Source organism: Dickeya fangzhongdai (genome assembly GCF_002812485.1).
Lineage (GTDB): Bacteria > Pseudomonadota > Gammaproteobacteria > Enterobacterales > Enterobacteriaceae > Dickeya > Dickeya fangzhongdai.
Genome location: NZ_CP025003.1, coordinates 1,092,987 through 1,150,519, shown reverse-complemented (window position 1 = coordinate 1,150,519; position 57,533 = coordinate 1,092,987). Strand labels below are relative to the sequence as shown.

Sequence of the window (57,533 nt, the reverse complement as noted above, 5' to 3'; positions counted from 1 at the left end):
TTTCTGGCATCCGGGGTGGAGAGCTGGCACTCGCCGGGCAACGAAGCTGACGATCTGGCCGCCACGCTGGCTTGTAAAGTCGCCGCGCAAGGGCATCAAGCCACCATCGTCTCGACCGACAAGGGTTACTGTCAGTTACTGGCGCCGACCATTCGTATTCGGGATTACTTTCAGAAGCGCTGGCTGGACGTGCCGTTCATCCAGCAGGAGTTCGGCGTTCAGCCCGAACAGTTGCCGGATTACTGGGGGCTGGCGGGGATCAGCAGCAGCAAAATCCCCGGCGTGAGCGGCATTGGGCCGAAAACCGCCGCCCAGCTGTTGCAACAGGCTGGTTCGCTGGAGGCGCTATACCAGCAGTTGGAGCAGATACCGGAGAAATGGCGCCGCAAGCTGGAAGCCCAGCAGGACATGGCTTACCGCAGCCGTCAGGTCGCCACGCTCAGAACCGATCTGGTACTCAATGGCAACCTGCAGCAGCTACGCCTGCCCGCATCGGGTTAAACGGCGTTAACCACCGACACGTACAGGCATCACGCCCGGCAGCGGCAGAAACTCAACGTTCGTCGCGCCGGCCGGGAATCGCACCCCAGATACGCCGTGCATGAACGGTGACTTCTTCACGATCGTGATAGAGGTGTTTGGCATGAATCTCAAAATTGATGCCGTTCTCCTCCATCCGCTGCGCCAGTAAGGCCAGATTCTGGGTCACTTCTTCATAGCGCTTTTTCATCGGTAGCTTAAGGTTGAAGATCACTTCGCGACACCAGCCATTGACCAGCCAGTCAGCCATACGGCTGGTGACTTTGGCCGGTTTTTCCACCATATCGCACACCAGCCAGTAGATATTGTTACGCGGCGGCTCAAAGCGGAAACCGTCCGCCTGATGGTGGATCACCTGCCCGGTATCCATCAGGCTCGGCGCCATCATGCCGTTATCGACGGCGTGAACCATCATACTGCGTTTCACCAGTTGATAGGTCCAGCCGCCGGGGCAAGCGCCCAGATCCACCGCAAACATACCGCTGGAGAGGCGTTCGTCCCATTCGTCCGCCGGCACGAACACATGAAATGCTTCTTCCAGCTTCAGCGTCGAGCGGCTTGGGGCGTCCGCAGGGAACTTCAGCCGCGGAATCCCCATATAGAACGGTGAATTGTTATTGCTGTAGGAATAACCGACATAGCAGCAACCGGGAGCGATGAACAACACATGAATAACCGGACGGCTGGCTTTCTCCTGTGCCAGCAGGATGCGGTTTTCCCGCAGCGCAGCGCGCAGCGGCACCGTGAACTTGCGGCAGAACTTCATCAGTTCCTTGCTTTCGTTGGTATCCGGCACTTCAACCCGCAGCTCTCCGGCGCGCTCCAGCGCCCCGGTCAGCATCCCGATGATCGGCGTGATGCGATCCTCCGGCGGCAGATCGCGCAACAATTCGCCGCATACCATCATCTGACGCGCAAATATCAGTTCCTGGAACGGTAATTCCTTAATCAGCCGATCGGCGTCTTCGTGCTGGTAGCACTCAAACATCACATACCCGCTGTTATCCTTTACCCGTACAAAGCCATAGACGTTATAACGCGCCGCCTTGTCGGTAATTTCCGCCGCGCACTCTTTCTCAAATCCAGGGCGGCAGTACAAAATCACTTTATTCATGCTACTCAGCCTTTTTCTTTAAGCGTAAGGCTCCAATTAACAGTAACAGCCAGCCCGTCAGGAAGCACGCGCCCCCCACCGGAGTGACAAATACCCATAGTTTGAGGTGCGACAACGCCAGACAGTACAGGCTGCCGCTAAACAGCAGCGTACCCAGCGCCAGAAACGCCGCACTCCAGTAAAACCAGACATTCGCCCGTTGATGCATCGCCGCCGACAGCGCCAGAATCGCCAGCGTGTGAAACGCCTGATACTGGAGCCCGGTGTGCAGCCAGGACATTTCCGCTTCGCCCAGCGATTTACTCAACACATGCGTGCCGAACGCCCCCAACGCCACATATACAAACCCGCTGATAGCGGCGAATATCAGCATGAAACGGCTGTTCATCGTTTGATCTATTCCATATATCAAGAAAAAGAGGCTGAACCCGGCGGATTCAGCGCGCACTGTTGTCGTAGCGGAAGCGGAACTTTTCCTGTTCGCTGGCCGCACGAGCCAGAATCCATTGGCGAAAGGCGGCTATTTTACCCAGTTCCGCCTGACTGTCATGACAAACCAGATAAAACGCGTTTTTGCTGACCAGCACATCATTGAACGGGCACACCAGTCTGCCCGCCTCAATTTCCGTCTGCGCCATCACATTGTTGGCCAGCGCGACCCCCTGGCCGTGAATCGCCGCCTGCAACACCATCGCGCTATGACTGAAAATCGGCCCTTGTTGCACATTAATCTGAGTTATCCCCAACTGGCGGGTATAGGCCATCCAGTCACGCCGCGAGGCGTCATGCAACAGCGTATGCCATATCAGGTCCCCCGGCGTTTTCAGCGGGTGCTCCCCGGCCAATAATTGCGGCGCGCAAACCGGCAACAGATACTCCGCGTACAGCTTTTCCACCCGCAATCCCGGCCAGTTGCCGCGTCCGTAGAAGATCGCCACGTCCACATCATCCGACAGTCGTTCCTCTTCCCGGTCCACCGCCTGAATTCGCACATCAATGCCCGGATATTCCGTATTGAAACTCGACAGACGCGGCACCAGCCAGTGAATGGCGAAGCTAGGCAGCAGACTCACCGTCAGCGCGCCTTTGGCGCTACGAGCCTGCAGCTTGCGGGTCGCTTCATTAAGGGCGGAAAAGATTTCCTTGATGTCCAGAAAGTAGCTCTGCCCTTCTTCCGTCAACAACAGCGACCGGTTACGGCGGCGGAACAGTTTCAGGCCGAGAAAATCTTCCAGCGATTTGATCTGATGGCTGACGGCAGCCTGGGTAACGAATAACTCTTCGGCCGCGCGGGTAAAACTGAGGTGGCGGGCAGCAGCGTCAAAGACGCGCAAAGCATTGAGGGGCGGCAATCGTTTCGACATAAACCGGATTCTTCGTATGCGGCTTACCCCGGTAAACACTACCGCGATTTGCCATTAGTTTTTGTAATCCGAGGCATTATAAATTGTCCGTTGAGGATGCACCAGCAAATACCTATAGTAGCGCCACTTCCCTGAGCCGGAACGAAAAGTGCGTAAGGTTGACCGATGTGCTTTTGGCTTGTGGTTGTGATGTTGTGTTTGCTATTTGTTTACTGTCTGCATTTCAGACGTGGTAGCGATGCTACCTTTTCATTTCCTGTACATTTACCCTGTCTGTCTAAGTGATTTTTGCATAGCACCGCGTTTTGCGGTGCTTTTTTTTTTGCCCATATTGCATTGACCAGAAGATATCGATCACTTCGCTTCCGTCATCGATCTCAGCGCATCACGATTAATCTGTTGATGATGACCATAGGCATCGGTGTAACTGATGAGGCCGGTCTCTTCATCCACCTTCGGCTTGCCATCGGCAATGATGGTCCGTCCGTCGGAGGTTTCCAGCACATAATTGCTGGAGCAGGCTGACAGCGATAATGCCAGGCCCAGAGCGACAAGAATTACAATTTTATTCTTCATACTTAACTCCTGGTATTTTTTAATGCCTTCATAAAGGCATTAGTCATTATTAAACTCCGAATCAAGCAAGGTTAAGGGTAGCAAGCTGAACGAGGTTTTCGTTCAGGATCGTCCTAAACTTGTTTCAGCCGCAAAAATGGGACAGGATCTGTCGCTCAACAGAGGATCGACATGAAACCGTTCAACGCCCCGTATTTTCGCCAGCAATTTCCCGCGCTTCGCCAGCCCGGCGTCTATCTTGACAGCGCAGCCACGGCGCTGAAGCCCGACGCGGTTATCGCCGCGGTTCAGCACCACTACGCCAGTGAAACGGGCAATGTTCATCGCAGCCAGCACCGCGCCGCCCGGCAGTTGTCGGAAGCGTTTGAGCAGGCGCGCGAAAAAGTAGCGGATTTCATTGGCGCAGCGCAGGCACGCGGCATCGTCTGGACCAAAGGCACGACGGAAGCGATCAATCTGGTGGCGCAATGTTATGCCCGCCCGCGGTTACAACCCGGCGATGAGATCCTGGTTAGCGAAGCCGAGCACCATGCCAATCTGATCCCGTGGCTGATGGTGGCGCAGCAGACGGGAGCGCGGGTGGTAAAGCTGCCGATTGGCGCGGATAGTCTGCCCGATCTTCAGCTGTTGCCCTCATTGATCAACGCCCGGACCCGCCTGCTGGCTATCGGGCAGATGTCGAATGTGACCGGCGGCATGCCGGACCTGAAACGAGCGATTACGCTGGCGCATCAGGCCGGCGCGGTGGTGATGGTCGACGGCGCGCAGGGCATTGCGCACACGACGACCGACGTGACGGCGCTGGATATCGACTTTTACGCGTTCTCCGGCCATAAACTGTATGGTCCTACCGGCATCGGCGTGCTGTACGGCAAACCGGCCCTGCTGGAAACCATGCCGCCCTGGCAGGGCGGCGGAAAAATGATGACGGCAGTGTCGTTTGACGGTTTCACGCCGCAAGCCATTCCCCAGCGCTTCGAAGCCGGTACGCCGCACATTGCCGGGGTGATCGGCCTGGCTGCCGCCATTGACTGGTGGCAGCAACAGGACCGTCCGGCGGCGGATCGGCATAGCGTCGCGCTGGCGAGCGATGCGGAACAGCAGTTGAGCGCGTTACCCGGTTTTCGCAGCTTCCGCGCTTCCGGTTCCAGCCTGTTGTCGTTCACTATCGAAGGCGTACACCACCACGATCTGGTGACCCTGCTGGCAGAGGACGGCATCGCTCTGAGAGCCGGACACCATTGCGCTCAGCCGCTGATGGCGGCGCTGGGCGTGCCCGGCACGCTGCGGGCCTCATTTGCGCCGTATAACCAGCCGCAGGACGTGGACCATCTGGTCCTGGCTACCCAAAAAGCGCTTGAATTACTGATGGATTGATTGATGATGACCGATTCTACACGCCATCCGTTTGGCACTGAAATTGATGAAGCGGCGCTGACGACGCGTTTTGACGCCTGTCGCTCCTGGGAAGAACGCTACCGTCAGTTGATCCTGCTGAGCAAATCCTTGCCGTCGCTGCCGGACGCACGTCGTCAGGAACATATCGAACTGTCCGGTTGTGAAAACCGCGTCTGGCTGGGATATCAACGGCGGACGGACGGCGCCCTGCATTTTTACGGCGACAGCGACGGCCGCATCGTACGTGGGCTGCTGGCAATCCTATTGACGGCGGTGGAAGGCAAAACCGCGCAAATGCTGCAACAGCAAGACCCGCTGGCTTTGTTTGACCGGCTGGGACTGCGCGCCGAACTCAGCGCATCACGCGCCGGCGGGCTGGCCGCGCTGGCCAGCCGCATCCACGACATCGCCCGTCACGAATCCTGATTCAACGCGACGGCCTGCGCCTGCCGGGCATCGCGCGCCATCATTTTTTTCAACGCATGGGAAACCGCCACAAAGCCAAAAGTGGCGGTCACCATGGTCGCCGCGCCGAAGCCTGAGGCGCAATCCATACGTTTCACGCCGTCAGCGGTGCTGCGAGACGCGCAAACCGAACCATCCGGTTGTGGGTACATCAGCGGCTCGCTGGAAAACACGCAGTCGATGCCAAGCTTGCCCTTGCTGTTTTTAACGATATTAAAATCGTGCTTCAACCGCTCGCGTAACTTGGCCGCCAGCGGATCCTGAATGGTTTTCGCCAGATCGGCGACCTCAATACGGGTCGGGTCAATCTGCCCTCCCGCTCCTCCCGTGGTCACCACCGGCACTTTATTGCGGCGACACCAGGCCAGCAGCGCGGCTTTGGGGCGCACGCTATCGATAGCGTCAATCACATAGCTGAAATTGTTGTCCAGCAGTTCCGCCACATTATCGGCGCTGATGAAATCATCGACGCAGGTCACCCGGCATTCCGGGTTAATCGCCAGAATTCGCTCCGCCATCACCTCGGTTTTCAACTGCCCGGTGTGCTGACGCAGGGCATGAATCTGCCGGTTGGTGTTGCTGACGCACACATCATCCATGTCAATCAGGGTAATCGCGCCGATACCGGTGCGCGCCAGCGCTTCCGCCGCCCAGGACCCTACCCCGCCAATGCCGATCACGCACACATGCGCGCCGGCAAACAGCGACAACGCCCGCTGACCGTACAAACGCGCCGTACCGCCAAAGCGTTGCAGATAACTCTCGGATAATTGCGTACTCATCGCCCACCTTCACTCAATCACAAACGGCAGCGATGATACCCCAGTCAGGACCATTTGCGCAGCGGATAACGGCAATCTATTCCACACGCTGCGTTTCTCCACAGCCGGCACTTGCACCCTGCCGTCATTATTTACCGTTTTGACAGGTGACGACTTTAGGTGAGCTGTGGCACTTTAACTGATGACGCTCATTAGGCGGCGCTCCGCCGGAGGAAACCATGCATCCTGAACTGATCCCCGCCACCGAATCGGATATCGATTTCCTGCTGCAACTGCGCAGGCTGACTATGGGGAAATATCTGGCGGACATCGGCGCATCGACAGACAGCGACAGCCTGATGCGGCGCGTTCGCTACGAGTTTGAACACGCCCATATCGTGCGGGTGGAGGGGCAGCCCGCCGGGTTGTTCAAATATCGCTTCATGCCGCAGGAACAGCACTGGTATCTGATTCAGATTCAGATCCACCCGGATTTTCAGAACCGCGGCCTCGGCAAGCTATTGATTGAAACCCTGCTCGCGCAGGCATCGGCGCAGGGCCAACCGGTGGTGTTGAGCGTGCTGAAAAATAATCCGGCGCGCCATCTTTACCACCGGCTGGGATTTCGGGTCACCGACCAAAACGACCGGGAATTCATCATGACCTGCCGCCCTCAGCCGCAATAAAAAAACAGACAAGGAGCCCCTGCATGAACATCGCCATATTGGATGACTATCAGGATATCGTCAGACAGCTGAACTGCTTTTCACTACTGAACGGCCATCGGGTACGGATTCTGAATCAGACCTATACCGATACCGCCCAACTGGCGGCACAGTTGCAAGATGCCCAAGCGCTGGTGCTGATTCGTGAACGTACCCGTATTACCGATGAATTGCTGGCTCAACTGCCGAACCTGAAGTTAATCAGCCAGACCGGCAAGGTGAGCCAGCACCTCAGCGTTGACGCCTGTACCCGGCATGGCGTCGCGGTGGCCGAAGGCACCGGCTCGCCGGTGGCGCCCGCCGAATTGTGCTGGAGTTTGATCATGGCGGCTTCGCGCCATCTGCCCTGTTACCGCGACCAGTTAGCTCAGGGTCACTGGCAACAGAACGGCAGGTTGGGATTGGGAAGAACGCTGCATGGCCTGACGCTCGGCATCTGGGGATACGGCAAAATCGGACAGCGTATCGCCCGATACGGCGCGGCATTCGGCATGACGGTGTTGGTGTGGGGCAGCGAGACGTCACGTGAACTGGCGCGCCAGCACGGTTTTACCGCCGCCGACAGCAAGGCTGCGTTTTTTGCCGACGCCGACGTGCTGTCGCTGCATCTGCGTTTGAACGACGCCACCCGTCATAGCGTAACGCAGCCGGACCTGGCATTGATGAAACCGGATTCGTTGTTCGTCAACAGCAGCCGCGCCGAACTGGTGGAGCCGGGCGCGCTATGGCGCGAGCTGTCCGCCCATCCCGGCAAACAGGCCGCGCTGGATGTCTTCGACCACGAACCCGCAACGCCGGCAAACGAACCGCTGCTGACGCTGCCTAATGTGCTGGCCACGCCGCATATCGGCTATGTCGAGCGCAACAGCTACGAGCTTTATTTTAAAACCGCGTTTGAGAACGTGGCGGCATTTGCCGCTGGGCGCCCGGCCAATCTGGTCAACGACCCGGCGCTTTTTACCCCCAGCCGAAACGCCGCAACAGGAGCCGATTGATGCAACCTCCCGCGATCACGCTGCGTAAAGCCCGCCGAAACGATGCGCAAACGGCGTTTGACCTGCGTAACCGCGCCATCCTGCACGGCTGTCGCCATGACTATGCGCCAGAGCAACTGCAGCGCTGGGCCAGCGGCACCCTCAGCGAGGCTTTCGAGAACACCGTCACCCACCATTTTCACCTGGCGGAGAGAGCCGGCCGGATCGTAGCAACGGGTATGATCAACCTCCACACCGGCATGATCGACGCGGTGTTTGTCGACCCGGAGGCGATGGGGCAAGGGGTGGGCAAACGGATGATGCAACATCTCGAAACGCAGGCTCGCGCGGCAGGTCTGGCGGAAATTCGGCTCGACGCCAGCCTGAACGCCGCGCCGTTTTACCGCTCGCTGGGCTTTTCAGGCGATGAAGTCAGCCTCTACCACTCGCCGCGGGGCTTCTCGCTGGCCTGTATCCCGATGGTCAAAGTTATCGACTGACAATATCTCGACAAGCGATAGGCTGTTATTCCGGTTCCCAGCACGAGAAAAAAATGAGCGATATCATTATCAGACGTACCGAAGCACGCGATGCCGCCGCCATGCCGGAACCTTTGGCATGGGCGTCAAGGATACGCATCAGCATCGGGGAGTTGGCAGCGCCCTGTTGTCAGCCTTGACCGACCTGACGGACAACTGGCTTAACATCCACCGTATTGAGCTAACCGTTTACACCGATAACGACGCCGCGCTGGCGCTATACAGAAAATTCGGCTTTGTCGTCGAAGGCGAGTCCAAAGATTACGCCTTCCGTCATGGCCGTTTCACGGATGTCTTTCACATGGCGAGAATACGCCCGGCAAATACAACCAACCGGTAGGCCTGCGGAAGAGGAATGTCCCGCCGCGATACAGCAATAGTACGGCGGGACGAAAATCATTAGTTGGAACTACTGACCAGTCCACCAGCCCCGGTGCTGTTGCCTGCGCTGAGCAACGGCATGGCAGAAGAAGACTGCGCGTTTCTTAATACCCACACCCGACCGTAATGATTGTAGAACCCGGCGGCGTGTCCGGCATCCGCCCCAATACCCTGATAAATATCGAAATGCTGCCCTTTTATCGCACCGCCGACATCCAGCGCGACCATTAAACGCATCTCATATTTGCCGGTAAATTTGCCCTGATTATCCAGCAGCGGCACTTCCGCCAGCAACGTGGTGCCGGCCGGGATCAGCGAGCGGTCAGACGCCACAGACGCTTTAGCTACCAACGGCACCGCGCTGGCGCCCTTCACCGGCATCGACGCCATTGGTTTAAAGAACACGAAAGAGGGGTTCTGCACCAGTAATTCCCGGACTTCCGCTTCGGTGTGCCGGTCGGCCCACTGTCGGATGGCCTGCATCGACATCTCTTCTCTGGGCACCTCGCCGCGATCAATCAACACTTTGCCGATACTGCGGTAAGCATGACCGTTTTTGCCGGCATAACCGAAAAAGGTCAACGGGCTGCCATCGCCGAAATCCACATAACCGCTGCCCTGCACTTCCATCATGAAGTTGTCCATCAGCGAATTAGTCCAGGCGATAGCCAGTTCGTTGCTCAGCGCGCCGGAATAAATGGCGGAGCGATCCGGCAGACGGCCGTTCTTGCGTACGCGAGGCATGGCGTACAGTGGGAAACGGAACTCGCCCTGACGGTAGTGGCGCGCCTGCACCACCGGGGTGTAGTAGCCGGTAAACTGCACGTTGCCAAAGCTGTCGACGCCTTCCATCTGCCAGGCGCCGAGGCCGAACTGCGTCAGTTGGCGGGTATCGCCGCCAGCCTGAATCCAGTTCTGGATGGCCTGAAAAATATCGCTGTTGCGGGAGTAGAGTCCGGGAGAGGATGCCTGAATCTGGCTGATCTGTTGGGAAAAATCGACCGTGTTTACCGGCTTGCCGTTAGCGTTCGGCGCGTTGACCCATTCCAGCGGCTGATCGAGACGGCCATCTTTATATTGCTGACCACGATCGCTGGGTCGGGTCTGACAACCGGCCAGTATGGCGATGACGACCCCGGTCAACACGTACTTCCCCCACCATCCTTTCATTTCCGTGCTCTCTTCTTGCTTGAGTGTGAAACCACGCAGAACGATAACAAACAGGCGGTGAGAATAAAACGCATCGCATCAAAACGACACTCGGCAGTCTAAAAAAGCAACGTAATGCCGACATTTCCATCACCCGTCGGCAAAAGCGTAAACTATTTGCAAAAAGAGGTTGCATCGAAGCGAACGCGGAGTATAGTGCGCATCCACGGACGCGGGGTGGAGCAGCCTGGTAGCTCGTCGGGCTCATAACCCGAAGGTCGTCGGTTCAAATCCGGCCCCCGCAACCAATTAATGTACCAGCATCATATCAGAAGAAAGAAGACGGACGCGGGGTGGAGCAGCCTGGTAGCTCGTCGGGCTCATAACCCGAAGGTCGTCGGTTCAAATCCGGCCCCCGCAACCAATAAATAGACACCCGAACGGGTGTTTTTTTATGCCTGCAATTCAGGCATTTCTTTCCGGCACAGTACGCCTTTCGGCGCTTATCGCACCTGAGCCGCAAAATAGGCTTTGATCCCTTCCAGAATCGATTGCGCCACCTGCTGCTGAAAACGACTGGTGCGCAGCTTGCGCTCCTCTTCCAGATTGCTGATAAACGCCGTTTCCACCAGTACCGACGGAATATCCGGCGCCTTCAGCACCGCAAACCCGGCCTGATCGACGCTGTTTTTGTGCAGGTGATTGACCTTTCCCAGCCGATGCAGAATTTCTTTGCCGAATTTCAGGCTGTCGTTGATGGTCACGGTTTGCACCATGTCAAACATGGTGCTGTCCAGATAGCGGTCGCCGCTCAGGCTGACGCCGCCAATCAAATCCGATTCGTTCTGGGTTTGCGCCAGATAACGCGCCGCTGAACTGGTCGCGCCTTTTTTTGACAACGCAAACACTGAGGAACCGCGGGCGGCCCGGCTGGTGAAAGCATCGGCATGGATGGAGACAAACAGGTCGGCGCGCTGTTTGCGCGCTTTAGCCACCCGCACTTTGAGCGGAATGAACACATCCTCATTGCGGGTCATGTAGACCTTCATGTTGTGCTCACGCTCGATCAGCGCTTTCAGGCGTCGGGCAATTTGCAGCACCACGTCTTTTTCGCGGGTCCGGTTTTTGCCGATGGCGCCAGGGTCTTCTCCGCCGTGCCCCGGATCAAGCATGATAACCAGCGGCCTTTCGCGCCCCGCCTTGCCGTCTTTGGGCTTTTCCGGCGGCAGCGTCCGTTCCAGATCGCCTTTATTGTAATCTTCCAGCAACGCCAGCAACGGGTCATCAGCGTCGTCGTAACGACCGGCGGCGGGATACAAATCCATCACCAGACGGTTCCGGAAGCCGGCGACCGGCGCCAACGTAAACAGTTTAGGATTGACCTTCTGCCTTAATTCCAGCACCAGACGCACGGTATTCTTGTCGAACTGCCCGGCGCGCGCCGTTTTGATGAAAGGATCCGGCCGTTCGAATTGCCGACCGGCATTTTTCAGCACGCTATTCAACGAGGCATTTTCAATATCCACCACCAGACGATCGGGATTTTCCAGCATAAACTGGCGATACTTAAGCGGCTGGCTGGACTCCAGCGTCACACGGCTATAGGCGGAAGAAGGCCACACCCGCACGGCAATCACCTGCGAGGCGGCGGCCAGCCCGATGCCGCTGATACTCAGTAACCAGGTGGCGGCGGCGCCCTGTAATAAATGACGACGGGTCAGATGGTGCTTCGGATCAGACATGCAACTCCGGTAATGGCTAAAGAAATCAGGCAGATTGATAAAAACGTCAAAAACTTTAACCAATACGCATCAGACTGTCATGCAAAAATCATTTTTATGTTTTTTACTGTGATAAGCAGACTTCGCTGAACTATCGGGCCAGACCGAAAAGTTATCGCTTGCCTTTTAGTTTACGAAGAATAAAAATACGAAAATATCGAATAAAAATTCAAAGAGGGCTCGCAGTGAAGGAACGTAGTACAGAACTGGTTCAAGGCTTCCGCCACTCAGTTCCTTACATCAACGCACATCGTGGTAAAACATTTGTCATCATGCTCGGCGGCGAAGCTATCGAACATGAAAATTTTGCCAAAATCGTCAATGATATCGGGCTGTTGCACAGTCTGGGCATCAAGCTGGTGGTGGTTTACGGCGCACGCCCCCAGATCGATGCGAACCTGATGGCCCATCACTACGAGCCTCGCTACCACAAACATACCCGCGTAACGGACAGCACCACGCTGGAACTGGTGAAACAGGCAGCAGGCATGCTGCAACTGGACATCACCGCCCGGCTGTCGATGAGCCTGTTGAACACGCCGCTACAGGGCGCGCACATTAACGTGGTCAGCGGCAACTTTATCATCGCCCAGCCGTTGGGCGTGGATGATGGCGTCGACTACTGCCACAGCGGGCGCATTCGCCGCATTGACGAAGAAGCGCTGCATCGTCAGTTGGACAGCGGCGCCATCGTGCTGTTGGGCCCGGTGGCGGTTTCCGTCACCGGCGAAAGTTTCAATCTGACGTCGGAAGAAGTCGCCACCCAGCTGGCTATCAAACTCAGGGCCGAAAAGATGATCGGTTTCTGCGCCTCCCAGGGCGTGACCAATATCGAAGGCAGCATTGTGTCCGAACTGTTGCCAGACGAAGCCCAGCAGCGTATTCAGTCACTGGAGGAAGCCGGTGACTATAACTCCGAGATTGTGCGTTTCCTGCGCGGTGCGGTGAAAGCCTGCCGCAGCGGAGTACGCCGCAGCCACCTGATCAGCTATCAGGAAGATGGTGCGCTGTTGCAGGAACTGTTCTCCCGTGACGGCATCGGCACCCAGATCGTGATGGAAAGCGCCGAGCAAATCCGCCGGGCGACCATCAATGACATCGGCGGTATTCTGGAGCTGATTCGCCCGCTGGAGCAGCAAGGCATTCTGGTGCGCCGTTCGCGCGAACAACTGGAAATGGAGATCGACAAATTCACCGTGGTGGTCCGCGATAATCTGACTATCGCCTGCGCCGCGCTCTATCCGTTTCCGGAGGAGAGCATCGGTGAAATGGCCTGCGTGGCGGTGCACCCGGAATACCGCAACTCGTCGCGTGGCGATCAGTTACTGCACCATATCGCCGTACAGGCTCGCCAGCAGGGGCTCAAACGCCTGTTTGTGCTGACCACCCACAGCATCCACTGGTTCCAGGAACGCGGTTTCCAGCCGGCGGAAGTCGCCGTATTACCGAAACGCAAGCAGGAGCTTTACAACTACCAGCGTCGCTCCAAGATTCTGGTCATCGACCTGTAAGGCAAATAACGCGTGGTTCATCGCCACGCGTTACCCGCTCGGTTTCCCTGCTTTTCCTTGTGCCAGCCATTTCTCCTGGCGCAGGCATTCATACTTTCAGCAGCACCTACTGTCCGGCGCCTTACTGGGTTTCCGTCTGTTTTTGTTCCACCGGTTTCAACGTCAGCGTTCGTTGCAGTGCGGAAGTCGATGCATAGGATTGCCATTCCGACGGCCGGGCATAGTCAGCCTGCCCACTCGCACTGCCGGAAATCTGGGATAGAATCGCCAGCCCCTGTGGATGCAGCGCCTGCCGGAAAAAGTCGGTTAACTGCGCCGACGAAATAGACGCCAGTTGTCCAATCAACTGCTGGCGGGTATCGAAGGCAAAATTCTCCCGTTCCAGATCGCCGCGCAGGCGGGCCGCCTCTTCATCCAGCGTCTGAGGCGGCTGACTGAGCGCATTGATCAACCCCTGCTTATTCTGGGCAAACGTCTCTGCGTTCATGGCGCTCAGGCGCTGCTCCGCCTTGCCAAAAAAGTCCTGATAACGTTGATAGAGGTAGGCAGGCTGCTGGCTGTTGCTTTGCAGCAGGAAACCAATCCCCCACTGGCGATCGACAGAGATCGGGGTGGCGAACACGGCATAGCCCAGCTGTTCGTCAGTACGCAACTGATTAAAGAACCAGGGATGAATGATCTGACCCAGCAGCTTACTGTAAGCCGCGCTCTGTACTTCGTCATACCCTGTCGGAATATATACCGCCGCCAGCGCCGAATCGGTGCTGGTCGCGCTGCGTTGCAGCGTGGCTCGCTGTGGCTGGCTGATGCTGACGGATTGTCCGCGCCACCATTCGGTGCCGCCGCAGCCAAGACGTTCACGCAGGCTGTGCGACAAGCTAACCACCTTGTCCTGTTCCAGATTGCCGACCACCAGCATTTCCGGCGCAGCCTGATGCAGTAAGGCCTTGCGGTATTCCATCAGCTCCTGCAGCGTAATATCCTTCATCAAGTTGCGCCGCTCGCTTCGTTCGCTATAAGGCACGCTCGACAACCCCTTAATCGGGAACATCGCCTGCTCGTACGCTTTGGCCTTCTCGGCTGCATCCAACTGCTCGGCGTACCAGGATTTTGCCTGTTCCAGCTGTTCTTCCGTCGAGCTGAAGCTGGCGTATTGTTCCACCAGCGTCAGCAATAGCTCCGGCAGATGTTGGGTGTAGCCGCTGGCCGTCATCATCAGCCCGTCATTGCTGCCGGTGGAGAAACTGATGCCGCCCACCGATGCCTGGTAGCTGAGCGCATCCAGCGCCACGCCGGCCAGATAATCATTCAGGGCGAACAGCACCTGATGACGGGCGGAATCGCTCGCCATCCGGTTACGCAGCATCAGCGTGATATCGGCTTTGGGTTCGCTGGCGAAATGGCGGCTCGGCATGTAAAACACGCGCAGCCCCGGCTGGTCGACCACTTTCTTCGGATGCGTGATGGCGGCATCCGCGGCAATCAGCGAAAAACTATCCGGGATGTAAGGGTTGGGCGTCGGCAGACTGAGCGCCAGCGACTGTGCCGTCTTCTGCCACAGCGCCATCCGCTCGTCGCCAATCTTGTCTACCTGATAAGGCGCGCCAACAAAATACGCCTCTTTATTGTGGGGCTGCTCCGGGCTTATTACCCAGATACGCGCGTTTTGCGGCGTCATGGCCGACAGCCGCGCCTTGATCGCCTCAGGATCGAACCGATCCGCCAGATAAGGTCCTTCAAGGGTATATTCCACCGGTAGCCGCAGCATGGTATCCGCCAGCCACTCCACATAGCTCATATCGCGGGTAAGAGAGGGGTAGCGGAAATCAATACCCAGCACCCGTGATATCTCATCGAAGTAACGCGGCTGAATCCCTTCCTTACGCAGTTTTTCCAGATAGCTGAACACCCCGGCGATCACGTTATCCTGCTGTGCCAGTCCTTTGTCGGTCAAATCAACGCTGATATTGAAGACGCCGCTGTCGCGCTCGGACATGGGATCAGAACTGGCGCGTACCGACTCGGCCAGACCTTGTTTTTGCAGCCAGTCAGAAAGCGTGTTCTGGCTGCGATTGCCGATCAGGTAGCTGATGTAGGTATCCGTTTTGCTGCGAAACGCCGGGCTGTTGTTATCGATCCGAAATTCAATCTTCAACTGCTTGCGGGGTTGCGCCGGGACATAATGAATGAATAACCCGCGCTGTTCATCAGTCACCACAGGGGCGGCAATCGGCGGTACGCTGGCCTGACGATTGGCTATCCGCCCGAAGGTCGAGGCGGCGATGGCAGCCAGATCCGGCAACGGCAACTTGCCGTAAATCACGCCTTTCATCAGGTTGGCGGAGTAGTAGCGCTGGTAGAAATTGACCAGTTCATCATGCAGTTTACTGCCGGGCTTATCACTGAGGGTTTCCAGGTTGCCGCCGGCGAAGCGGGAGCCGGGATGCGCCGGGTTAATGGTTTCGGCTTCCACCTGCTCCATGCGCAAGCCATCGCGAGCACGGGCCATGGTCAACTCCGCATTTACCGCGTGGCGCTCACGATCGGCGTTGACCGGATCGAGCAGTGGTTCGGCAATCGCATCGGCCAGCCGGTCGACGGCGGGCTGCAACGCATCGTTTTCCACTTCGAGATAGAAAGCGGTGCGATAAGACGCCGTGCTGGCATTATGGCTGCCGCCGTGCATTTTCAGAAATTCGGCTAGCCCATCCGCCTGCGGGTAACGCGTCGACCCCATCAGCAGCATGTGTTCCAGATAGTGGGCCAGACCCGGCTGTTGCGGGGGATTATCCAGCGAACCGACCGGTATCGCCAGCGCCGCCAACGAACGGGTGGCCTGCGTATCGGACACCAGCAGAACCGTCATACCGTTATCAAGCCGTATCGCCTGATACTGTCGAACGTCATTCTCACTCTTTCTTATCGTCTCGGGTAGCGGCTGCCAGCCATCCGCCGCCTGACTGATCGGAAACCAGAAACACAGCAATAAAGCGCTTAACCAAATACAAGATTTCCGCATCAACATCTCCAAAGGCGTTATACAGGCAGTTATTCCAGGCTATGGGCTGTCACGTTGCACAACTGCGTCAGGGGTATCACAAAACCAGCGGCCGAGCACCGCACGATAGCGATAGGGCGTCACTACGGTCACCGTCACACGGCGACAGGCCGGAGGATGGCGTTGTTCTTCCCGGCTCACACGCCATCCGGCGGGAACGCTCCGCGACGACGATGAAACGCTGTCTGCGCCTTCAGTTTCCAGTTGCTGATGAGCCAGCCGCCACGCCTGACGCTGCTGCATCTGATGCAACAACGATTGCTGAAGTACCTGATGATATTGCAAGAGGCCGACCAACGAAACCGCAAATAACAGCGCGGCGACCAGTGTTTCCGGCAGACTGAACCCAGCGCAGGGCTCACGACGCGACCTTTCATTGCGCCGGGACACAGGCCGGCTCCGCCGCATCCGGGCAAAAATCCAGCCATCCGCCCGCGACGGGCCGGATGCCGCCGTCGGCCGCTGCGGCATCGGCCATGACCCGGTGATAAAACGCCAGTGGCTGCGGATTACCGGCTATCCGCCCCTCCCCCCGCAATAGCCCGGAATGGTCTTCGCCACTTATACGCAGACAGGCGCGTAACTGTGCCGACTGCTGAGCCTGACACTGCCACTCGCCGGTGGCTTGCCAGCGCAACCCCATTCCCCAGTTCAGCGACGACAGCCCCTGATTGAATGCCTGCCAGAAGCGCTGTTCGTCAATTCCCTGCTGCAACTGAATATCCAGTTGGCGCTGCAATCCGCCCAACATTAACAAGCCGATCATCATAACCAGCATCACTATCACCAGTATGCTGCCCTGCTGCCGCCTACCCTGCATGATTCCTCCCTGCCACCAGGCTGTCGACCTGCCGCCGCCGTGTCGAACGCGCGGTCCAGTACCCCTCCAGCAATATCCGATAACGCGGTTGCGCGCCGGACGTCTCCTTCGTTACCTCAAAACGGGCGATGGTCACTTCGCCGGGATCCAGCAATTTCTCCCAGCGGTTGCCCTGACAACGGGGGCCGCCCGTTTGCACCTCCAGCGTGCCATCGCGCAGGCGATAGCTGAAAAACTCCGGCTCCGACTGTTCCACCGTTTCCCAACGACCATTGCGGTTGACGTCATAAGCCACTGATAGGCAACTCACCTGTTTCGTGGCGCCGGCCTCCAGCGTCAGCGCGCTTCCCTGACAACGGCCGGCGCAAAATCCGGCGCGCCGAATGTCTTTCTCTATTCCGAACAGGGTCTGCCCCAGCAACTGTTCCAGCCGGATCAGGCTGGCACTATCCTGCGTCTGGGCCCGCAGCAACGGCAGCAGCTGCGCCACCGCCAGCATGATCAGGCTACTCATCCCCATCGCCAGCATCACTTCCGGCAGGGTAAACCCGCCTGCGGCTTTCCCGGTTAATCTGTTCAACATAGCGGGATCCCCTGTACTGGCCGGGACTCGCTGCAAAGGCGCAAGCGCCCGCGTGCCGAGATCACCAGCCTCACGCGCCCAGCCGGGTTGCTCAGGGTGAGATGCCCAGCCTGTGCGGCATTACGCAGGCCGTAAAACACCAGCCGCTCGCTGGTGGTTTCGGCGATCGCCGTATCCCGCACCGCGCGGTTAAAAACGAAAGCGCTTTCCGGCGGACAGGAAGCCGGTTCAGCGCCATTCCCAATACACCAGCTATCACCCGCCGACTTGAACCACAGACTTTCGGTCTGATTGCGCCAGTAGGCGTTGGCCTGTATGCGCGTCATGAATGCCAGCAGGTGCCGGGCGTGCTGCTCCAGCAAAAGCGCCTGGCGATAAGCCAGCCAGCTATGCAGCCCGCCGCCTGTCAGCAAAGCCATAATGGTGATCACCACGATGAGTTCCAGCAGGGAAAAACCCTGTTGCCGTACGTTGTTTCTGTTCATGACCGCCATTCTAAAGCGCGGTATCAGCGTGAATAGCGCCAGAGGATGGGGTTACGAGGCGCTTCGCAGGCAAGATGCGGGGCGGCGGCAACATACAGAGAAACTGCGCGGCCGCTCGCAAATCAGGAGAGAGGACAAAAAAACCGCCCAACGGCAAGATGTCCGACTGATCAGCAGGAAACCGCGATTTCCATTGTCAGCAACATCCGCCGTTGGGCGGTATCAGGTGATATCAGAGCAGGATAAGACTCAGACGGCTACCGGCGCCTTGATGGCGGGGTGCGGGTCATAACCCTCTATGTCGAAATCGTCAAACTGGTAATCAAACAGCGACGCCGGACGGCGTTTGATCACCAGTCGCGGCAAAGGACGCGGCTCACGGCTAAGCTGCAGACGAGTCTGCTCAAGGTGGTTGTTGTAGAGGTGGGTGTCGCCGCCGGTCCAGACGAAATCACCCACTTCCAGGTCACACTGCTGCGCCATCATATGCACCAGCAGCGCGTAGCTGGCGATGTTGAACGGCAGGCCGAGGAAAATGTCGCAGGAGCGCTGGTACAACTGGCAGGAGAGTTTGCCGTTCGCGACATAAAACTGGAAAAAAGCGTGGCAGGGCGCCAGCGCCATTTTGTCCAGTTCGCCCACATTCCAGGCGGAAACGATGATGCGGCGGGAATCCGGGTCCTGTTTCAGCTGTTTTAGCACCGTCTGCAACTGGTCGATCTGACGGCCGTCCGCCGCACCCCAGGCGCGCCATTGTTTGCCGTAAACCGGCCCCAGGTCGCCATTTTCATCCGCCCATTCATCCCAAATGGTGACCTTGTTGTCATGCAGGTAGCCGATATTGGTATCGCCGTTCAGAAACCACAGCAGCTCATGGATGATGGAGCGCAGGTGGCAACGCTTGGTGGTCACCAGCGGAAAGCCATCCTGCAGGTTGAAACGCATCTGATGGCCGAAAATCGATAACGTCCCCGTGCCCGTGCGGTCATCCTTGGGAGTCCCTTCTTCAAGCACCTTTTTCATCAGTTCCAGATACTGTTTCATACCATCTCACCTACTTAATTTTTATCAACATTTACTGCCGGGCAGACTGGCGACGATACGCCCAGACCATCATCAGGATTCCGGCCAATACCATCGGCACCGACAGGATCTGCCCCATACTGACGCCGCCGAACAGCCCCAGTTGAGCATCCGGCTGGCGGAAGAATTCCACAATAATGCGGAAGCAGCCGTAGCCGATCAGGAACAGGCCGGATACGCTGCCCATCGGGCGTGCTTTGCGAATGAACACATTCAGAATGATAAACAGCACTACCCCTTCCAGCACCAGTTCATACAACTGCGACGGGTGGCGAGGCAATACGCCGTATTGATTGAAGATCGCCTGCCACTGCGGGTTGCCGGCCGCCAGCGCCATGTCTTCGCCGCGCGACCCCGGGAACAGCATCGCCCACGGCGCATCGGTGCTGACGCGGCCCCACAGTTCGCCATTGATGAAGTTGCCCAGACGCCCGGCGCCCAGACCAAAAGGAATCAGCGGGGCAATGAAATCAGATACCTGGAAGAAATGACGTTTGGTGCGATGCGCAAACCACAGCATGACCGCGATGACGCCCAGCAGGCCGCCGTGGAAAGACATGCCGCCGTCCCACACGCGGAACAGATAGAGCGGATTATCCAGAAACGACGGGAAAGCGTAGAACAGCACATAACCCAGACGACCACCTACAAATACGCCGAGGAACCCGAAATAGAGCAGGTTTTCCACCTCTTCCTTGCGCCATCCGCTACCCGGTTTGTTCGCCCGGCGTACCGCAAGCCACATGGCAAACACAAACCCGACCAAATACATCAATCCATACCAGTGCAGGGAAACCGGCCCTAACGAAAAAATTACCGGATCAAACTGGGGAAATACCAGATAGCTCGTCGTCATCGATCACCACATTATCGTTGCTTTGTCCCTGATTTCGGGGCTATTCAAGGGCCGGAAGGAAGGCAGGGCTTCCGTCAGCCGTCCGCGGTTGCGCATGATAGCATAGCCAATGGAAACAGTTGGCGACGAGGGGATAAAAGAACTGTAAACATTTCCGGCATGGATCTGGTATGAAAATGGGGCGACGCCGCGCTCAGCGCCCGCCGCGAATCAAGCCGCCCAGCCCGCGTTCTTCAATGAAAATCGACGCCCATTGGCGCACTTCGCTGGCGGTTTGCGCCCTGAGCACCTTGTCCGTCAACTGGCGGGTCTCTTCCTCGCCAATCCGGCGCAGCAGGTATTTGATGCGGGCGACGCTACGACCGTTCATGCTTAGCGTGCGGTATCCCAGCCCGATCAGCAGCAGTGCGCCCATCGGCTCGCCGGCCATCTCGCCGCACACCGATACCGGCAACGAATATTGTCGGCAATGAGTGATGATCATGTTCAGCGCCTGCAGCATCGACGGATGCAGGCTGTCGTACAGGGCGCCGACATGCGGGTTATTACGATCCACCGCCAGCAGATACTGGGTCAGGTCATTGGTGCCGACGGAGACAAAATCGATGCGGGACGCCAGATGCGGCAACAGAAACAGCACCGACGGCACTTCGATCATAATGCCGATGCGCGGACGCGGCTGCGGAAAACCGAGCATTTCCGACACTTCCGCCGCGGCGCGATCGATCAACCGCTTTGCCTCATCGATCTCATCCAGGCTGTTGATCATCGGCAGTAAAATGCTCAGGTTGCCGATATGCGCATTGGCGCGCAGCATGGCGCGAACCTGAATCATGAAAATTTCCGGCTGATCGAGCGTTACGCGGATGCCGCGCCAGCCCAGACAAGGATTTTCTTCACTGATAGGCAGGTAAGGCAGTTGCTTGTCCGCGCCGATATCCAGCGTACGCAACATCACCGGGCGGGACGGATAAAGCCGCAACATGCCTTCATATTGCGTCATCTGCTCCTCTTCCGAGGGAAAACCGTTTTGCAGCATAAACGGGATTTCGGTGCGGTACAGCCCTACGCCGTCCACCTGATTGATGAAACGCTTTTCATGTTCGGCGCTCAGACCGGCGTTGAGCATCACGTCCACCCGCTCGCCGCTTTTCAGCACCGCCGGGCGTTCCATGTCATCTTCCGCCAGCCGGGTAAGCTCGTTTTCCTCGCTCAGCAGACGCTGATACTCCTGCACCAGCACCGGTTCAGGGTCCACCAGCAACTCGCCGCGATAGCCATCCAGCACCAGCAGACGCTGATGCAACAGCTCGGGTTGGATATCGGCGCCCATCAGCGTGGGAATGCCCATCGCCCGCACCAGAATGGCGGCGTGGGAATTGGCGGCGCCGTCGTACGCGACCACGCCGGCCAGGCGCTCCTGCGGCACCTCCGCCAGCAGCGTGGCGGTCAGTTCATCCGCCACCAGAATGAAACGCTCCGGCCACTGGCCGTTGCTCTGGGCGTTGTCATCAAGATGGAACAGTAGACGCTGACCCAGCGCCCGCAGATCGCTGGAACGATCGCGCAGGTAAGGATCCTGCAGGCTGGCGAACTGCGCGGCAAACCGTTCGATCACCACTTTGACCGCCCATTCGGCCACGCTGCCGGTATCCACTTCCTGAAACAGTTCGCGTTTGAGGCGCGCGTCGTTGAGCAGGTGGGAATAGAAATCGAAGATCGCCGCGCTCTCTTTCTGCGCACTGGCGCTGAAACGCTTACTGAAACGGCGGAACTCCGCCCCGGCCTCCTCCATCGCCATCAGCAGCCGGGAGCGTTCGCGGTCGCTATCCAGACTGGAGGCCGGAAATACCAGCTCCAGCGACGGCTGGCTGCGGTCCTGCCAGCCGGGGGCGATCGCCACGCCGGAAGACGCCGCCATCGCCTTGATGCGCGTCTGCCGGTATTGCCCGAACAGCGCTTTCATCTGAGACTGGGACAGAATGGCCGCCATCTGGGTGGCCAGCGTCACCATGAACGATTCTTCGTTTTTGTCGAACTGCCGGTGTTCGCGCTGCTGGACTACCAGCACGCCCAGCAATTGACGCCGGTGGATCACCGGCACGCCCAGAAACGAGCGGAAATGTTGTTCACGTACGGCAGGAATGAATTTGAAACTGGGGTGGCTTTGCGCATCCGCCAGATTGATGGGCTCCGCCCGTTCGCCGACCAGGCCGACAATCCCCTGACCAAACGCCAGCGTAATGGTGCGGCCGCGCGGCTTTTTCAGCCCGCGCGTCGCCATCAGGTAATAACACTGACGATCGTGATCGGCCAGATAGATGGAGCAGACTTCCGTATCCATCGCCAGACAGGTTTCATTCACCAGAATATCCAACGCATCACTCAGTCGGGCCGCGGCCGCAACCTTCTCAATAATTTCTCGCAGTCGCGTGAGCATCATGATGTGTCGGATTATCCTCGTTTTCGTCTGGTTCCTGATGACATTCGGGTAGCCGAATTCTCCTGTAGCTGCATCACGGCGATGACGAATTCCTTCATCACCTTTCGATAAACGTCACGTTTGAACGACACCACCTGGCGTACCGGATACCAGTAGCTCACCCAGCGCCACCCGTCGAATTCCGGGGTGCCGCTGCTTTGCATATTGATGTCTGATTCATTACACATTAACTGTAGCAGAAACCATTTTTGCTTTTGGCCGATACATACCGGTTTTGTATCCCAACGCACCAAACGTTTTGGCAATTTATAGCGTAACCAGCTTCGGGTGGAAGCCAGGATACGAACATCCTTTTTCCGCAGCCCAACCTCTTCGAACAGTTCGCGGTACATCGCTTGTTCCGCGCTTTCTCCGGGGTTGATTCCCCCTTGAGGAAACTGCCAGGAGTGCTGACCGTAGCGACGGGCCCACAATACCTGACCCTGCCGATTACAAATTACAATACCAACATTCGGGCGGTAGCCATCATCGTCGATCACCGGACTACCTCGATAAACTAGAATGCAAAGATGACTCGATTGTTTCACACTACTGACAGACGGTAAACTACCGCTTTACATCCCTTTTATTGATGCCGCTTCCGGCTATCACGCCGGACATCGGCGGCTCAGGCCGCCGCCTCGCTGCTCCCGCTCCACGCTGATAAATCGACGTTAACCCACAGATAGGATCAAAGTTATAAACATTCATACGGCAATTCCGTCGGTTTATTCACTTTTTCTGTGGACATCTTTGTGAAGAACATCATGAAAAAGTGCGTAAAACTCATTTCAACCTTCACGCCCTCGTGATCTCACCCGCTAAATTGCCATTCCCTTTCAACCAATTAACCTGCCTTTCCCCGATTTCTCCACCGCCTGATGCAGCCCGATTCCGATGTGGTTCTCGGAGTGGCGAAAGATCGCACTACACCGGTGTTATCCACAGGCAACCGACGAAAACCAGCCAAAAAATCGGCAAAACCAGCAAAAGCAGCGCCAGTCAAGGCTGTAAATCAAAACAGTGATCCCGAGTTATCCCGGTTATCCCAAAAAACTGTGGATAACATAGTGTAAAATCCTGTTCATTGTCGGTGTCTTGTCATGAACAAAAACCGACAGCGTGTTTTTCCCTGTGGAGACAGGGAGAAAAATCATAAAGGAATCATGCTATTATTATTTTTTATCTGAATAGCTGAATGCCTGACGTTATCCTCCGTTATGGCTGTACTTTTTTTAATCACCCTTGTTATCAGTAACGGATACGCAATCCATGCAGACACCCATCCCCCATCAGGACGCGCCGGACAGTGAACAGGCCCTGCTGCTACGGGCGCAGGCGCTGGCCGGCTATTCGCTGGCGGAACTGGCCCGAATCGCCCAACTGCCGCTACCCGCCAACCTTAAGCGAGACAAAGGGTGGATCGGCGTACTGCTGGAGCGCTTTCTGGGCGCCAGCGCCGGCAGTAAGCCGGAGCAGGACTTCCCTGACATCGGGATTGAGCTGAAAACCATCCCGGTGGATGAACAGGGGCGGCCGCTGGAAACCACCTTTGTCTGCGTGGCGCCGCTAACCGGCAACAGCGGCGTGACCTGGGAAAGCAGCCATGTGCGCCGCAAGCTGACCAGAGTGCTGTGGATTCCGGTGGAAGGTTCGCGTCCTATCCCGCTGGGGGAGCGCCGCATCGGCGCGCCGTTGTTATGGAGCCCCAGCCCGGAGGAAGAGCGGCAACTACAGCAGGACTGGGAAGAACTGATGGACTTGATCGTGCTGGGCAAAGTGGAAAGCATCACCGCCCGTCACGGCGAGGTGTTGCAGTTGCGCCCCAAGGCCGCCAACAGCCGGGCGCTGACTGAAGCCATTGGCGAGCACGGGCAACCGATTCTGACGCTGCCGCGCGGCTTTTACCTGAAGAAAACCTTCACCACGCCGTTACTGGCCCGGCATTTTCTGCTGTAATGCCCTCCGGGCGGGACACAGCCTAAATCCTCTTGCCTGCACGCCGGCAGGCCAGAGATAATGGTCATTTACGTTTCGTTTAAGGAAGCACTGAGATAATGTTCGATTGGATCGCGGATCCCAACGCCTGGCTGGCGCTGGGGACACTCACCATACTGGAAATCGTACTTGGCATCGACAACATCATCTTTTTGTCGCTGGTCGTCGCCAAGCTTCCCAAACATCAGCAGAACAAAGCCCGCCGTATCGGCCTGATGGGCGCGATGCTGATGCGCCTCGGTCTGCTGGCGTCCATCGCCTGGGTTATCAGACTCACCAATCCGCTGTTTAGCGTGTTCGGGCAGGAGGTTTCCGCCCGCGACCTGATTCTGTTCCTCGGCGGCCTGTTCCTGATCTGGAAATCCAGCAAGGAGATCCACGAAACCATTGAAGGCGGCGCGGAAGACCATACCTCGCAGGTGCATTCCTTTTTTGGCGCTATCGTGCAGATTATGCTGCTGGACATCATCTTCAGCCTGGATTCGGTAATTACCGCCGTAGGTCTGTCCGACCATCTGTTCATTATGATGGCCGCCGTGGTGATTGCCGTCGGCGTGATGATGTTCTCCGCCCGCACCATCGGCGAGTTTGTCGATCGCCACCCGTCGGTGAAAATGCTGGCGTTGTCATTCCTGATTCTGGTGGGCTTTACGCTGATTCTGGAAAGCGTCGATATCCATGTGCCGAAAGGCTACATCTACTTCGCCATGTTCTTCTCCATGTCGGTAGAGGCGCTGAACCTGATGCGCGGCAAGAAATCCGTCAAAAACCGGTAATTCCCCTGCGGGAAACGGCCAGCGCGCCGTTTCCCGCCCCATCCTTACGTATCTTTTTAATTTTTTTGCCATAAATCCTAACCTCGCCCGGACAACGCTTTGCTAGACTGAAAAGACGTTCAGTTTTTTTGCTAAATAACAGGTAAATTCAGCATGCGATTTCGGATAAAAACCGCCGTTGCCCTGACTTTTGTCGTCCTGCTTTCCGGCTGCGCCAGCCACTATGTTATCGCCACCAAAGACGGTCAGATGCTGCTGACCAAGGGAAAACCGACGCTGGATCCGGCTACAGGTCTGCTCAGTTATACTGATGAAGAAGGCGTAAAACACCAGATCAACAACGACAACATTTCCCAGGTGATTGAACGCTAGAGCGGTTATTCGCATCAGCCGGGCCAGATTCAGAGATTCTGTTTGGCCCCGCCATCCCCATCGCCTTCCCCGTGTGGGGGAAAACCGTTTTTCCCCGCATTAATGCCCGGCCTTCCCGCACAAAGAGTCTTCCCCCCTCGTCACGGCTTGGTTATAGTCGAAAATGCGGTGCCGTCGCACCCGCGTTACTCAGAAGAATAAAAAGGACACTGCAATGCTCTATCACCGTATTCCCCACAGCAGTTTGGAAGTCAGTACGCTGGGTCTGGGCACCATGACCTTTGGCGAACAGAATAGCGAAGCGGATGCCCACGCCCAGTTGGATCTCGCAGTCGCCGCCGGCGTTAATCTGATTGATACCGCGGAAATCTACCCGGTTCCGCCACGTTCGCAAACGCAGGGGCTGACGGAAAGCTATATCGGTTCCTGGCTGAAAAGCCGCGGCGGGCGCGAAAAACTGATCATCGCCAGCAAAGTCGCCGGACCGGTGCGCGGCAACGACAACAGCCTGCGTCCGCAGCAGGCGCTGGATCGCAAAAATATCCGCGCCGCGCTGGAAGACAGCCTCAAGCGTCTGAACACCGACTACATCGATCTGTATCAGTTGCACTGGCCGCAGCGCCAGACCAACAGCTTCGGCAAACTGAGCTATCAGTACACCAGCGAAAAACCGGCCGTCACGCTGCTGGAAACGCTGGAAGCGCTGAACGAGCAGGTGCGCGCCGGTAAAATTCGTTATATCGGCGTGTCGAACGAAACCCCGTGGGGCGTGATGCGCTATCTGCAACTGGCGGAAAAGCACGACCTGCCGCGCATTGTCTCTATCCAGAATCCCTATAGCCTGCTGAACCGCAGCTTCGAAGTCGGGCTGGCGGAAATCAGCCAGCATGAAGGAGTGGAACTGCTGGCCTACTCGCCGCTGGCGTTTGGCACACTGACGGGCAAATACCTGAACGGCGCTAAACCGGCCGGCGCGCGCAATACGCTGTTTAGCCGCTTTGTGCGCTACTCGGCGCCCCATACCCAGCAGGCCATCGCCGAATACGTGGCGCTGGCGCAAAAACACGGTCTGGATCCGGCGCAGATGGCGCTGGCGTTTGTACGTCAGCAGCCGTTTGTCGCCAGCACCCTGCTCGGCGCCACCACGCTGGAACAATTAAAGATTAACCTGGACAGCCTTGACCTGACGCTCGGCGAAGACGTGCTGACGGAACTGGAAGCCATCCACCGCTGCTTTACCATTCCCGCGCCCTGACCTCGCAACGCGCCTTCCTTTCGGGAAGGCGCGTTTTACCTCAAAACGCCATGCTGTCAGAACGCCATACTGAACAGGGCCTGCGCGCTGTCGTCTTTAACCCGGGTTGCGCGATCGCCCTGATACCCCAGCGACAGGTGGATGTTGCGGGAGAAGTCCACCGCGACGCCCGCCCGCATCAAGCGGGTATTGTCCGCCAGCGGCAAACCTTCGGTAGTAAAAGTATCGCCGCCGGAAACAAAGCGCAGCCGGACCTGATTATCGTCGCGGGTTAAGCGGCGCTGATAACCGATATCCCCATACAGTGACACCGGCAAGCGTGACAATGGCTGTACTTTCAGACGCAGGCCGCCGGTCGCAAAGGCCGCGCGGGTGGTGTCCTTCGCAAATGCCAGCGCCGCGCCGTTTCCGCTCTCCTGCCCGCTCTGATTCTGTAGCCAAACCCAGGCGGTGTTGCCATACGGCTCTACGCTCACGGTATTAAAGAAATCAAACCGATGGCTGGCTTCGACAAATCCCTGTACCAGATTAGCGCGATAATCGCCCGTCGCCTGGCCGCTCAGCCCGGAGACGTTGATGCCGCGCTGGCTGTCGAGGGTGAGATAGCTGTAGCTGAGTCCGGAGCGCAGGTCGAGCGCCAGCGCCCGTCCGGACAGGTAAACGCCGGCATGCCAGGCGTCCAGATCACCGCGTGACGCGCGATCGTCCATGGTGATCCGCCCTTTTTCCGCTCCAACGGCAAACCCCAGCGCCCCCTGTTCCCCCCAATGCCCGCCGTTGCCAAGTAGCAGACCATAGCCATTGTATTTCATGCCCGCCTGCGCGCCGTCGCCGTCCTGACGGCCGTCATACCCCCAGCTACTCACCCAGGGCTCGGCGCCTTTGCCCGCACCGCTCATGGTGCTGTTCAGGATATCGCGTACCGAGCGGCTGTTTCGAATCAGCGCATTGCGCGCCGTGGCGTAGAACTCGCCGTTCAGATTATCAAAGGCGCGCCGCGCGCTGTCGGCATCCTGCTGGTCGGCAATGGCGTTCAGCACCGCGGTGCCCGACTGGTTGTCAATGGCGTTTGCGACCGATTTCTGATTGGCGGTTTGCGCCACGTCGCTGAAACGGACGTTGTTACGCACCACGCTGACGAACGCGCTTTGCGGGTTGTAGGTAAGCGCGTCGGCCAAAAACAGCGAGTTGTTAGTCGACTCCAGCTTGTCGAACGCGCCGCTTAGCGTTCCTCCCGCCTGCACCAGCGCGAACCGATCGCCCAGATGTCCGCTGGTCCGCCCGACCAGCTTCACGGTTCCCGCCAGTTGGGCATTATTAGTTACCACCAGTTGGTCGGCGTTGCCCTGCTGATCAATCTCAAATTCATAAATCGAACCGGGATCAAAACGTACATTGCCGACCGTCAGCGTCCCGACCGAATTGCCGGGCGACAGCGTACCGCCATTCTGCACTACCACCGAGCCGTTGATGGCGCCGTGCCCGCCCAGCACCGCGCCGGATTGCACCCAGGCGTCTCCCGCCAGGCTGCCGGAGCCGCCAGCGACCTTGCCCACGATCAGCTTGCCGCCTTCCACCACGGTCGGGCCGGCGAAAGTATCATTGCCGGTCAGATACAAGGTACCGGCGCCCTGCTTGCGCAGGCCGACGTCCAACCCGGACAGCGCACTGCCGCTGGCGGTGTTTTTCACCTGACCGATATCGTTGCTCCAGGTGCTGTCGATGCCTTTGGTATCAATCGAATAGAGAGCAAAGTTCCCGCCAAAGGCGCCGCTGCTGAGATCGCTGTTCACCAAACGTTTGGCGTTCAGCAAGCCGGGGCCTTGCACCGCTTTGAAGGCATTAACCACCCCCTGACCAAACAGCGCCTGATAGTCGCTTTGCGTCATCACGGTAATATTCTGGTCGGCGGCGGCGCTCAGAATCGCGGCGCGAACCTGGTCGTCCGTCATGCCGCTATATGTGCTGTTAATCTTCAGCGAGCTTATCAGCGTGGTCAGTTCGTCGTCGGTAAACGTAATGCCGGTATGGGTGGAGTAGACCTTAACGGCGGAGCTGGTCAGCGACTGGTTTTCATCATACTGCTCGTTGGCCAGCACCACCGCTTTCGGCAAATTACTGCCGGTCAGCGGCGTCGCGGTAGACAGCAGCACATCGGCAATCTGCTTGCCGCTCATGTAGGGAAACGCCTGGCTGAGCAGTGCGCCGACGCCGGCGACATAGGGTGAGGAAAACGAGGTGCCGTTGATCCGAACATAGGTATTGTTGGTGGAGGAGGTTATGACGTTCACGCCCGGCGCCAGCAGGCTGTAGTCGGTCGCGCCCTGCGCCAGGTTGCTGAAGGTGGCGATGAATGCCGCGCTGCTGGTGGGCTGAGACGGATCGTACGCTATGACGTTAATCCAGGTGTTGGCGATGCTGTTCTGAAGGCCGTTATTGTCCAGTACCGTAGGCAACGCAGCAAACAGCGCCGGCGTCAGGTGCCCTTCGTTCCCGGCCGACATCACCATTAACTGCCCCTGACTGGCCAGCACATCCGCCGCGCTGGTATATACCGGCACCATCGTATTTAACAGAAAATCCTGCATGACGGCGGAATAAGAGGAAATCTGGTCGGGATAAAACAGAAAGTTCCAGCTGTTGCTGATGATTTTCACATCCGGGCGGTTGCCCATATCGACCATGCCCTGAAACAGATCATTGACGGAGTTATCCGTTCCCAGCGTTAGCAGGTTCGAATTATAAGCCACGCCCTGCATGCCGAAACCATTCCTTGCCGCGCCAATGACCCCGGCCACCCAGTACCCGTGCGGGCTGGCGCTGCTGGGGTCGCTGATCCAGTGCGAACCGGCGTCCACCTTACCATTGAATTCGTTATTACTGGACAGATCGCCGACGCGGTTAATAATCCCGACCGTTACCCCGGCGCCGCTGTATCCCAACGCGTAGGCTTCGGCGACATGCATGGAATCCAGCGCCGCGCCGTTAAACATATATTCGCGGGTCCGAAAATCCTCAGCGGTAGCGGCCAGCGCCGGATGTAATACGGAGCCCGTCAATTGGGCCAGCAGCAGCGCGGCGATCAACCGCCTGTTAAATCGCTTTTTATCTTGCGCGTTCCCACTGTGATGAAAATCCGTTTTTATACGGTGAAAAACTACTGATTTTCTGACATAAGAAAACCCTAACGTATTAAACGTCATGCGCATATGACACATCCTGGCGATATTAAAGAATAATAAAATCTCAATAAACGGATCGCGAGATCCGATAATCAAGCATTACGGGTGCATTTATCTGCTGTGCGGGAAGCATCGCTTTATCCGATATATTCGCCACACGTCAAGTTGCAGATGCGCAAGACATCCTGCATACCTGAGTTATTTAGGGTATACATTCGAAAAAACGACACTGAATAAAGAAATAAAATTGATGATCTTCGTTGAACGAAAAAACGCACACACGCCATCATCTTATTGATGAAAATACCATTTATCTGGCAATAACCTGCAATCATCGACCATCATCCCTTGTTAGACTCACACATTCCATTGATTCAGCAACACACTATTTTTATCTCTTACGCCATTGTCCTATGCCGGACTCTGCGCCGTAGCGCTATGCCGCGCGACAACCAAACCACATGTCGTGCTGCATGCCGTACTACATGCCATGATTATGTGCATGACTTTATGTATAACGAAAACCTGCGCTTCTTAACGATATCTTTACACGACAAAAATGAACAAAACAAGCCCTTTAATTTACGTTTTGATGAATTAAATAAATTCCCAATCCACAGGAAACAAATAGAAAAACAAAGCAACATTCAGGGACAGAGAGGAAACATTGTTTATAAACAAACGCACCTCGTTAATACATAACGCTCATGAATATAACCACAACTTAATCATTCCAGATACATATTCAGGTGAAAGGAAAAATGATGGCTGGCACACTAAAGCACTATTGTCGCCTTGGTGAGGCACACGATAAGCGATACCTGCCATTTCCGTTTACTCCTCAACACGATAACGCCACAAGCGTAATTAGCATTGCCAACTGGCTGATAAAGTATTTTCCATTCGTTGTCGGTATTGTCGGGATACAGTTATGCAGACAGGATGCTACAGTTCGGAAGAATTAAGGAAAGCATATCTGAATAATCAGGCAATCAAGGGCAAACGCGCAAAACGGCATTTGCCCTTTTATAAAGAAGGGTTATTTAATCGACTGCAATAACGTCTGGCGTTGATTTTCCAGCGCGGTCACCCGATTGCAGACATCGCGGCCGAAGCGCTGAAAATCCATTTCCTGATTGTTCCACTCGGTCTGGATCGCTTTCTGCAGACCGCCCAGATTACCCATCATTGCCTGCAGCGGATTACCGCCGCCACCGCTGCCCATCTGTTTGACGCCCATTTCATTCAGGCTGTCCTGCAAGACGCCGCCCAGACTGCGTTCGACAATCTGCCGTCCGTCCTGCTCAACCTGCTTAATCGCCTGATGATGAAAGGTCAGGCCATCGCTACGGTGTTCGATAATCCGGTTCATCTGCTGCTTTAACTGTTCGTCCAGCGTGCCGAGACGGTTGCGCACATTACTGTCGCTGCCCAACTGTTGCACAATCACCTTGTCCAGCGCCTGACGAGCTTTCTCCAGATGTTGCTTTGCGCCTTCGTCAATCCACGGCAGTTGCTGACGCAGTTCAGACTGGTACGCTTTGGCCTGTTGACGCTGTCCGGCATCGAGATTCAGCGCGCTGCCGTTGCTCAGCATGTCGCCCTGCGGCGAAATCTGCAAATTGCCGCTGGCGCCGACCACTTTCACACTCTGCGGGCTGATGATGATGTCGTCCTGAGGTTGAACATTGCACTGATAGGCCGCCTGCGCTTGCCAGGCTAGTAACATCAATGCACCCAAGGTCATTTTACGCAACATAAAGACTCCTGAAAAAACAGCGCCCGACGCCAGCCGAAACGACCGGCCGCCAAGACCGACAGCCATCATCACCGGCTGAACCGCCGGTGATGACGAAGAATGCGCGGTTTAACCGAGGTTGGCGGGCAGATCCCACCAGATGTCAAACAGATCGCTGACCGTCACGTCCGTCATCTGGTTCGCGTCCAGCCATTTGCGTACCAGTTCACGATGTTCATCGGTGCAATTACCCAGTTTTTGCTGGCACACCAGCCCTTCCCACTGCAGATAACCGCTGCCTTCAAACGCCAGCCCATTCGGCTCGATCACTTCATCGACGAACAGGTCCAGCGAGCTGTCGATCGCTTCTACGCTGGTCCCCTGCGGGAAACGCCAGCTTACCGAGAAGCCGAATTCCTGAAATTCATCGATGTGCAGCTTTTTACGTAAACGACGACTCCGATTCTTAGCCATTATTGATTCCTCTCAAACATCAGATCCCAGACACCATGCCCCAGCCGCTGGCCGCGGGCCTCAAATTTGGTCAATGGCCGCGACGCTGGGCGCGGCACATAATCATTATGGTCCGACAGGTTGCGATAACCTGCGAGCGAACTCATCACTTCGAGCATATGTTGCGCATAAGGTTCCCAGTCGGTCGCCATATGAAACACGCCGCCGACGGCCAGCTTGCTGCGCACCAGCTCGGCAAACGGCACTTGCACAATGCGGCGTTTATTATGGCGAGCCTTGTGCCACGGATCGGGGAAAAACAGCTGCACCATAGCAAGCGAACCGTCAGGGATCATGCGCTCCAGCACTTCCACCGCGTCATGGCACATCACCCGCAGGTTGTCGACGCCCGCTTCCTGCGCCGCGCCCAGACAAGCCCCTACGCCGGGCACGTGTACTTCTATACCGATAAAATTCTGTTCCGGATGCTGCTGCGCCATCGTAACCAGAGACGCCCCCATCCCAAAACCGATCTCCAGCACCACTGGCGCATCGCGTCCGAATAGCCGGGCGAAATCCAGCGCCTCATTCTGATACTCCACGCCCATCACCGGCCAAAAATCATCCAGCGCCTGTTGCTGCCCTTTGGTCAGGCGGCCCTGGCGGCGCACGAAACTGCGGATTCTGCGCAGCGGGCGTCCGTTTTCATCAAATTCCGGAGAGATGACGTTATTGATCATAATGCTTTCTGTAAGTCTGATTGGGTTGGGAAAACGCGCATTATCCAAGGATACGGTTGTTTAGCAAGTAGCCGGAGGCGGAAAGTTCCGGTTTACAGTACATTCACTCTGTGCTGCAATCGCTGTCAAATTTTTACCAGCCGGATAACGACGCCTCTATGATGCAAGCGCAACAGTTCGCGCAACAGGTACTGGAGTGGTACGAGCGCTACGGCCGTAAAACCCTGCCCTGGCAACTCGAAAAGACCCCCTATAAAGTCTGGCTGTCGGAAGTCATGCTGCAACAGACTCAGGTGACCACCGTCATTCCCTATTTTGAACGGTTCATGGCGCGTTTTCCCACGGTGGCCGAACTGGCGGCAGCGCCGCTGGATGAAGTGCTGCATCTATGGACCGGGCTGGGTTATTACGCCCGCGCCCGCAACCTGCACAAGGCGGCGCAGACCATCGTCGACCGCCACGGCGGCGAGTTTCCGACCCGTTTTGACGACATCGTCGATCTGCCCGGCGTGGGCCGCTCCACCGCCGGCGCCATTCTCTCGCTGTCGCTCGGTCAGCACTACCCGATTCTGGACGGCAACGTCAAACGGGTGCTGGCGCGCTGCTACGCCGTAGCCGGCTGGCCGGGGAAAAAAGAGGTCGAGAAACGGCTCTGGACGCTAAGCGAAACCGTCACGCCCGCACTCGGGGTCGAAAAATTCAATCAGGCGATGATGGATCTGGGCGCGATGGTCTGCACCCGCAGCCGCCCGAAATGCGAACTGTGTCCGCTGAGCAACGGCTGCGTCGCTTACGCCAACCATAGCTGGGCCGAGTATCCCGGCAAAAAACCCAAACAAACGCTGCCGGAAAAAACCGCCTGGTTTCTGCTGCTGCAAAATGCGCAGACGGTGTGGCTGGAACAGCGCCCGGCGGTCGGCCTGTGGGGCGGTCTGTATTGCTTCCCGCAGTTCGCCAGCCCGGATGACCTGACGCAATGGCTCGACCAGCGCGGCATCCGGCGGCAGGCGTTGCGTCAGGGCATTGCTTTTCGCCATACCTTCAGCCACTTCCATCTGGATATTGTGCCGATGTGGCTGGATCTTTCCGACCAGGGTTCCTGCATGGATGAAGGTGCCGGTCTCTGGTATAACTTAGCGCAGCCGCCGTCCGTAGGGCTCGCCGCCCCGGTGGAACGGCTGCTACGCCAGTTGGCTCAGCCGCAATCGATCTTCGCTGAAGCCTGCGCACATGATGAGGAATAAGCATGAGCAGAACCATTTTCTGTACCTTTTTACAACGCGACGCCGAAGGGCTCGACTTCCAGCTCTACCCCGGCGAGCTGGGCAAACGCATCTATAACGAAATTTCAAAGGAAGCCTGGTCCCAGTGGCAGACCAAGCAGACCATGCTGATCAACGAGAAAAAGCTCAACATGATGAATGTGGAGCATCGTAAGCTGCTGGAGCAGGAGATGGTGCAGTTCCTGTTCGAAGGCAAGGACGTGCATATCGACGGTTACACCCCACCGCAACATTAAATGACAGGGGCCGCCAGGCCCTGACGCGTCCCTGATCCCGTACGGCTTGATACGATGAAGAAACTGTTTGCTTTGCTGCTTATTGCCCCGTTGTTGATTTCCTGCTCCAGCAAAAAAGGAGGCGAGAACAACGAGGCTTTTATCAAAGACACCAACGCCTTCGACATTTTGATGGGGCAATTCGCCAACAACATCGAAAACATCTGGGGATTGAACGAGGTTCTGATCGCCGGCCCCAAAGACTACGTCAAATACTCCGACCAATATATGACGCGTAGTCACGTCAACTTCGACGCCGGTAGCATCACCATCGAAACCATTTCTTCTACCAATTATCAGGCCAGCCTGCGTCAGGCGATCATCACCACCCTGCTGATGGGCGATAACGCCAGCAACACCGACCTCTATTCCGACGCCAACGACATCCAGATCAGCCGTGAGCCGTTGCTGTACGGTCAGGTGCTGGATAACACCGGCCAGCCGATTCGCTGGGAAGGCCGCGCCGGCAACTTTGCCGATTATCTGATTCAGAACAAGCTACAGCGCCGCACCTCCGGCATGCGCGTGATCTGGTCGGTCACCATTCAACTGGTGCCGAACCACCTGGATCAACGCGCGCACAAATATCTGCCGATGGTGCGTCAGGCCTCCGAACGCTACGGTATCGACGCCTCGCTGATCCTGGCCATCATGCAGACCGAATCCAGTTTCAACCCCTACGCGGTCAGCCGTTCCGACGCGCTGGGGTTGATGCAGGTGGTGCAGCACAGCGCCGGCCGCGACGTGTTCAAAATGAAGGGCAAATGGGGACAGCCGAGCCGCAGCTACCTGTTTGACCCGGAAAACAACATCGACACCGGCACGGCTTATCTGTCAATGCTGAAAAACGTCTACCTGTCGGGTATTCAGGATCCGACGTCGCAGCGCTACGCCGTCATCACCGCCTATAACGGCGGCGCGGGCAGCGTGCTGCGAGTGTTCTCCAGCGATAAGGACGCCGCGTTCAGCCGCATCAATAGCATGTCGCCCGGCGAGGTCTACCAAACCCTGACGACGCGCCATCCGTCCGCTGAATCGCGGCATTATCTGTATAAGGTCAACACCGCGCAGAAAAACTATCGCGGCTACAGTCGCTGACGGCACAGCGTCAGCCCCGAACAAGCGGTGTTCCTGTCCGGCACAGGACACCGCTCGCCGGCTCCCGGTCAGCGTTTTTCTGCTAACTCCTCTCTCGCCGCCATGATTACATCAGCAATGATTAACAAATAACCAATGCAAACGATTGGTTACAGTCATAAGCAAACACTATCTCAACAGCATTTAATAGCCTTAAAGACTTAAAAATAAATAATTTACGGATTAATCGTTTGATATAAATAAAAACCAAAGCACACAAACAAAACAAACCCACCGGATTAGCGCAGAGAATTTTTGCCTCTCGGGTCAGGAAACGGTAGCATCGCTGACGTTTTTTGGCCCGGCCCTGACAGGGAGTCCGGTTCCGGCTCGGCCCGAAAAACACCATCCACTCAATGAGCCAGGCTGTGACACAACAGCCAATTTCATTCTCCTGAATGACAGACAAGGGAATCAAACGGGCAATGAATCAACACAAAAATGAGACCGAACACCACGCCAAACGACGCTGGCTCGATTCACATGAAGCGGGTTATCACAAAAGCATGGGTAACCGTCAGGTGCAGATGATCGCCATCGGCGGTTCGATTGGCACCGGTTTATTTCTGGGCGCAGGCGCACGACTGCAGATGGCCGGCCCGGCGCTGGCGCTGGTTTATCTGGTGTGCGGCATCTTCTCTTTCTTCATTCTGCGGGCGCTGGGCGAACTGATCGTACACCGTCCGTCCAGCGGCAGCTTTGTTTCCTACGCCCGCGAGTTTCTGGGTGAAAAAGCTTCGTATGTCGCCGGCTGGATGTACTTCCTCAACTGGGCGATGACCGGCATCGTCGATATCACCGCGGTCGCGCTCTACATGCACTACTGGGGCACTTTTGCCGACGTACCGCAATGGATGTTCGCGCTCGGCGCGCTGGCGATCGTCACCACCATGAACATGATTGGCGTGAAATGGTTCGCCGAGATGGAGTTCTGGTTCGCGCTGATCAAGGTCGCCGCGATTTCCCTGTTCCTGGTCGTTGGCACCATTTTCCTCGGTACCGGCAAAACGCTGGACGGCAACGTGCCGGGGCTGCACCTGATTACCGATAACGGCGGCCTGTTCCCGCACGGCCTGTTGCCGGCGCTGGTGCTGATTCAGGGCGTGATTTTCGCCTTCGCCGGGGTAGAGCTGATCGGCACCGCCGCCGGCGAGTGTAAAGACCCGGAAAAAACGCTGCCCAAAGCGGTCAACAGCGTGATCTGGCGTATCGGCCTGTTCTACGTCGGGTCGATCATTCTGCTGGTGTGCCTGCTGCCGTGGAATGCCTACCAGGCCGGGCAAAGCCCGTTCGTCACCTTCTTCAGCAAACTGGGCGTGCCTTATATCGGCACCATCATGAATATCGTGGTGCTGTCGGCGGCGCTCTCCAGCCTCAACTCCGGGCTGTATTCCACCGGCCGTATCCTGCGTTCGCTGTCTCAGGGCGGTTCCGCGCCGAAATTCCTCGGCAATATGAACGCGCAATCGGTGCCTTACGCCGGGATTCTGGTCACCGTCTGCATCCACATTATCGGGGTGTTTCTGAATTACATCGTGCCGTCGCAGGTGTTTGAAATCGTTCTGAACGTGGCTTCGCTCGGCATCATCACCTCCTGGGCATTCATCATCATCTGCCAGATGAAGCTGCGTCAGGCCATTAATCAGGGCAAAGCCAGCCCGGTAGCCTTCCGTATGCCGCTGGCGCCGTTCTCTTCCTGGCTGACGCTGGCGTTTCTGTTCAGTGTGCTGGTGCTGATGGCGCTGGATTATCCGAACGGCACCTGGACTATCGCCACCATCCCGGTGCTGGCGATCCTGCTGATTGCCGGCTGGTACGGGCTGCGTAAACAGAAAGAAGAAGTTAACCGGCTGAAAGCGGAACACGAGAAAGCCGCGGTCTGATGACCGATAGCGATAAAAAAACCGGGGGTTTATTTCCCCCGGTTTTCTCTTTGGTTGATACCGTGCAAGTCAGTTAGCGAGCAATCACATTCGCGCACAGGCGTTTGCTGCCGTCTTCCTGCGCCACGCTGTAGACGCCCTGCAATTCCGGCGCAAAACCCGGCATCAGGTTGATGCCTGCCTCCAGCGCCTGGAAATAACGCAACACCGCCCCGCCCCAGACTTCCCCCGGCACTACGCACAGCACACCCGGCGGGTAAGGCAACGCCCCTTCCGCCGCGATGCGCCCTTCCGCGTCGGCCAGCGGCACCAGATCCACCTCGCCGCGGATATACGCCGTGTGAGCATCCTGCGGTAACACCACCGCCTGCGGGAAAGAGGCTTTGCGGAACATCTCTTTTTGCAGCCGCTTCACATCGTGGCTGACGTAAAAATCGTGCATTTCCTGACACAGGCGGCGCAAGGTATAACCGGCATAGCGCTGCTCATATTTGTGATACAGATTCGGCAAGACTTCGCTTAACGGCGCATCCTGCTCGATCAGTTGCTCGAACTGCACCAGCGCCGCCACCAGACGCTCCATCTTCACGCTGTCTTCCGCCGGGGTCAGCAGGAACAGAATCGAGTTAAGATCGCATTTTTCCGGAATGATGCCGTGTTCACGCAGATAGTTGGCGAGAATGGTCGCCGGAATACCAAACTCGGTATAAGCGCCGGTCACCGCGTCAATCCCCGGCGTAGTCAGCAGCAGTTTGCACGGGTCGACAAAATACTGTTGCTGCGCATAGCCTTCGAAGGCGTGCCAGTTGTCGCTCGGTTCGAAGTTGAAGAAACGCACGTCCTGCGCCATCACGTCGGTGTCATGGTCCTGCCAGCGCATGCCGCCTACCGTCGGCGGCACGAACGGCTTGATCAGGGAACAACGCTCCAGCAATTGCTTGCGCGCCTCGATCCCCAGCCTGACGCACTCCATCCACAGCCGGCGGCCGCTCGGCCCCTCGTGCATTTTGGCGTTGACGTCCAGCGCGGCGAATAACGGATAAAACGGGCTGGTGGACGCGTGCAACATGAACGCATTGTTGAGGCGTTTGTGTGGGCAGAAGCGCTTCTGTCCGCGAATATGGTTGTCTTTCTTGTGAATCTGCGAGGTCTGCGAGAAACCGGCTTGCTGCTTATGCACCGACTGGGTAACAAAAATCCCCGGATCGTTCTCGTTAAGGTCCAGCAACAGCGGCGAGCACTGTTCCATCATCGGGATGAATTGCTCGTATCCCACCCAGGCGGAGTCGAACAGGATGTAGTCGCACAGATGACCGATGCTGTCCACCACCTGCCGGGCGTTATAGATAGTACCGTCGTAGGTGCCTAGCTGAATCACCGCCAGACGGAACGGGCGGGCTTCATCGGCACGCTCCGGCGCGACTTCGCGCACCAGCTCACGCAGGTAACCGTCGTCAAAACAGTGCGCGTCCACCCCACCGATAAAACCAAACGGGTTGCGGGCGGTTTCCAGATAAACCGGCGTCGCGCCGGCCTGAATCAGCGCGCCATGATGATTGGATTTGTGGTTATTGCGGTCGAACAGCACCAGATCGCCGCGCGTCAGCAAGGCGTTGGTCACCACTTTGTTGGCTGCCGAGGTACCGTTCAGCACAAAATAGGTTTTGTCGGCGTTGAACACGGTGGCCGCGAACTTCTGCGCCTTTTTGGCCGCCCCTTCATGAATCAGCAGATCGCCCAGCTTCACATCCGCGTTGCAGATATCGGACCGGAAAAGGTTTTCGCCGTAAAAATCGAAAAACTGGCGACCCGCCGGATGCTTGCGAAAAAACGCCCCGCCCTGATGACCCGGACAGGCAAAAGTGGTGTTGCGCATGCCGACATACTTGGACAGCGTGTCAAAGAACGGCGGCAACAACCGCGCCTGATACTCCGCCGCCGCTTTTTCCAACTGGAGCGCGTGATCCCCGCCTTTATCCAGACTCAGCCACTCGCTGCCCGGCGGCAGTACTTCCTGACTGGTGTGCCACGATTCCCGCACTACGAATGCCGGGATACCGAAACCGGAGTGATGCATCACCGACAGGATGCCGCTGCGCGCCTCCTCAACCGATACCACCACGGCCGCGATGTCGGTAAAATCGGTTTGACTGAGCGCCACAACCGGACGCAGGGTGATTAGACGGGAGGCAACCGCCGCATTAGCCGCAATTTTTAACTGTTTCATGTAACCAAACCCAAACGGTTAAGAATGAGTGCACGTGTCTAAAAGACACCTCGCAGGGATAACGCCACGCTTTAAGCGTAACGCACCCGATCAACTACTGCCCAAAACGACGAACAGCATGCCGGCCAACCACGACAAACGTATGACCCGCGCTGATAGCGCAGGCAAACATCACATCATCTGGGACCAGCACCGTCCGATAGACATCAGTAAAATCAGAGACCGGCTCTATTTTTAATCATGCCTAACAGGGAGCGTCAGCACGCCTCACCGCATAGTGGCGAGGGATAATCGGGAAAACAGGGACGGGGTTAACGCAGGGCGTTCAGGGTGCGGCGACAGCAGCAGAGATCCGGCGCACGGCGTCTGTACCATGAGCATTGAATCCGACATATCCGCAACCCTCTAATAACCGCAGGTGAAAGGTAAGTTAAAAACCGCGCAATAGTGGCATTATTTTTCGCCGAATTCAAGAAAACGAATGTGACAGTATTTATCGACGCAACACCGCGCGCCGTCTGGCCTGCCACGTCATCGCAGGAACGTTCCGGCACGCCGGAAACCGGCTGCCAATGGAGGTAACTGACTGAAAATAGACCAACCGCAGCGTTTATGACAGAAACTCGTTGACGCTCCCCACGATATACGGTTTAATGCGCCCCGTTGCCCGGATAGCTCAGTCGGTAGAGCAGGGGATTGAAAATCCCCGTGTCCTTGGTTCGATTCCGAGTCCGGGCACCACATTTCCTTTTTTATGCCTCCTTATCAATCCCTGTATTGTTGCGATTCAATAAGTTGGCGTGAAAATCTTTTCCGATGCGTTTTGATTTATCCCTTCGTATCGGGGAATTTGTGGGTCAGATTGCGGGTCATTCAGTTCGATGAACGGGAGTGACCCTCACATGTTAACTGACAGCAAAGTCCGATCCGCGAATCCCCTCGCAAAATCTTATAAGCTCACAGACTCGCAAGGCCTGTACCTCACGGTATCACCCAGCGGCGCTAAGCTATGGTATTTCCGCTATCGCTTCGGCGGTAAAGAAAACCGTCTGGCCTTTGGACCCTACCCTCAAACTACACTGGCAGAAGCCCGCGAAAAGCGCGATGCAGCGCGTAAGCTATTGGCGTCCGGCATCAGCCCTTCTCAGCTTCGCAAGGCGAACAACCCCGCCGTTGATGAATCCCGCACCTTTCAGTATGTCGCTCAGGCGTGGCACACCAGCAGCCTTAAACTCTGGTCGGACGCGCACGCCGATAAAATTCTTATCTGCCTGAAACGCTACGTTTTCCCCGCCATTGGTGCGATGGATATCGCAAAGGTTGAAACCCGCCATCTGGCGCAGTTGGTTAAGGCGATTGACGATAAAGGCGTGCATGACGTCGCCGGACGGGTGCGCCAGCATCTGACCAAAATCATGCGCCACGCCGTCCAGCAGGGCGTCATCAAATACAATCCGGCTTACGATTTGGATGGTGTCGTGACCCCGGTTGTGACCCAACATCACCCCGCTCTGCCGCTGAAACGCCTGCCTGAAATGCTGGCGAAGATAGAGAGCTACAAAGGCCGGATGCTCACCCGTCTGGCGCTGGAGCTGAATCTGCATGTTTTTCTGCGCTCCAGCGAACTGCGTTTTGCCCGCTGGGATGAATTCAACCTCAAAGCGCATATCTGGAGCGTGCCCGCCCAGCGCGAAGCGGTAGACGGCGTGCGGTTCTCAGAGCGTGGCGCCAAGATGAAGGATGAACATCTGGTGCCGCTGTCACGGCAGGCGGTCGCTCTGCTGAAACAGATTCAGGCGCTTTCCGGCGAATCGGTCTTCGTTTTCCCGGGCGCACATACCCTGAACAAGCCGATGAGTGAAAACACCATCAACAAGGCGCTGCGCGTGATTGGCTATGACACCAAAACCGAAATATGCGGCCATGGCTTCAGAACCATGGCCTGTAGCGCGCTGAACGAGTCCGGGCGCTGGTCAAAAGACGCTATTGAGCGGCAGATGAGCCACAAAGAGCGCAACGGCGTGCGGGCGGCTTATGTGCATAAAGCGGAGCATCTGGAAGCCAGAATCGAGATGATGCAGTGGTGGTCAGATTATTTGGATGTAAACCGCGAAGGCTACGTCGCACCGTATATTTATGCGCGGAGCTACCGGGGAGAAGAGTGATATTGCGGCTAACGCGCTGCGCTTGTTGGCTCCTGACGGGCTTTCTATGTGATAGAAAACCCGTCAGGAGCGTTGTCGTAAAACCATCCAGGCATTCTGCCAAACGTTTCTTACACGTTAGGATTTGCGACATTGACGGCCCCGAATCACCGTTAACCTTTGGGTTCGATGCCTCGGGTCTGGAGTTCTTTGCGCAGAATACGCTTTATCCATGTAGCCAATGTCTTGTCGCCATCTTTGTGGGCTTGTTCTTCCAATTGCGCCCGAAACTCGTGGGACAGTCGAATCTGATACTGGTCTGTTTTTGATTTTTCACTTGACATTGTAATTACAAACTCCATAGCATGGTCTTGTTGTAATTACACCGCAATTACACGGTATTTTGCAACGATAAAGAGCGAAGCCCGGCAGTGCTAGGAACACTCTCCGGGCTTCTGACCACAACATTAAGGAGACTAATGCTATGGCTGACACCAATAGTAACACGGGCCCGTCTTACCAATCACTGCCGGATTGCGAGAGCCTGTATTCCGCCATGAATGCCGCGCTGGCGCGTCTGGATTTTTCAAACATGGACGATGACGAACTCTCGCAGGTGGCAGAGTATTGCGCCGAAACCAGCGCCGGGCTGTGTCATTGCCTGAATTTTATTGGCGATGCGCTGATTACCTTTGCCGATAATGACGTGTGCGAATCCACGCCGGAAAGTTTATGCCAGTTGGGGCATGGGCTAAACGCCATCAGCCTACTCATCCCGGCGCTTAACGATATGCACAGACGCGCACACGCACCGACCCGCCCGATAAACCTCTGAACCCGCGCCTGATTAAAGCTCTGCCGTGAGTGACTCACGGTCAGGGCTTTTTTGCTGCCATAACTGAATCCCCCTAATTCTTGATATGCGATATTGAGTTGTTTGCAGGCCTCCTCCCCTTTTCCCGATAGCCTTTTCTACCGGCTGATTTCAGTAGGGAGAAGACATGCCCGCAGGTTTTATTTTCGCAACACTGACAGCGCTCAACAGGCCATCCAGGCACGACGCAGGACGCGACGGGTTTAGGCGGGTGGATGCCTGCGCCCCGCGGGCATTCACCCGTGGTGTGAGGCGAGTAAATTCAATTTCGCAGAAATTGCTAATTTGCGTCGCCCGAACCCACCGGCGAGCGTTTCCCCCAAGGGAAACCGAGCAGGCCAGGGGGAGCCGAATAAATTTTGCCGCCCCAGCGAGCAAAAAGACGCGCCCACGCGTCGGTTTATTTGGGGGGCGACAGCCCCGCACACCGTCGCCGCTAAGTCTCCGGCCACCAGCCGGTAGCGAGGCGCGACTACCCACTTTGAAGGCGTTTTCCCATTTTTTCGCTGACCGGCACGGGCAAAAGAAAAAGTGGGCGAAAAACGGCGTCTCAAAGGGGGTAGTCGCGCGTAGCGCGCGACGGTGTGCCGCCGTTGACCCTGGGGGTTTTGGCGTGGCGTCCAGCCGCGACATTACCCCCATGTGCCAGGCAATAAGGGCGTCCAGCCCGCATGAACTGGCGCACGCCATTTTGTGCCGGGAAATGTATTTTCTGGCACATGGCTGCAAAGCAGCCACCTCTTTATCCCCACAAGATCGCCTCATGACGTCGACTCATGCCAGTACCCCAAGGTATGCGCCCATGTAATGAGGCGATAAAGCCGAAAGAGCGAACACCCCAGTAAAATGCGAAGGAGGAACCATGCTGATTTCTGATTACCATGAACGCCGGGCGCGTAGTCACGAAAAAATGCGACTTCTGCTCACCTTTCTGAAAGAAGAAACCTACAGCGATTTTAAAACCCTGATGCTGCTTTTTGATTATAAAAATCACAAGCCGCTTTATCTGTTGCTGGCAAAAGCCATCGACATGGGATTGATCCAAAAGCATGAAATAAACACCAGAATGGTGAAAACCTCTCTGTGGGGGATCACCAATGACGGATTATCCGTTGTTGCCACACCCCATGAGGATGGTTTTCCTGCACGGTTTGAGCCCTCGAAAGTCACTGGCTGGACGCTGATGCAGCGCCTTGATCGTCAGCTAGCACGGCTCCTTCTTGAGAAGAAAGGCGCTTATGGGTGGATCAGCGGCGCTGATTCAACATTCCGCAGCCGCTATGAGGTATATCATCGCCCGGCCGGAGTGATAACGTTACCAGACGGAACCGTCATCGCCGTTGAGACTGAGCGCCATCTGAAAACCAAGGCCCGTTATCAGGCAATTATCACCCAACATTTGATAACTCGAACTCAAAAACGTTGGATGTACGTCTTCTATATCGTGCCCGATCCACAGATAAAGCGAGCTATTGAGCGGATGTTCAATAGCGTGAAATACGCCATCGTCAGCCATCAGCGTATCCCGCTGGAAGCGAAGCACCGCAATGTTTTTCGGGTTTATACGGTTGATGAGTTGAGGGGTTTGGATTTGAATCTTGGCTAATTGCTGAACAACCACACGAAGTATATACTCACAGTATGCATAAGAGAGGAGCATTATCATGAAACACCGCGTCAGCGTTACCGTGGACAAAGACAATTATCAGGTTCTGAGTGCTGCCGGAGTCAATATTTCCGGGCTGGTGAATGATGCCATTGGCAAAGAAGCCCGCCGCATCAAAGCTGAAGCGTGGAGAAAGGAAAACCGCGAAGGGATGGAGGAAGTCGCCCGACTCATCGCACAGCATGGCTCCTTTGCGGATGAAAACAGGAACTGGTGATCATGCAATTCATTGTTTATGAATACAAACGCGCCAGTCATTACAAAATGTTTGTCGATGTGCAAAGTGATATTGTCGAGACTCCCAAGCGGCGTATGGCTATCCCGCTTATCGAATCGCACCACCTGTCTGAGAAAGTGAATAAAACGCTGTTCCCGCTGATTCGCATCGATGGGGAAGATTATCGGCTGATGACCACTGAGCTATCGAGCGTTCCTGTTGAGGTCATTGGTGAAGTTATCGCGGATCTTGGCGGCTACGCAGATGAGATCAAGGATGCTATTAATCTTATGTTTTGGGGGATATGAGAGGGGGTTCATTGTGCTTGCATCAAGTCTTATGCATAGCGTCTCTTAAGCTGAGTACAATCAGTATGTCGGAAGAGCTCTAAAAGTGAATGCCTCAGCTTATTGGTATACTTACAGGCCATAGCCTTATAACCCAGGGTGTTTCGCAACAATTTTCCCAGTCGTATTATCCAGTCGGTATTGCGAAATAGTTCCGTCCACAATGTGCTGGATAACGGCCTGAACTGTAGCCAATGGGACATTAAACCACTCTCTTGGAGTATAGATCTGACCGTTATGGCTCTTGAGCGTAATGTTGAGCCGACGGGCAGCGAGGAAACCATGTACCAATGCCTCTAATTTTTGGGCATTGAGGTTAAAACACTGACTGGTAGCCACAATCCTGACAGGTGCTTCAAGGAAAGTACGATCTTTCTCGGCATGCTCAATGCGCTGCTCCACAGTTGTTTCAGTAAAACCAATTTTGTAAAGACTTTGTTTATAAGGAATAAGCGCTGGGTCTGTACTTGTGGTCGCGAGCACATAAACCAAGCCGGTCGGCACCGCAGTATCTGATGGTTGCAACGTCTTGCCATTGAGTTGCACCTTGCGCCCTTCTTTATCCCTCACCAAACCATGAGTTAAGGATTGATAGAGCATGTTCATTTCGGTGCCATTCTCAAATATCAGTCGCAATCGGGCGTTGTAAGTACGGTACTGACCCAGACGTTCACCAGCACTATGGACATATCCCAGTAACCCATTAAGAATAAAAAAATCGCCTTCAACAATTTTCAATTTATGGGTAAAACGCTCAAGACTAAAAACCCCATTTTTTAAGCCTTGATGCAGGCTATAAAACAAGGGTTCGAAACGCTGGAAGTCTTGACACGGCTGGCGCTGAGCAATGTCATCTGGCTGCTCTTTTTTATCAGCAGAAACATACTGTAAGCTGAAGATATCAGGTTCTGCAAAATTTAATAAACCGTCCTCATCGTCGGCAAAAATATCCTCTAAAGAAGTCACCAGTTCTGATTTGTTGGCATAGGATAATGGTGTTGGTTCAGCGGCTAGTGGGGTTCTACCATTTTCAATATGATTTGAAGCCAGAAGCCCCCGGCAATCCAGCGTTTGCAACGAAGCACATATGTTGGGATTTTCTTTAATGATGCGCAATCGTCTTGCCAGGCGTTTTTCATCAAGAGAAGCGGTGCTGTTTTCAGTTGGCATACGGCCATGCCGATCGTAAAACGCGGCAATTTCAGCAAACTGATTGCCAGCCAAATCGACAGGACTCGCCTTGTGCTTCAGAGGGTGAACATTCAATAAACAGAGATCATCTTCTTCACTGAGGATCTCATCTAATGTTGATTTGGCCGCTAATCGCGTTGTCGATAACCGGATCATTTTACTGCTCCTGATTAGCCAACTTCTGTTGCTTCATTTTGCGGATAAAGGCGAGCGCTTCGGCATAACGCTTCTCAATCGAATCACTGGCATTCAGCGACGGCTCTCTCTGTTGTTCTCGGGTGAACTGCTTGATCTTAGGCCAAAGTATAATTGCTTCTTCTTCGGAGACCTGCGATCGGCTGGCACTTACCGCTTCCTGGATGGTTTTCAGCATAGGCGCAGTTACCGATTTAGAGAGAATTTCATAAGCACCATGGAACGGATTAACCGCATCTATCAGGTCTATATCCAGATTATCAATACAGATGAACTTTTCACCCATCTTCAGGAACTGCTTACCTGCGACACTGTTTACTGACTCTTCTTCAGCGCCATTCGCCATATCCACATTGGCATCCTGCGGCAGGTCTTCCCAATCAACCACGCCCCCTTTCTGAGTGATCAACATACTTTGTAATACTCCTATGCGTACCTGTTCCTGCTCTTCGTCGGTCAAATCTGGGTAAAGTGTCTGAATCACAGCAGGCAAAGCCACTTGAGTGAAAGTTTCGGGGGGTGTGGTTTCACTAATTGTCTCTTTGACCAACTGTTCGTTAGCCATCAGAGTCGCCATAATTTCGTTCTTGTCGCTGTTCAGAATATCCAACACTTTCGGGGATACCGGTGAGGTTGCGGAATCATCTACGAGCAGAGTATTAGGTGGCAGTGGCTGACCGTCCCATTGAGAACGAGGCTTAAACTGGATGTTGGGGGCGAGGATCTGCTCCATCAATAACGATGTGGTGATCGCCTTAAGCATATTGTTGACCGATGCCCTCACATCATCATCCTGTGCATCGGGTTGAGCGATGAGATTGGTAAACTGAGCATGCGGTTTTCCCGTACAATCTCGGGTCGCACGGCCAATAATCTGCACAATTTCTGTCAGAGAGCTGCGATAGCCAATCGTCAACACATGCTCACAGTAAGGCCAGTCAAACCCTTCTTTCGCCATGCCTAAGGCGATAATGATGTCCATGTCATCCGCCGCTTTGATATTACGTAAATACGCCTGGATTTTGGATCGTTCGTTAGGATTATCATCAACCAGATTGGCTAATTTGAGCTCACAGCCATTTTTTCCCGCAATATAATAAACCCCAGTCAGAAGATCGCGTTTTATCACGCTGCCAATCACATCAAGGATAGCATCAACCTCTCCATATTTATCTTTGGTCGATTCACCGGAATTAACATTCGGGATATGAATAATCGTTTTTTTGCTGGTATCGAGTACCGTGGGCAATGCATCAATATAACGCCCCTGATAAAAATGATAACCAATACCCAGAGATTTAAGATATTGATAGCCATTCAGCTGCTCGTAATAGGTGTATGTCACCTTAGTGAACAGCGCTTCATCCTCAGGCAACAGGATCGGCACGGTATCGCCTCGGAAATATGATCCGGTCATGGCAACGATATGCGCACTCGATTTTTTTATGAGCTCATCAATAAGATTACCAAGCCGATTATCACCATCGGCAGAAACATGGTGAAACTCATCAATAGCCACCAGGCAATTATCGAAATCTGTTACCACTAATTTATCAAAGGCAAAACGCAAGGTCGCATGAGTACATATCAGAATACGTTCGTTGCCATGCATAAAGCGTTGGAAAGCCTGAACCTTACCCGCTTCCCCACCATCCACACACAGATTGTTCTCGGATGTAACACGCCAGTCAGCAAAAAAACCTTGTTCGGTTAAATTGGTCTCCTGAAAAGAGCCACCGATAGACTTTTCTGGGACGGCGACAATCACTTTTCGCACGCTCTGATTTTCCAGTTTATCCAGCCCCAGAAACATTAATGCACGCGATTTCCCCGAAGCTGGAGGAGCCTTGATCAACAAATACTGGCTGTTGCGTTCAGCAAAAGCTCGGGCCTGCATTTCACGCATTCCCATCGAATTAAGGCCGGAACTCCGCCCCGTCTGACCATACTCAGCATGCAATAAATTATTCATTATGGTTTCCTGCGTTGGCCGATGTTCTGCTCTTTCTTGGTTTAGCCTGAGTTACTGTCAGTTTCTGCGTCAGTGCTTCATAACGTGCCAGCAGGCAGCTTAAGCGGTCCGCTGCATCTTTGAATGGGCGCTCACGATAAAGTCGATCCACCGCGGTATCGAGAGCCTGATGGGCAGTTAACAGCTTTGATGGCATCTTGTCGGGATCATAGAGTTCAGCCAGCGTATGGCCGGGAAACTCTTCTCGGATTAAAATCACGTCTTCGGCAAGTACCTCGATTTCTTTGCGTTGTATTGCGGCCACTTCAGGCCAGGGAAAAGGGTTGTAAACTACCGATGCAGAATAGCGATAGTCACTTTTCAACCTGCCAGCTACCAGCCTCATCCAGTCGTTATGCATTGACGAAGAAAGTATTGCGAATTCGTATAACGTGCCGTCAGGGATAATATAATTTGCATTTGTTGAAATTACTTCTGCATTAAAAAAACCAAGAGGAACATAAATACGGCGTTCAGAAGAAACACTTGGAACAAGAATGTAACTTCCTGATGCTGGATGTCTGTTTTCGTCAAACAGATGCGGGCTATTCGATTTTTTTCTTGTGCCAGATTTGGAGCTTTTAAGACGGGCATTTTTAACAGCAAGAACCCTTTTTCCGACTAATGGCATTGATTCTAAATCAGCAACACTCGCCTCAACCAACCATAAGCACCAACGTTCTTTTCCATTAAAAAACTCATCGGCACCTAATACCTTTTTGAGCCAGCGTTCAGCTTGCGGTTCTTGTTTGAGTAATTCATCACGTTCAAAACTATCTAACAGTAGATAACCACCATCAGTCGGTTTATTTCCAAAAAGTAATGGAGGTACACCTTTTATTAACGGGGAGTTTCGTGGAATAATTGCCAGTCGGCTTCCTTCTACTAAGTATGGGCTGATATTGTCGACCATTTTGCAATGCCATTCGCCTTGTACGTATTGATAAAGTCTGCTCTTTTCTGATCTCGCTGAAAGCCCAATAATGATTACATGTACCGCCGCTTTATCACGGGCATTATTTGCCCATGGAAATGTTGGGTATGCAAAATGGATATTTAGCTCGAGGGAAAAAATTGGCGGCCACAGTGTCGCAACCTGCTCTCCCTGACAAATGGAATTGGTTGCTACCAGAGCCAGCTCAGCACGTGAATGTTGAATGTATTGCGCCCCTTTCCAGAACCAGCAAGCAACAAAATCTAAGGTTCCTAACGCTTTAAAGTCGCTAAATACAGCCTGCATATCAGCACGTTGCTCATCTGAACGTCCCAGTGTTCCTAAAAAGGGTGGGTTACCGATTACATACACTTCGTCATCAGCTTGCTTAGGACAGACTTGATACCAGTCAAGACGCAAGCTATTACCACTATGAATATTTCCACTTTCACGTAACGGCAATGCCGGTGGCGCGAAACCAAACGCCTTTTCCCACTGACTATTCACCTGGTGCTCCGCCAGCCAGAGGGATAATCGAGCAATCTGGCAGGCGAAATCATCAATCTCAATGCCGTAAAACTGTGACAGATGAAGACCGCTCATTGAAAATGTTTGAGGTTCCAGCTCACGCAGAGCCTCAATCACTTCAATTTCCAGATTGCGTAACGCTTTGTAGGCCACAATCAGGAAATTACCGGATCCACATGCAGGATCGAATACTTTGATCTTGCCGAGTCGCACCAGTAACGCTTTAAGCCCCTTGGCATTGCTACGTTGTTTATCCAGTTCAACGCGTAACGGATCAAGAAACAGGGGCTGAATCACCTTCATGATATTGCGATATGAAGTGTAGTGCTGCCCTAAGCGGCTGCGCTGTTCCACATCAATCACAGCCTGGAACATGCTGCCGAAAATGTCTGGGTTAATCTCACTCCAGTTCATGGTTCCGCATTCGAGTAAGATCTTGCGCCCCTTTTTGCGCAGTTCGGGAACCGGTTCATCGCTGGCAAACAATCCACCATTTACATACGGAAATGCTGCAAGATGGGCGGGTAGCCTTTGCCGCTGCGGGCTGTCAGGCTTCTCATCTAACACACCAAATAACTGATAAAGAAATGAATCCAGATCGCTGCCATCTTCTTCGGTAAAACTTTTGACAGCAGACGTGAACTGGGCGAGGGCAAAAATACCGGTGTCTTCGGCAAAAAGGCAAAATAACAAACGAGTCAGGAAGACGTTAAGGGCATGAATATCTTCCGACTTACTGAGGTCATTGTGGACTCGGATGAGGTCAAACAATCTCCCCATCTTCTCGGCGGCCTTCACATCAGCAGGGTTTTCACTGCTGATAATGGCTTTCTCAAGGCCCACTAACGGCAAAAAGAAACCATAGTTGCTATGTAACTCGTCCATTTCAATGTCGAGCCGCTCTTTACTTGCGGTATCCCAAGCCAGAAAGCGAGTAAAATCAGTGATCAGCACGAAGCGGATCTTATTTTTAGCTATCGCTGGGTCATCAATGCACTGATTTAGCAGAGTCTCAAGCTCTTCTCCTTCCGCAGCAGACTGAAACCAGAGTTTATTCTTGATACCGACCTGGCCAGGCTCTTTAGCGATGTTACGGCTACTGCCCTGGCGCACCTGTGTAATCGTTGGTTTACCTACAAGCGGTATATAGTTATGGCAAAAAACAAGTTATGCATTCTGAAGGATCATGTATGGCAGTGAATCAGGCGAGGATTTTCGAGCAGCTTGAACAGATAACCCACGAGCTGAATCGTGATGAATTTATTTATGGTTTTATGGCCGCTTTTGATTTTCCTAAATCAACAATTATGCAGATGAGCGTTATCTGGCGATCTGGCATTCTCCGTGCTTTTAGCAGGAGGAAATGGCGTGTTAATAGGCTATGTCAGGGTATCAACAAATGACCAAAACACCGATTTACAACGCGAAGCGTTGGAACGGCTAGGATGTGAACAGATATTTGAAGAGAAAATCAGTGGGACTACAGAGAAAAAACCGAAACTCAATAGTGCTCTGAAGGCATTACAGGCGGGGGATACACTCGCGGTGTGGAAACTGGATCGATTGGGACGAAGCATGAGACAACTTGTCAAATTAATGGACACGTTGCAACAACGCGGGATTCATTTTCGTAGTGTGACCGATTCCATAGATACCGCCACGCCAATGGGAAGGTTTGTTTTTCACATTATGGGTGCGATGGCTGAAATGGAACGAGAGCTTATTGTCGAACGAACCCGTGCGGGTTTGGCTGTCGCCAGAGCTAAAGGGCGCATCGGTGGCCGCAGGCCTAAGCTAACGCCAGAGCAATGGGCGCAAGCCGGACATCTTCTGGCTAATGGCGTCCCGCGACAGCAGGTGGCACTGATTTATGACGTAGCAGTAGATACCTTATATCGAAAATTCCCCGTCGGCAGAAAACTGAGGGCCAAAACGTAACGTTGAAAAGATCAAGTAATCTATTTTTGGTAAACCTGTCTTCCAGCAGGGAGACAGGTTTACCACACTGATTATCCAGCCTATTCCTCACAGGCCCATGCAGCTACAGCCGACACTCAGATATTCCACTGTTCAGGTACTGAAACCGCATACTCGATGCCAATTTCTCTGAAGTGTGCCTCGGCAGACTTGATTTTGGCATTTTCGGAGGGCCTCCTTTTTTGTTCATCCATGGTGCTCTTGGTTTCGCGAACCATATAGATGCGGTCTTCGCCGCCTTCGGATTTGATGATGGCCCAGTCGGGGTTATAAGGGCCAACCGGCGTGTCGATCTGGAATCTTGGCGGCAGCTTCATAAACAGCCTGATATCCTCGCGGTGATCGAGAAACTCGGCAAACTTTCGCTCTGGGCTATCCGGCCCGCCATCAAACACGACGTAATCAAAATCGGTTTTCTCGGGGTGTTCGACGCGGTACAAATGCTCTTTGAAGAAATCCTTTTCGGCAAGGCCGTCGGCTTGCAACTCGCGGAGTTCATAGACGGATCCGCCAATCTTTTCATACTGAACGCCTTCGACAATGACGCGCTGTAGTTCGCCCTCTACACAACGGCGTACCATCGCCATAAAGTCGTTCGGATTAGCAATGAACTCGTCCAGTCTGCCGCTGCCGGTGAGAATGTCCACCAGCGTCTTGCGCGTAAGAGACGTACCTTGCTGCAACTCACCGATAATGTCCGGCAGGTCATAGCTGCCTTTTAGGTCGACAGTCCGCGCACCCAGCTCTTGCCCTCGCGTGCCGCCACGCAGCACCCTGACACCCGCACGGGTGACATCAATACGTAACGGCTGGATTTTGGGTTCAGCCTTGATCGCCTTTATACACGCCTCGATCAGCATAGGGTGTTTAACTGTCACCCGATAAGTAGTTTTCTGGCTGATAGCGATCCAAAGCCTCTCAAAATCCGGCGAGGCGTAGAGTTCTTTGTTGAATTTACGCTTGGCCCTCATGCTTACAGGCTTCACATATTTCTCAATACCCGCATTAAGGATGCACCGGATAATATCTGATTCGTAGGACCTGAACTCGGCAGGCAGATGTAACGAGAATCCTTCTGCATCCGGCAGAAACATGGAGGTTGTCTTACCATCCCTGATGAATCCTGCGTTTTCCAGATGTTTGAAGACGGCAGAAGAGGCTTTGAATCCCAGCATGTCATCTGTCATCGCGCCATAAGGATCCCGCTTCATCAGCTTGGCAAATTCATTAAGTCGTACCTGTCCGATGGCTACGCCCGCGTCTTTGTATTCGGCTTGCAGATTCTGAGCGAACGTAGCGTAAGATTCGTTAGCAACCACGGTGAGCTGTGCAATGCTGCGGTCGGCAACACGCTCATAGCCTTTTACTGTTTTCGCTACCGGCAGGCGAAGACCACGTCCCAAAGTTTGCCGACGTTCCGTTTCCGCCCCCATTTCACGCAGCGTACAAATCTGAAATATGTTGGGGTTGTCCCAGCCCTCGCGCAATGCGGAATGGCTAAAAATAAAGCGAACCGGTTCATCGCCGTCCAGCAGACGTTGCTTATCCTGCATAATGAGTTTGTAGGCATCGTCATCTTTGGCCGTTGTACCGGATGAATCCACAAAGGCCGTTCCACCACGCGTTTTCAGTTGGGAAAAATACGCACGCCGTAATTCGCAAGGATCCTGCGGCAGCAATTTTTGGTAGACGTCAGACTTGTTACGCTCTTCCCTGAACACCTCATCGAACCACTTCGTGAACTCGCCGTTTGCGTCTTCGTTATTCACCCCGTCGCCAAGAAAACTCACCACCTTGTCTACGAAAAACAGACTCAATACTTTAATCCCCTTCGGACGTAACATCGCTTCCTTACGCAAATGCTCACGCACGGTTTCCCGAATCATTTCCTTGTAAATCGCGCCCGTTGCGCCGCCCAGAGATTCACCTTCGTGCAGCAGGTTTCCATTCGGCGTCAGTTCAATACTGGCTGATGCACCGAAGGCGGCGATGCTTAAAGCATTAATACGCCAGCCAGCGTAAGCCGGATTTCCAGTGACATCGGACAATTCCTGATGCGGTTTGACTTTTTTGCTACGACGCGCGATAGATCCATCGGCCTTTCGACAAGCCAGTTCAAGTTTCGCAGCTTTTGTGTCTTTCACTTCCATCAGCTTGACGTAAGGTGCAACATCCGCACCGTGCTGAGCGACTTCAGCCACAACGATCTGCTTCACCAAACCGAGATCGTGCGCGTCAACCGGATCGAGCCGATAGACTAGATTTCGCCGCTGCTTATGCGTGGCCGAGTAGCGCAGCGTAAATACAGGATCGAGTTCGCCCACTGCCGACTGCGATAGTAGCGACTCCATATTCTGTGGTTCATCCATGATAACCACGGGATGCGTGCCTTTGAGGTAATCCAGAGGACGCAAGCCATTGAGTTTGTCGCGCTGCTGGTGAATGATGCGCGTATTCTTGTTACCGCGTATCGCGTCGATTGTCATCACCAATATTTGCACGTTGGTCGCAGTAGCAAAAGCCTGTACTTCCTCAGCCTTGTCGCCGCTGTAGACATTGGCATCGAAAGGCTGAGCCGGATAGAGGCTGCGGAAGTGCTCGCACATCAGGCGAATACTGGTGTTCACACCTTCACGGATGGCAACGCTGGGAACCAGAACGATAAACTTGGTGAAACCGTACTTATTTGCCAGTTCGAAAACGGTACGCAGATAAACGTAAGTTTTACCCGTACCGGTCTCCATTTCGATGTCGAAATCCAGTTTGTCATCAACCAGTTTTTCGCTGACCTCCAGCCCGTTGCGATCCTGTACTGTTTGTAAGTTAGCAAAGATAGTGCCTTCATCCAGCACCAGATTATTGCCGATAGCGCCGACCTCCTGTTCAATGCCTAAATCCAGCTCACCTTCCCGGCTGGCAACGCTGCCACGCAAGGCAATCGCGATCTTGTCGGCATCCTTTGGCTGACCATCGAACAAATCCACCACGGCATTGATGGCATCAAGCTGATACTGCTGCTGCGAATCAAATTGAAAGCCCGTATTTTGAGAATGATGGTTCATCACGCCGTCCTCAGCTCAATACCTTTACTCCTAGCATATTGAGCAATATTGGTTTTCAGTTCGTCGTCGCCTTGGAAGGCATCCTCCAGAACGATCAGACGCATAGGTTCGGCATTCACCAGTTCCCGCAATTGTTCCAATGAGGGTTTGATTCGCTCGTTTAAGTAGGTTAGCAGGCGTGGCTTATCGGTATCGCCAGCGATGGCACGGATGTCCAGCCCGGCGATAGTCTGCATACTGAGATGTTCGTTCAACGAATAGCCGAGTTTCAACAGCAGCTCAGTAAGCAGGTCATCGGGACTGGCATCATCAACGCTACTGCCACGCAGGTCGAGCAAATGCTGGGTTAGCTTGTCAGGTTCGATATCGCTGGTGACGCGCCATTTGGTGAAATTGGTGTCCGTCAGCTTATAGGCTCGGAAGCCGGTATCTATATTGCTTTCTGCAACATCGGATTTTATTTTCTCGCCCGCTAGTTCGATGCGCTTACGCGAGATATCAGCAATAGTGGCAAAGCCTGCCTTGCGCGCTTCTGAAGCTTCAGGAGTAGGTTCGGGCAGTTGCACCATGATGAAACGACGCTTGCCATTGTCTTCAGCATTAAGCTGCATTACGGCGTGGGCGGTGGTGGCACTGCCAGCGAAGAAATCTAGGGCAATGTCTTCATCGCTCATGATTTGCTCTGCAAGTGAAAAAATAAGCGAAACAGGTTTCGGAAAACTGAAAACACCATTTCCAATTAGTGCGTTTGTTTCCCTGGTTCCCGCAGCGGTATTTGAATCAGTTATTACCGAACTCATATTCTTAAAAAGACTTCGCATTTCTTTAAGAAACAATTTATGTCTGGGGCGACCACCAGAATTCGCTGGGAATAAGATTCTGCCTTCCATGATCTTTTTTCGCATGGTTTCCGGCTCGAATCGCCATCCTTTCGGTGGGCATCCATAATTTTCGCAAGTGGCAGGGTTTATCAGGTCATAGTGTAAGTTGGGTCGAGCATCTTTTGCCGCTAATCCTGTAAGATCGGCACTACGCCATGGGCCACGTGGATCATTGTCTGGATTATTAAATTTCGTTTTGTCTTTTTCCGTTCCACGAAAAACAGCATTCTCAGTTTTTGAATAAACGAGAATGTACTCGTGGTCAGTTGAAACACCCGTCGTAGCTCGAGTATCTTCGCTTACTCTAGACTTCCAAATAAGTTGCGCAATAAAGCGCCCTTCACCAAAAACTTCATTGCAAAGTTTACGAAGGTTTTCCTGTTCATTGTCATCAATCGAAATAAAAATTACGCCATCATCGGTGAGCAGATTACGAGCTAATTTCAGACGCGGGTACATCATGTTCAGCCAGTTAGAGTGATAGCGCCCTTCGGTATCGCTATTGGTGGAAACCTTCTTGCCTTCCTCGTTCACCTGCCGCGTCCACTCAAGGTAAGTATCCAACCCCTCTCTGTAGTTGTCAGGGTAAACAAAATCGTTGCCGGTGTTGTAAGGGGGATCGATATAAATCAGCTTGACCTTGTTGTGATAGTGTTGTTGCAGGATCTTCAGTACTTCAAGGTTGTCTCCCTCAATAAACACATTCTGCGTCGCGTCCCAGTCTTTTGAGTTAGCAAAGTCTGGTTTCAGTGTTGCAGTTGTCGGGGCTTGTGCGGCGCGCAGCGCGCGCTTTTTCCCCGGCCAAAACAGGCCAAAGCGCTCGTTACTGTCGGCCACATCATCGGCCAGCAGCTCGCGGAGTTTTTCAACATCCAGCTTGCCATCAGCGACAACCTCAGGAATTAGTTCGGCAAGCTGACCAGCCAGTTCGGTACGGAAATTCGGGGTAGTGCTCGGGATCCCAAAGAGGTCGTTACTGATATCGGAAAGTGATGAACAAAATTCATCCTGTCGACCCTCAGCCAAAGCATCAATACTGCAACGTTGTTCCGCATTTTCTTTCTGTTTAGCGCTATATTCAGTAATACGTTCATTTGCCATACTGATAATCCGGTGTGACATCAGTCAGAATCAGCAGGCATCCTCACTCTGAAGTGCTAAATTAAGTTTTGCTATCTACTCAATGACTCGTAACATCCATATGTTATATACAACAATCACTAAAACACACCGGATTATCAGTGTGATATGTAAAACACGTCGTCGGAATAGACAGTTTGGTTAGTCGAGGTTCCCGACATAAAAAATGACGATATTTAGCTCAACATCGTCATCTAAAGGTTATCTGCATCTCTACAGTGGGCTAATAAGAACCCTATCAACCGAATTCACTGAGATAGCGCCGGGTGGCGGAAGCCTCTTACCGTTTTTCGCTGCTATAGCCTGAAATCGAAGTAATTCCACAGAGGCAATTTTCAAGGCATCATCATGCGTTGAAGCCGTCACAGACAGGTTATCAAGATCGGAAAATTTCAGTGTAAC

51 protein-coding genes and 3 tRNA genes (2 of these 54 cut by a window edge) are annotated in these 57,533 nt (G+C 54.6%); 26 read left to right on the top strand and 28 right to left on the bottom strand.

Going from position 1 to position 57,533, the window contains the following annotated elements; all coding sequences use genetic code 11:
• A protein-coding gene (gene xni, locus CVE23_RS05325) for a flap endonuclease Xni (protein WP_049854458.1) crosses the window boundary here: on the top strand, positions 1-501 show its 3' portion. The gene continues 261 nt to the left of window position 1, outside the view; only the last 501 of its 762 coding nucleotides appear in the window; the start codon falls outside the window, past its left edge; its stop codon occupies positions 499-501.
• Positions 502-553: 52 nt separating this feature from the next.
• Here xni and rlmM read toward each other — a convergent pair whose 3' ends face one another.
• The 4 genes from rlmM to CVE23_RS05305 form a co-directional block, all read right to left on the bottom strand.
• The gene (gene rlmM / locus CVE23_RS05320; RefSeq protein ID WP_100849053.1) at positions 554-1,654 is read right to left on the bottom strand and encodes a 23S rRNA (cytidine(2498)-2'-O)-methyltransferase RlmM; all 1,101 of its coding nucleotides are present in this window, start codon (positions 1,652-1,654) and stop codon (positions 554-556) included.
• Between the two features lies 1 nt (position 1,655).
• Positions 1,656-2,042 (bottom strand): DUF423 domain-containing protein, encoded by a 387-nt coding sequence (locus tag CVE23_RS05315; RefSeq protein WP_038661549.1) that lies wholly within the window; start codon positions 2,040-2,042, stop codon positions 1,656-1,658.
• A 49-nt stretch (positions 2,043-2,091) separates the two neighbouring features.
• A complete protein-coding gene (locus tag CVE23_RS05310) occupies positions 2,092-3,018 on the bottom strand; it encodes a transcriptional regulator GcvA (RefSeq protein WP_038661551.1) in 927 nt (308 codons plus the stop codon).
• A 354-nt stretch (positions 3,019-3,372) separates the two neighbouring features.
• Positions 3,373-3,594: a YgdI/YgdR family lipoprotein gene (locus tag CVE23_RS05305; protein WP_038918071.1), complete on the bottom strand. Its 222-nt coding sequence runs from the start codon at positions 3,592-3,594 to the stop codon at positions 3,373-3,375.
• Between the two features lie 171 nt (positions 3,595-3,765).
• Here CVE23_RS05305 and csdA point away from each other — a divergent pair, with 171 nt between their 5' ends.
• Positions 3,766-4,971 carry a cysteine desulfurase CsdA gene (gene csdA / locus CVE23_RS05300; RefSeq protein ID WP_049854457.1) on the top strand — a complete coding sequence of 402 codons (1,206 nt, stop codon included), beginning with the start codon at positions 3,766-3,768 and terminating at the stop codon, positions 4,969-4,971.
• 3 nt (positions 4,972-4,974) lie between these two features.
• On the top strand, positions 4,975-5,418 hold the full coding sequence (gene csdE / locus CVE23_RS05295; RefSeq protein WP_049854456.1) for a cysteine desulfurase sulfur acceptor subunit CsdE: 444 nt from the start codon (positions 4,975-4,977) through the stop codon (positions 5,416-5,418).
• On the opposite strand, the gene tcdA is transcribed toward csdE, so the two are convergent.
• Positions 5,406-6,239: a tRNA cyclic N6-threonylcarbamoyladenosine(37) synthase TcdA gene (gene tcdA, locus CVE23_RS05290; protein WP_100849052.1), complete on the bottom strand. Its 834-nt coding sequence runs from the start codon at positions 6,237-6,239 to the stop codon at positions 5,406-5,408. The two genes, csdE and tcdA, sit on opposite strands and share 13 nt — an antisense overlap.
• Before the next feature lie 218 nt (positions 6,240-6,457).
• Between tcdA and CVE23_RS05285 the strand changes: the two genes are divergently transcribed.
• From CVE23_RS05285 to CVE23_RS05270, 4 genes are read left to right on the top strand one after another with little or no spacing between them, the layout of a single operon-like run.
• Positions 6,458-6,904, top strand: a complete 447-nt coding sequence (locus tag CVE23_RS05285) for a GNAT family N-acetyltransferase (RefSeq protein WP_100849051.1) — start codon at positions 6,458-6,460, stop codon at positions 6,902-6,904.
• Between the two features lie 23 nt (positions 6,905-6,927).
• A complete protein-coding gene (locus CVE23_RS05280) occupies positions 6,928-7,938 on the top strand; it encodes a D-2-hydroxyacid dehydrogenase family protein (RefSeq protein WP_100849050.1) in 1,011 nt (336 codons plus the stop codon).
• Positions 7,938-8,417 carry a GNAT family N-acetyltransferase gene (locus tag CVE23_RS05275; RefSeq protein WP_038918066.1) on the top strand — a complete coding sequence of 160 codons (480 nt, stop codon included), beginning with the start codon at positions 7,938-7,940 and terminating at the stop codon, positions 8,415-8,417. The genes CVE23_RS05280 and CVE23_RS05275 overlap by 1 nt, the downstream gene beginning before the upstream one ends.
• Positions 8,344-8,796 carry a GNAT family N-acetyltransferase gene (locus CVE23_RS05270; RefSeq protein ID WP_268236160.1) on the top strand — a complete coding sequence of 151 codons (453 nt, stop codon included), beginning with the start codon at positions 8,344-8,346 and terminating at the stop codon, positions 8,794-8,796. Before CVE23_RS05275 ends, CVE23_RS05270 begins: the two co-directional genes overlap by 74 nt.
• Positions 8,797-8,855: 59 nt before the next feature.
• On the opposite strand, the gene mltA is transcribed toward CVE23_RS05270, so the two are convergent.
• On the bottom strand, positions 8,856-10,007 hold the full coding sequence (gene mltA / locus CVE23_RS05265) for a murein transglycosylase A (protein ID WP_100849049.1): 1,152 nt from the start codon (positions 10,005-10,007) through the stop codon (positions 8,856-8,858).
• 210 nt (positions 10,008-10,217) lie between these two features.
• On the opposite strand from mltA, the gene CVE23_RS05260 reads away from it, so the two are divergent.
• Both CVE23_RS05260 and CVE23_RS05255 read left to right on the top strand, forming a co-directional pair.
• Positions 10,218-10,294 (top strand) — tRNA-Met (locus tag CVE23_RS05260).
• A gap of 39 nt (positions 10,295-10,333) precedes the next feature.
• Positions 10,334-10,410: transfer RNA gene (locus CVE23_RS05255), tRNA-Met, on the top strand.
• Positions 10,411-10,489: 79 nt separating this feature from the next.
• Here the strand turns inward: CVE23_RS05255 and amiC are convergent.
• The gene (amiC, locus tag CVE23_RS05250) at positions 10,490-11,728 is read right to left on the bottom strand and encodes an N-acetylmuramoyl-L-alanine amidase AmiC (RefSeq protein ID WP_038918062.1); all 1,239 of its coding nucleotides are present in this window, start codon (positions 11,726-11,728) and stop codon (positions 10,490-10,492) included.
• Positions 11,729-11,952: 224 nt separating this feature from the next.
• Between amiC and argA the strand changes: the two genes are divergently transcribed.
• Positions 11,953-13,278 (top strand): amino-acid N-acetyltransferase, encoded by a 1,326-nt coding sequence (gene argA, locus CVE23_RS05245; RefSeq protein WP_013316727.1) that lies wholly within the window; start codon positions 11,953-11,955, stop codon positions 13,276-13,278.
• A 121-nt stretch (positions 13,279-13,399) separates the two neighbouring features.
• Here argA and ptrA read toward each other — a convergent pair whose 3' ends face one another.
• The 9 genes from ptrA to rppH form a co-directional block, all read right to left on the bottom strand.
• Entirely contained in the window at positions 13,400-16,297 is a 2,898-nt protein-coding gene (ptrA, locus tag CVE23_RS05240; protein WP_100850413.1) for a pitrilysin, read from the bottom strand.
• A 39-nt stretch (positions 16,298-16,336) separates the two neighbouring features.
• Positions 16,337-16,744, bottom strand: coding sequence for a prepilin-type N-terminal cleavage/methylation domain-containing protein (locus tag CVE23_RS05235; RefSeq protein ID WP_038918061.1), 408 nt, complete (start codon positions 16,742-16,744; stop codon positions 16,337-16,339).
• On the bottom strand, positions 16,710-17,156 hold the full coding sequence (locus CVE23_RS05230) for a YgdB family protein (RefSeq protein ID WP_188726080.1): 447 nt from the start codon (positions 17,154-17,156) through the stop codon (positions 16,710-16,712). The genes CVE23_RS05235 and CVE23_RS05230 overlap by 35 nt, the downstream gene beginning before the upstream one ends.
• Positions 17,146-17,739, bottom strand: a complete 594-nt coding sequence (locus tag CVE23_RS05225; RefSeq protein ID WP_100849048.1) for a prepilin peptidase-dependent protein — start codon at positions 17,737-17,739, stop codon at positions 17,146-17,148. The genes CVE23_RS05230 and CVE23_RS05225 overlap by 11 nt, the downstream gene beginning before the upstream one ends.
• On the bottom strand, positions 17,733-18,224 hold the full coding sequence (locus CVE23_RS05220) for a prepilin peptidase-dependent protein (RefSeq protein WP_100850411.1): 492 nt from the start codon (positions 18,222-18,224) through the stop codon (positions 17,733-17,735). Before CVE23_RS05220 ends, CVE23_RS05225 begins: the two co-directional genes overlap by 7 nt.
• A gap of 249 nt (positions 18,225-18,473) precedes the next feature.
• Positions 18,474-19,268: a thymidylate synthase gene (thyA, locus tag CVE23_RS05215; RefSeq protein ID WP_038918059.1), complete on the bottom strand. Its 795-nt coding sequence runs from the start codon at positions 19,266-19,268 to the stop codon at positions 18,474-18,476.
• 31 nt (positions 19,269-19,299) lie between these two features.
• Positions 19,300-20,163, bottom strand: a complete 864-nt coding sequence (gene lgt / locus CVE23_RS05210; RefSeq protein WP_038918058.1) for a prolipoprotein diacylglyceryl transferase — start codon at positions 20,161-20,163, stop codon at positions 19,300-19,302.
• 193 nt (positions 20,164-20,356) lie between these two features.
• Positions 20,357-22,603, bottom strand: coding sequence for a phosphoenolpyruvate--protein phosphotransferase (ptsP, locus tag CVE23_RS05205; RefSeq protein ID WP_049854492.1), 2,247 nt, complete (start codon positions 22,601-22,603; stop codon positions 20,357-20,359).
• Between the two features lie 14 nt (positions 22,604-22,617).
• Positions 22,618-23,145, bottom strand: a complete 528-nt coding sequence (gene rppH / locus CVE23_RS05200) for an RNA pyrophosphohydrolase (RefSeq protein ID WP_038661599.1) — start codon at positions 23,143-23,145, stop codon at positions 22,618-22,620.
• A gap of 772 nt (positions 23,146-23,917) precedes the next feature.
• Here rppH and mutH point away from each other — a divergent pair.
• The 4 genes from mutH (at position 23,918) to CVE23_RS05175 (ending at position 27,046) form a co-directional block, all read left to right on the top strand.
• Complete coding sequence (gene mutH, locus CVE23_RS05190) at positions 23,918-24,604, top strand: DNA mismatch repair endonuclease MutH (RefSeq protein WP_038918057.1); 687 nt, start codon at positions 23,918-23,920, stop codon at positions 24,602-24,604.
• A 98-nt stretch (positions 24,605-24,702) separates the two neighbouring features.
• The gene (locus tag CVE23_RS05185) at positions 24,703-25,419 is read left to right on the top strand and encodes a TerC family protein (protein ID WP_049854450.1); all 717 of its coding nucleotides are present in this window, start codon (positions 24,703-24,705) and stop codon (positions 25,417-25,419) included.
• 153 nt (positions 25,420-25,572) lie between these two features.
• Positions 25,573-25,791, top strand: a complete 219-nt coding sequence (locus CVE23_RS05180) for a YgdI/YgdR family lipoprotein (protein ID WP_038661608.1) — start codon at positions 25,573-25,575, stop codon at positions 25,789-25,791.
• Positions 25,792-26,005: 214 nt separating this feature from the next.
• On the top strand, positions 26,006-27,046 hold the full coding sequence (locus CVE23_RS05175) for an NADP(H)-dependent aldo-keto reductase (RefSeq protein WP_100849046.1): 1,041 nt from the start codon (positions 26,006-26,008) through the stop codon (positions 27,044-27,046).
• 56 nt (positions 27,047-27,102) lie between these two features.
• Here the strand turns inward: CVE23_RS05175 and CVE23_RS05170 are convergent, their stop codons facing one another.
• The 4 genes from CVE23_RS05170 to trmB form a co-directional block, all read right to left on the bottom strand.
• Positions 27,103-30,132 (bottom strand): autotransporter domain-containing protein, encoded by a 3,030-nt coding sequence (locus CVE23_RS05170; RefSeq protein ID WP_225622641.1) that lies wholly within the window; start codon positions 30,130-30,132, stop codon positions 27,103-27,105.
• A 1,135-nt stretch (positions 30,133-31,267) separates the two neighbouring features.
• Entirely contained in the window at positions 31,268-31,987 is a 720-nt protein-coding gene (locus CVE23_RS05160) for a YggN family protein (protein ID WP_038661619.1), read from the bottom strand.
• Between the two features lie 108 nt (positions 31,988-32,095).
• A complete protein-coding gene (locus tag CVE23_RS05155; protein ID WP_049854447.1) occupies positions 32,096-32,440 on the bottom strand; it encodes a YggL family protein in 345 nt (114 codons plus the stop codon).
• Entirely contained in the window at positions 32,440-33,159 is a 720-nt protein-coding gene (gene trmB / locus CVE23_RS05150; RefSeq protein ID WP_038918051.1) for a tRNA (guanosine(46)-N7)-methyltransferase TrmB, read from the bottom strand. The genes CVE23_RS05155 and trmB overlap by 1 nt, the downstream gene beginning before the upstream one ends.
• A 158-nt stretch (positions 33,160-33,317) precedes the next feature.
• Between trmB and mutY the strand changes: the two genes are divergently transcribed.
• The 4 genes from mutY (at position 33,318) to ansP (ending at position 37,737) form a co-directional block, all read left to right on the top strand.
• Positions 33,318-34,403 (top strand): A/G-specific adenine glycosylase, encoded by a 1,086-nt coding sequence (mutY, locus tag CVE23_RS05145; RefSeq protein WP_100850410.1) that lies wholly within the window; start codon positions 33,318-33,320, stop codon positions 34,401-34,403.
• A 2-nt stretch (positions 34,404-34,405) separates the two neighbouring features.
• Positions 34,406-34,678: an oxidative damage protection protein gene (locus tag CVE23_RS05140; RefSeq protein ID WP_013316704.1), complete on the top strand. Its 273-nt coding sequence runs from the start codon at positions 34,406-34,408 to the stop codon at positions 34,676-34,678.
• 54 nt (positions 34,679-34,732) lie between these two features.
• Entirely contained in the window at positions 34,733-35,815 is a 1,083-nt protein-coding gene (gene mltC / locus CVE23_RS05135) for a membrane-bound lytic murein transglycosylase MltC (RefSeq protein ID WP_038918050.1), read from the top strand.
• Between the two features lie 464 nt (positions 35,816-36,279).
• Positions 36,280-37,737, top strand: a complete 1,458-nt coding sequence (gene ansP, locus CVE23_RS05130) for an L-asparagine permease (RefSeq protein WP_038918049.1) — start codon at positions 36,280-36,282, stop codon at positions 37,735-37,737.
• Between the two features lie 73 nt (positions 37,738-37,810).
• Here the strand turns inward: ansP and CVE23_RS05125 are convergent, their stop codons facing one another.
• A complete protein-coding gene (locus tag CVE23_RS05125; protein WP_049854445.1) occupies positions 37,811-39,964 on the bottom strand; it encodes an ornithine decarboxylase in 2,154 nt (717 codons plus the stop codon).
• A 665-nt stretch (positions 39,965-40,629) separates the two neighbouring features.
• Between CVE23_RS05125 and CVE23_RS05120 the strand changes: the two genes are divergently transcribed.
• Together CVE23_RS05120 and CVE23_RS05115 are read left to right on the top strand one after the other, a co-directional pair.
• Positions 40,630-40,705 (top strand) — tRNA-Phe (locus CVE23_RS05120).
• Positions 40,706-40,866: 161 nt separating this feature from the next.
• Positions 40,867-42,129 carry a tyrosine-type recombinase/integrase gene (locus tag CVE23_RS05115; RefSeq protein ID WP_100849043.1) on the top strand — a complete coding sequence of 421 codons (1,263 nt, stop codon included), beginning with the start codon at positions 40,867-40,869 and terminating at the stop codon, positions 42,127-42,129.
• Between the two features lie 152 nt (positions 42,130-42,281).
• Here CVE23_RS05115 and CVE23_RS22665 read toward each other — a convergent pair whose 3' ends face one another.
• Positions 42,282-42,470, bottom strand: coding sequence for a hypothetical protein (locus tag CVE23_RS22665; protein WP_033111580.1), 189 nt, complete (start codon positions 42,468-42,470; stop codon positions 42,282-42,284).
• A gap of 122 nt (positions 42,471-42,592) precedes the next feature.
• Here CVE23_RS22665 and CVE23_RS05110 point away from each other — a divergent pair, with 122 nt between their 5' ends.
• The 4 genes from CVE23_RS05110 to ccdB all read left to right on the top strand — a co-directional run bounded on the left by CVE23_RS05110 (position 42,593) and on the right by ccdB (position 45,173).
• Positions 42,593-42,943, top strand: coding sequence for a hypothetical protein (locus CVE23_RS05110; RefSeq protein WP_100849042.1), 351 nt, complete (start codon positions 42,593-42,595; stop codon positions 42,941-42,943).
• A 901-nt stretch (positions 42,944-43,844) separates the two neighbouring features.
• The gene (mobC, locus tag CVE23_RS05100) at positions 43,845-44,588 is read left to right on the top strand and encodes a MobC family replication-relaxation protein (RefSeq protein ID WP_100849040.1); all 744 of its coding nucleotides are present in this window, start codon (positions 43,845-43,847) and stop codon (positions 44,586-44,588) included.
• A gap of 58 nt (positions 44,589-44,646) precedes the next feature.
• Positions 44,647-44,865, top strand: a complete 219-nt coding sequence (ccdA, locus tag CVE23_RS05095) for a type II toxin-antitoxin system antitoxin CcdA (RefSeq protein WP_100849039.1) — start codon at positions 44,647-44,649, stop codon at positions 44,863-44,865.
• Between the two features lie 2 nt (positions 44,866-44,867).
• Positions 44,868-45,173 carry a type II toxin-antitoxin system toxin CcdB gene (gene ccdB, locus CVE23_RS05090; protein ID WP_015854715.1) on the top strand — a complete coding sequence of 102 codons (306 nt, stop codon included), beginning with the start codon at positions 44,868-44,870 and terminating at the stop codon, positions 45,171-45,173.
• A gap of 126 nt (positions 45,174-45,299) precedes the next feature.
• Here the strand turns inward: ccdB and CVE23_RS05085 are convergent, their stop codons facing one another.
• The 3 genes from CVE23_RS05085 to CVE23_RS05075 are packed head-to-tail and all read right to left on the bottom strand — an operon-like array spanning position 45,300 to position 51,184.
• Positions 45,300-46,559: a GIY-YIG nuclease family protein gene (locus CVE23_RS05085; protein ID WP_100849038.1), complete on the bottom strand. Its 1,260-nt coding sequence runs from the start codon at positions 46,557-46,559 to the stop codon at positions 45,300-45,302.
• Position 46,560: 1 nt separating this feature from the next.
• Positions 46,561-48,570 carry a DEAD/DEAH box helicase gene (locus CVE23_RS05080; RefSeq protein WP_188726081.1) on the bottom strand — a complete coding sequence of 670 codons (2,010 nt, stop codon included), beginning with the start codon at positions 48,568-48,570 and terminating at the stop codon, positions 46,561-46,563.
• Entirely contained in the window at positions 48,563-51,184 is a 2,622-nt protein-coding gene (locus CVE23_RS05075; RefSeq protein WP_100849036.1) for a class I SAM-dependent DNA methyltransferase, read from the bottom strand. The genes CVE23_RS05080 and CVE23_RS05075 overlap by 8 nt, the downstream gene beginning before the upstream one ends.
• A gap of 77 nt (positions 51,185-51,261) precedes the next feature.
• Here CVE23_RS05075 and CVE23_RS22860 point away from each other — a divergent pair, with 77 nt between their 5' ends.
• Both CVE23_RS22860 and CVE23_RS05070 read left to right on the top strand, forming a co-directional pair.
• Positions 51,262-51,474, top strand: a complete 213-nt coding sequence (locus tag CVE23_RS22860) for a hypothetical protein (protein ID WP_023638430.1) — start codon at positions 51,262-51,264, stop codon at positions 51,472-51,474.
• Positions 51,440-52,009, top strand: a complete 570-nt coding sequence (locus CVE23_RS05070; protein ID WP_100849035.1) for a recombinase family protein — start codon at positions 51,440-51,442, stop codon at positions 52,007-52,009. Before CVE23_RS22860 ends, CVE23_RS05070 begins: the two co-directional genes overlap by 35 nt.
• Before the next feature lie 116 nt (positions 52,010-52,125).
• Here CVE23_RS05070 and CVE23_RS05065 read toward each other — a convergent pair whose 3' ends face one another.
• From CVE23_RS05065 to CVE23_RS05055, 3 genes are all read right to left on the bottom strand, one after another.
• Entirely contained in the window at positions 52,126-55,110 is a 2,985-nt protein-coding gene (locus tag CVE23_RS05065) for a restriction endonuclease (RefSeq protein WP_100849034.1), read from the bottom strand.
• A complete protein-coding gene (locus tag CVE23_RS05060) occupies positions 55,110-57,092 on the bottom strand; it encodes a site-specific DNA-methyltransferase (RefSeq protein WP_100849033.1) in 1,983 nt (660 codons plus the stop codon). Before CVE23_RS05060 ends, CVE23_RS05065 begins: the two co-directional genes overlap by 1 nt.
• A gap of 252 nt (positions 57,093-57,344) precedes the next feature.
• Positions 57,345-57,533, bottom strand: the 3' end of a protein-coding gene (locus tag CVE23_RS05055) for a site-specific integrase (RefSeq protein ID WP_100849032.1). 936 nt of this gene lie beyond the right edge of the window; only the last 189 of its 1,125 coding nucleotides appear in the window; the start codon falls outside the window, past its right edge — the gene reads right to left on this strand; the stop codon is at positions 57,345-57,347.

What these genes read in the sequence shown, in the direction of transcription:
- rlmM (WP_100849053.1), bottom strand. Translation starts at nt 1,654, where the DNA reads ATGAATAAAGTGATTTTGTACTGCCGCCCTGGATTTGAGAAAGAGTGC.
- CVE23_RS05315 (WP_038661549.1), bottom strand. Translation starts at nt 2,042, where the DNA reads ATGAACAGCCGTTTCATGCTGATATTCGCCGCTATCAGCGGGTTTGTA.
- CVE23_RS05310 (WP_038661551.1), bottom strand. Translation starts at nt 3,018, where the DNA reads ATGTCGAAACGATTGCCGCCCCTCAATGCTTTGCGCGTCTTTGACGCT.
- CVE23_RS05305 (WP_038918071.1), bottom strand. Translation starts at nt 3,594, where the DNA reads ATGAAGAATAAAATTGTAATTCTTGTCGCTCTGGGCCTGGCATTATCG.
- csdA (WP_049854457.1), top strand. Translation starts at nt 3,766, where the DNA reads ATGAAACCGTTCAACGCCCCGTATTTTCGCCAGCAATTTCCCGCGCTT.
- csdE (WP_049854456.1), top strand. Translation starts at nt 4,975, where the DNA reads ATGATGACCGATTCTACACGCCATCCGTTTGGCACTGAAATTGATGAA.
- tcdA (WP_100849052.1), bottom strand. Translation starts at nt 6,239, where the DNA reads ATGAGTACGCAATTATCCGAGAGTTATCTGCAACGCTTTGGCGGTACG.
- CVE23_RS05285 (WP_100849051.1), top strand. Translation starts at nt 6,458, where the DNA reads ATGCATCCTGAACTGATCCCCGCCACCGAATCGGATATCGATTTCCTG.
- CVE23_RS05280 (WP_100849050.1), top strand. Translation starts at nt 6,928, where the DNA reads ATGAACATCGCCATATTGGATGACTATCAGGATATCGTCAGACAGCTG.
- CVE23_RS05275 (WP_038918066.1), top strand. Translation starts at nt 7,938, where the DNA reads ATGCAACCTCCCGCGATCACGCTGCGTAAAGCCCGCCGAAACGATGCG.
- CVE23_RS05270 (WP_268236160.1), top strand. Translation starts at nt 8,344, where the DNA reads ATGAAGTCAGCCTCTACCACTCGCCGCGGGGCTTCTCGCTGGCCTGTA.
- mltA (WP_100849049.1), bottom strand. Translation starts at nt 10,007, where the DNA reads ATGAAAGGATGGTGGGGGAAGTACGTGTTGACCGGGGTCGTCATCGCC.
- amiC (WP_038918062.1), bottom strand. Translation starts at nt 11,728, where the DNA reads ATGTCTGATCCGAAGCACCATCTGACCCGTCGTCATTTATTACAGGGC.
- ptrA (WP_100850413.1), bottom strand. Translation starts at nt 16,297, where the DNA reads ATGCGGAAATCTTGTATTTGGTTAAGCGCTTTATTGCTGTGTTTCTGG.
- CVE23_RS05235 (WP_038918061.1), bottom strand. Translation starts at nt 16,744, where the DNA reads ATGCGGCGGAGCCGGCCTGTGTCCCGGCGCAATGAAAGGTCGCGTCGT.
- CVE23_RS05230 (WP_188726080.1), bottom strand. Translation starts at nt 17,156, where the DNA reads ATGCAGGGTAGGCGGCAGCAGGGCAGCATACTGGTGATAGTGATGCTG.
- CVE23_RS05225 (WP_100849048.1), bottom strand. Translation starts at nt 17,739, where the DNA reads ATGTTGAACAGATTAACCGGGAAAGCCGCAGGCGGGTTTACCCTGCCG.
- CVE23_RS05220 (WP_100850411.1), bottom strand. Translation starts at nt 18,224, where the DNA reads ATGAACAGAAACAACGTACGGCAACAGGGTTTTTCCCTGCTGGAACTC.
- thyA (WP_038918059.1), bottom strand. Translation starts at nt 19,268, where the DNA reads ATGAAACAGTATCTGGAACTGATGAAAAAGGTGCTTGAAGAAGGGACT.
- lgt (WP_038918058.1), bottom strand. Translation starts at nt 20,163, where the DNA reads ATGACGACGAGCTATCTGGTATTTCCCCAGTTTGATCCGGTAATTTTT.
- ptsP (WP_049854492.1), bottom strand. Translation starts at nt 22,603, where the DNA reads ATGCTCACGCGACTGCGAGAAATTATTGAGAAGGTTGCGGCCGCGGCC.
- mutH (WP_038918057.1), top strand. Translation starts at nt 23,918, where the DNA reads ATGCAGACACCCATCCCCCATCAGGACGCGCCGGACAGTGAACAGGCC.
- CVE23_RS05185 (WP_049854450.1), top strand. Translation starts at nt 24,703, where the DNA reads ATGTTCGATTGGATCGCGGATCCCAACGCCTGGCTGGCGCTGGGGACA.
- CVE23_RS05180 (WP_038661608.1), top strand. Translation starts at nt 25,573, where the DNA reads ATGCGATTTCGGATAAAAACCGCCGTTGCCCTGACTTTTGTCGTCCTG.
- CVE23_RS05175 (WP_100849046.1), top strand. Translation starts at nt 26,006, where the DNA reads ATGCTCTATCACCGTATTCCCCACAGCAGTTTGGAAGTCAGTACGCTG.
- CVE23_RS05160 (WP_038661619.1), bottom strand. Translation starts at nt 31,987, where the DNA reads ATGTTGCGTAAAATGACCTTGGGTGCATTGATGTTACTAGCCTGGCAA.
- CVE23_RS05155 (WP_049854447.1), bottom strand. Translation starts at nt 32,440, where the DNA reads ATGGCTAAGAATCGGAGTCGTCGTTTACGTAAAAAGCTGCACATCGAT.
- trmB (WP_038918051.1), bottom strand. Translation starts at nt 33,159, where the DNA reads ATGATCAATAACGTCATCTCTCCGGAATTTGATGAAAACGGACGCCCG.
- mutY (WP_100850410.1), top strand. Translation starts at nt 33,318, where the DNA reads ATGATGCAAGCGCAACAGTTCGCGCAACAGGTACTGGAGTGGTACGAG.
- CVE23_RS05140 (WP_013316704.1), top strand. Translation starts at nt 34,406, where the DNA reads ATGAGCAGAACCATTTTCTGTACCTTTTTACAACGCGACGCCGAAGGG.
- mltC (WP_038918050.1), top strand. Translation starts at nt 34,733, where the DNA reads ATGAAGAAACTGTTTGCTTTGCTGCTTATTGCCCCGTTGTTGATTTCC.
- ansP (WP_038918049.1), top strand. Translation starts at nt 36,280, where the DNA reads ATGAATCAACACAAAAATGAGACCGAACACCACGCCAAACGACGCTGG.
- CVE23_RS05125 (WP_049854445.1), bottom strand. Translation starts at nt 39,964, where the DNA reads ATGAAACAGTTAAAAATTGCGGCTAATGCGGCGGTTGCCTCCCGTCTA.
- CVE23_RS05115 (WP_100849043.1), top strand. Translation starts at nt 40,867, where the DNA reads ATGTTAACTGACAGCAAAGTCCGATCCGCGAATCCCCTCGCAAAATCT.
- CVE23_RS22665 (WP_033111580.1), bottom strand. Translation starts at nt 42,470, where the DNA reads ATGGAGTTTGTAATTACAATGTCAAGTGAAAAATCAAAAACAGACCAG.
- CVE23_RS05110 (WP_100849042.1), top strand. Translation starts at nt 42,593, where the DNA reads ATGGCTGACACCAATAGTAACACGGGCCCGTCTTACCAATCACTGCCG.
- mobC (WP_100849040.1), top strand. Translation starts at nt 43,845, where the DNA reads ATGCTGATTTCTGATTACCATGAACGCCGGGCGCGTAGTCACGAAAAA.
- ccdA (WP_100849039.1), top strand. Translation starts at nt 44,647, where the DNA reads ATGAAACACCGCGTCAGCGTTACCGTGGACAAAGACAATTATCAGGTT.
- ccdB (WP_015854715.1), top strand. Translation starts at nt 44,868, where the DNA reads ATGCAATTCATTGTTTATGAATACAAACGCGCCAGTCATTACAAAATG.
- CVE23_RS05085 (WP_100849038.1), bottom strand. Translation starts at nt 46,559, where the DNA reads ATGATCCGGTTATCGACAACGCGATTAGCGGCCAAATCAACATTAGAT.
- CVE23_RS05080 (WP_188726081.1), bottom strand. Translation starts at nt 48,570, where the DNA reads ATGAATAATTTATTGCATGCTGAGTATGGTCAGACGGGGCGGAGTTCC.
- CVE23_RS22860 (WP_023638430.1), top strand. Translation starts at nt 51,262, where the DNA reads ATGGCAGTGAATCAGGCGAGGATTTTCGAGCAGCTTGAACAGATAACC.
- CVE23_RS05065 (WP_100849034.1), bottom strand. Translation starts at nt 55,110, where the DNA reads ATGAACCATCATTCTCAAAATACGGGCTTTCAATTTGATTCGCAGCAG.
- CVE23_RS05060 (WP_100849033.1), bottom strand. Translation starts at nt 57,092, where the DNA reads ATGGCAAATGAACGTATTACTGAATATAGCGCTAAACAGAAAGAAAAT.